Raw genomic sequence first — 57,671 nt, 5'->3', positions numbered from 1 at the left:
GCGGTGTATTTATTCTCGCTACACTTGGCGTAGGTGCATTTGAATATGCCCCTTATGCTATTTTGAATTTCATCGTACCTATTATCTCAATCATTTATGGTATAACAGGCTTCACAATTGTAAAACTATCAGACATTGAAAAAGCAGAACTACTAAAGAAACAAAAAGCTCAACTAGAAGCTTAAAAATAGCGGTAAATTCAGTTCATATAGTGCGCGAGGTCGCCCTTGTTGATAGGGCATTTCCTCGCCGCAAATATGAGCATACCCGTAATCAACTAATTTCTTTAACAACCTTTCTGTCGATCTTCGAGTCACTTGTAAGTACTCAGAAAGATCAGCTGCTGTAAACTTCAATGACGGGTGCGATTGACTAAATTGAATGATTTTTGACAAGTTGGCCGGACTAAGCTTTGTTTCCTTCGCTATTTTCATTAGTTCCGGATTATCATTTTTCAAACTTTGTACTCTCTGTTCTTTCGGGAACGGACCAAACAAATCTTTATCACTTGTTAGTATATAAAAACAACGATCTATTGGATTGTTCTTTGCAAAACTTTGAGCAATTTTTGCATTTTGCTCCGCTTCTTTCACGGTTTTCCCATAACCAAATCCAATAGCTATCGTTCCTTCTACGCTCGCAAACAAGTTATCTATCGCATTTGTTTTAATAATTGATTCGATATCACCACGAGTTGTATACAAAATGCATGTCATTTCATCCACTTGTTTAAATGAACCACGTAGTTCTTTTGAAATGACATCTAGTTTTTCAAGCAAACTCGTTCGTAATTCTAAGGAAGAAATAATACAAGCACCAACAGTAGCTGAATAGCTTTTTGCTAACTCAGCTTTTATTTTTGCATCTTTTAGCCCATGTATAATGGATTGTGTTGGATCAATCATACGCTCTGAAGGAACACCTATTTTTTGAAGCTCGTCGTAAACAGCGTGAATACTAGTTAAAGCTAAATGAGCCTCTCCAGATTGATATTTAGCTACATGAAAATCGATAACTCTATTTATCTCATCTTTACTCCACAGCATATTTTCATAATCCAACACTTGCGGGCTTTCTTTTATACCGATATCATGGAACACATTTGTAATAAAAGAGCGGTCTACTAAATCGATGGAAATGTTATGTGGTTGAATACTTTGATGATACATGATAGAAAGAATTGAAGATGCGACAGTTGTCTCGTCTTGCTGTAAGTATATACTTGGAATTCGTAATTGTTCTCTTATTTCTTTTGCCATATAATAAGGTAAAGCACCTGAGAAAAAGATGACATCACAAGGCTTTAAACACTTTAATAGTTCAGAAGATTCCGCCGGATGAAGGTAAATATATGGATCAATTTCTATTCCTTCTAATTTTTGAGCAATGGGAAAAAGGTTGTCCATAAATTCCTTTGAACCGACAACTGCAATTTTTATCATCATTTTCTCTAACTCCTTATCATTAATTAACGACTATTTAACGTCAACTATATCAAATGTATAAAACTATTGTAAACAGGAAGGGGTTTCTATTCAATGAAAATTACAGCTATTCATCTTTACTCAATTCGTTTACCGCTTCGCAATCCGTTTGTTATTAGTTATGGCTCTTATTCTGATATGCCCTCTATTATCGTCAAAATGGAAACGGATGAAGGTATTATCGGTTACGGTGAAGGCGTTGCTGATGATCACGTCACAGGTGAATCATGGGAAAGTACTTTCCATACTTTAAAACATACGCTAACCCCTGCTCTAATCGGGCAAAATCCAATGAATATCGAAAAAATACACGACATGATGGACAATACAATTTACGGTGTTCCAACAGCGAAAGCCGCAATTGATATTGCTTGTTTTGATATAATGGGCAAAAAACTAAATCAACCTGTATATCAATTAATTGGCGGGCGCTACCATGAAGAATTCCCTGTCACTCACGTTTTAAGTATTGCCGATCCAGAAAACATGGCTGAAGAAGCTGCTTCTATGATTCAAAAAGGTTACCAATCTTTCAAAATGAAAGTTGGTACAAATGTAAAAGAAGATGTAAAACGTATTGAAGCTGTACGAGAACGTGTAGGAAATGACATCGCTATTCGCGTTGATGTAAACCAAGGCTGGAAAAATAGCGCAAACACATTAACAGCACTACGTTCATTAGGACATTTAAACATTGACTGGATTGAACAACCTGTTATCGCGGACGATATTGATGCCATGGCTCATATTCGTTCTAAAACAGACCTCCCGCTTATGATTGATGAAGGATTAAAAAGTTCTCGTGAAATGCGCCAAATTATTAAATTAGAAGCTGCTGATAAAGTAAATATAAAACTAATGAAATGCGGCGGCATATATCCAGCTGTAAAGCTCGCTCATCAAGCAGAAATGGCAGGCATTGAATGCCAAGTGGGATCAATGGTCGAATCATCTGTTGCCTCTTCCGCAGGATTCCATGTCGCTTTCTCAAAGAAAATCATTACGAGCGTAGAGCTAACAGGGCCATTAAAATTCACAAAAGACATCGGAAACTTACATTACGACGTACCATTCATTCGCTTAAACGAAAAGCCTGGACTCGGCATTGAAATAAACGAAGATACATTACAAGAACTCACCGTCTTTCAAGACGTTGTAAGCTAAAGGAGGACTATCATATGGCGGTTCTATACGAAGGAACATTAAAACAAAATAACAATCCATTTCACGTTACATTACTATCACTAGAGCACATCGAACAAATTTTATCACTACAAAACATTGTAGTTGAAGCACTAGAAGATAAAAGTCGTTTACAACCACTATCGTTAGAAGAATTTCAATACATTCTAGAAGGAAACGGCATGATGATCGGTGCTTTTATCGAAAACGAACTCATCGCATTTCGCGCTCTACTCGTCCCTCCTATCGATGATGAACATTTAGGGCTCGATATTGGTTTGCCAGAAAGTGAACTACACCGCGTTATCTATCAAGAAATCTCAAACGTTCATCCGAACTGCCGAGGAAATGGGATGCAAAAAATATTAGCAAACGTCATCATGGACGAATTACAAAAAGAAGATAGCAAATATGATTATGTATGCTGCACCGTTGCTCCTTTTAACATCCCGAGTTTGAAGGATAAGTTTGCGCAAGGGATGGCGATTGCTGCACTAAAGGAGAAGTATGGTGGTAGTCTGCGGTATGTTTTTGTGAAGAAATTGCGCGGAGATAAAGAAAGCGATTGGACGGATATTCAAAGTATTCTAATGAGTGATGCTAGTGGACAGCAGGCTTTGCTTTCGGAGGGGTATCTCGGGTATGAGATGGAGAAAACAGCAGATACTTTCATTGTGAAGTTTGGGCGATAATCTATATACTCGAAAAGAGGAGATGTCTGCTGTGACCTCTTCTCTTTTCGATTTGTTGAACAATCCTGTAGTAAATGAAATTATATCAACGATTTTTCGAATATATCTATCATAACTTACAATATATCAACGATTTTTAAAATATATCTATCAAAACTCACAATATATCAACGATTCGACAAGAAATATCGATTTACAGACAAAAATCGATATCCCTTCCTAAACCGTCATCTTCCAACTAGATAACGCTAACCAATTCTCCATTTCTTTATAATCAGGCATTATCTTCCCGACAAGACGCCAAAAAGATCGATCATGATTTAAATGAACCATATGACACATTTCATGAACAACTACATAGTCAATTACTCGCTGTGGTGCCATTGCTAGCTTCCAATTGAATGTTAGTTGTAAATTCGAATCGCAAGTACCCCAAGTACGACTACTATCTGTAATACGAATAGAACGTGGTTTTGTTTTAAAGTTACTTTGATGCGCTTTAATACTCTTCTCTACTAATGACTTACACTGCTTATAGTAAAATCGTTTTAAAGCTTGCTGTATTTTCTCATCCTTTAGCTCTTTTACATAAATATGTAACTTATCCCCTTCAAAAATCGCATTGTCTTGCTCAATGCTTGCATCTTGGGAAATCTGTATCGGATACGTATTCCCTAAATACAAAAAGCCCTCTCCTTGATCATAATCCTTTTCCTGTGGTCCATGCGCTCGCTCCGCCATTTCCTTACGTGTTGTCTGAATCCAATCCCACTTCTCCTCTAGCAACTGGACTAAGTATTCAACAGGTGTTCCTTTCGGAGCCTGCACTTCCACATTTCCATACGAATCCACAAAAAGACGCACGGACTTTTTCTTCTTATAAGTTATATGAAAATTAATTGTCTCACCTAAATATGTATGTACCATTTCATCACCTAGCATAGTATTTTTACAAATAAAAAAGAGTAGGATACGAACGTCCTACTCTACCTATTATATCATTTACTGCTTTAGCAAGCTTATCACCCTCTATACTTTACACCTAATCCCTTAATGAAATTCCTTGCGTATCTATCGCCGCACTCTTTGTAATTTTTATGACCTTTTTTTCTTAATAGAGCGCCTAACTCTCCTTTTGTTACCGTAACGCCTACGCTATCTAATATATCAAGTACATCCTCACTCGTTAAAGATAGTGCGATTTTCATTTTCTTTAGAAGAAGGTTATTGGCACTCTCCTTGCTCTGTACAGGTGCAGGCTGCCCTGGTTTCGGATCTTGCTTTCCTCTTTTTAAAGTAATAAATCCATTTAAAAATGCCTCTAACATCATCATATCGCATGTTAATACGTACTCATCTTCAGCTACCTCATCATTTTCAGCTTCATGCTGAGGAGCCCTCTTTATTTTTGTAAGCATATCAACTACGTCTTCTTTCGTTACTTCCATCCCGCCAAGTTTAAAGATTTCTACCATATCTATATCTCTTATGTCTAAAGCGTATCGTACTCTTTTTAATATATCGTTGTTGCTCATTGCCATTGGGTTTCCTCCTGAAATGTTGATTATTTATTCAGCAGTTAAAGTTTATCCTATAACGTGCTTTAAATTATCATGTTTAATCTAACCTTTTAGTTATTATCCGCTAAATTAATACTTTAACATTTTAAAGATATGTTTTATAGTCTTACCCGAACTTTTCTCTATCATTGTATCTACACAGCTCTTACGTGTTTTTTATATGCCTATAAAAAGATTTCTCTCTTAACATTAACTAAAAGAAAAAAACAGTGCTTTGATTTCTCAAATACACTGTTCTTTTCCAGCTCTACGCTTATTTTCAACTCACTCATGTCATACATGAAATGATTTAACTGCTTAAAAGTTAAACCGTCTCACTATCCTGAGCCACACCAACACTATCCTCAAACTTATCCAACAAAGCACGCACCTCATCAGTCGATTTCGTACTCATCAATTGATTTCTCAATTCAGCAGCTCCAGGGAAGCCTTTTACATAAATTTTGAAGAAGCGGTGAAGCCCTGTGATTGAGCGTGGCAGTACTTCTGCATATTGATCTTGAAGATCAAGTTGTAGTCTTAAAAGATCTAGATGTTCTTTACTGCTATGCTCTCTTGGCTCTGTTTCAAACGCAAATGGATTTTTGAAGATGCCTCTTCCGATCATTACGCCATCAATGCCGTATTTTTCAGCAAGTTCCAGCCCCATTTTACGATCAAGGATGTCTCCATTGATTGTTATTAACGTATTTGGCGCAATACGGTCACGTAATTTTTTTATTTCCGGAATTAGTTCCCAGTGCGCATCTACTTGGCTCATTTCTTCTCTTGTGCGTAAATGAATAGAAAGGTTCGCAATATCTTGTTTGAAGATGTGCGTTAACCAATCTTCCCACTCGCTTAACTCTTTAAAGCCAAGTCTTGTTTTTACGCTGACAGGTAGTCCGCCCGCTTTTGCTGCTTGAATAAGTTCTGCTGCAACGTCTGGACGTAGAATAAGGCCACTACCTTTCCCTCTTGATGCTACATTCGGTACTGGGCAACCCATATTAATATCGATGCCTTTAAATCCTAGTTCTGCCATACCGATACTCATTTGACGGAAGTATTCGGGATTGTCTCCCCAAATATGTGCTACCATCGGTTGTTCATCTTCTGTAAAAATTAAACGGCCACGTACACTTTTCATACCTTCTGGATGGCAATAGCTATCCGAGTTTGTAAACTCTGTGAAGAATACGTCCGGACGACCAGCTTCACTTACTACGTGACGGAAAACAACGTCTGTCACATCTTCCATTGGTGCAAGTACGAAAAATGGTCGTGGTAATTCACGCCAAAAATTATCTATCATTTCAAATTCAAATCCTCTCACTATGAATACAATTTCAAAATCTAAATTTATAATTTGTGAAAATCAGCAATATTTATTTTAACTAAAATCGCTTATGAATGGTATTTTTGTAAACCAAAAAGCAGGTGGTATAGATTTTTTCTATATCAACTGCTTTCCTATTATACTAACTTAAGCCAAGCCACACACTCCACATGCGTCGTATGCGGGAACATATCAACAGGTTGTACTTCCTGTGTTTTATATCCGCCTTCTTCTAGTACTTTTAAATCACGTGCTAATGTTGCTGGGTTACACGATACGTATACGACGCGGTTTGGCTTCATGTCGATGATTGTGTTTAGTAATGCTTCATCACAGCCTTTACGCGGTGGGTCTACGACCATTGTGTCGGCGATTACGCCTTCTTTGTACCATTTTGGAATGACTACTTCTGCTTCTCCTACGCCAAATTCAGCGTTTGTCATGTTGTTTAGTGCTGCGTTTCGGTTTGCGTCTTCAATTGCTTCTGGGACGATTTCAACGCCGTACACTTTTTTCGCTTTTTGCGCTAGGAATAACGAGATTGATCCGATTCCGCAATAGGCATCGATTACTGTTTCGTTACCATTTAATTTTGCGTATTCTAACGTTTTATCGTATAGCACTTTCGTTTGTTCTGGGTTTACTTGATAGAATGAACGTGCTGAAATCGCAAATTTAATGTCACCGATAAAGTCATAAATATATTCTGATCCGTATAGTACTGTCGTTTTGTCTCCGAAAATTACGTTTGTACGCTTCGTATTTACGTTTTGAACAATTGATTTTACTTCTGGGAATTTCGCTGCAATTTCTTCAATGATTGCGTTTTTGTTCGGCAATTCTGCTGTACGCGTAATGAAGACAAGCATAATTTCCCCTGTTACTTGTCCGTAACGAGCCATTACGTGACGAAGTGTTCCTTTGTTACGCTCTTCGTTGTACGCAGTGATACCGTGCTTTTCACAAATACGTTTTACTTCTTGGATTAATGTATCGTTTTCTTCTGCCTGAATTAAGCATGATTCCATATTAATGATGTCATGCGTTCCTTGGCGATAAAAACCAGCTACAAGTCCGCCTTCACGTTCTCCGATTGGTACTTGTGCTTTATTACGGTATACCCACGGATTCTTCATGCCAAGTACAGGATGAACAGGAACATCAGCTAGTCCTCCGATACGCTGCATAACGTCACGTACTTGTTTTTCTTTCGCTTGTAATTGTCCTTCATAAGTTAAGTGCTGAAGCTGACAACCGCCGCACTGATTATATACTGGGCATTCAGCATCTTTACGATATGGACTTTCTGTATGAAGCTTCATTAAACGACCAAATGCGAAGTTTTTCTTCACTTTAATAATTTTAATTTGTGCTTCTTCACCTGGTAATCCGTTTTTAACGAAAATAGGATAGCCCTTTACTTTCGCAACACCGGCACCATCATGTGTTAAATCTTCAAATACTACATCTATAAACTCGTTTTTCTCAACTGGTGGCGTCATTTTAGTACTCATTTTCCGACCTCTCTTTTTCATAACACTGCGTTACATTTTATCATACTTATATGGTCTTTTTCTATTGGAAGAAAAAAAGCTATTGACGATACTTCTCTGTTAATGTTACGCTACTACTAATTTAATACGGACGATGTTACCTCATATATACTTGATAATATGGATCGAGAGTTTCTACCCGGCAACCTTAAATTGCTGGACTATGGGGAAAACTAATGAATATTAGCCTATGCGCAAAAAAGGACTCATATTGATTAGCTTTCTCTCATAGATGAAAGTGAATCCATATGGGTCTTTTTTTATTTTTATTTTTCTAAAAGGTCAGACATCTTACGTATGACATAAAACCTCGTTCTTTTATTTTTAGTAATATAACGAGCGTTTTATGTACAAACTTTATACGAACTTCTGAAAGGGGCAACTACATGCAATATGTAATGAGCATTATCGGTATTCTTGCCGTGTTAGGTTTATGTTTTGCTTTGTCAAACAACAAAAGTAAAATCAACTTCCGTGCAATTGCAATTATGATTGGTTTCCAAATTTTAATCGGTTGGTTTATGTTTGCTACAAAGATTGGTCAACAAATCATTATTTTCATTAGTAAAGTTTTCAACAAACTAATTAAACTTGGTACGACAGGTGTCGATTTTCTCTTTAATGGAATTCACAGAGATTTTGTCTTTTTCTTAAACGTATTATTAATTATCGTATTTTTCTCAGCACTACTTTCAATCTTTAGTTATTTAGGTGTTTTACCATTCATCGTTCGCGTTGTCGGCGGTGCTATTTCAAAAATTACTGGTTTACCACGCGTTGAGTCATTCCACGCAGTAAACTCTGTATTCTTCGGTTCAAGTGAAGCGTTAATCGTTATTAAAAACGATTTACAGCATTTCAATAAAAACCGTATGTTTATCATTTGTTGTTCTGCGATGAGCTCCGTTTCTGCTTCTGTTACAGCATCATACGTAATGATGTTAGATGCAAAATACGTGCTAGCAGCTCTTCCGCTAAATTTGTTCTCAAGCTTAATCGTTTGTTCGTTATTAACACCAGTTGATACGAAAAAAGAAGATGAAGTGATTCAGAAATTTGATAGAACTCTATTCGGAGACAGCTTTATCGGCGCAATGATTAACGGTGCGCTTGATGGTTTAAAAGTCGCTGGTATCGTTGCCGCATTAATGATCGCCTTTATCGGTGTGATGGAAGTTGTAAACTACGTAATTAGTGCAGCTTCAGGCGCAATGGGACATGCTGTTACTTTACAACAAATCTTCGGTTACGTACTTTCTCCATTCGCATTCTTAATGGGTATTCCAACTCAAGATATTATCCCAGCTGGTGGTATTATGGGTACGAAGATTGTTTTAAATGAGTTTGTAGCAATCCTTGATTTAAAAGACACAGCTACAACATTAGCTCCACGTACAGTTGGAATCGTTACAGTATTCTTAATTAGCTTCGCAAGTATTAGCCAAATTGGTGCAATCGTTGGTACAATCCGTGCCCTTTCTGAAAAACAAGGAAGCGTTGTTTCTAAATTTGGTTGGAAAATGCTATTTGCATCAACACTTGCTTCTATTTTATCTGCGACAATCGCTGGATTGTTTATTTAATAAAAAATCACCTTACTTTAACGAGTAAGGTGATTTTTTTGATTCTTTATGAAATCGAACGGAATTCGACTACTTCCTCGTTACTAATAAGTTTTCCTTCGTGTATGCCTTTTACTGAAATAACCATAACAGATTTATCTTCTCCTTCAAGCTTTCCTAAAGAGAATAAATAGATTAAATTTTCTTTTTGTAACATCCATTGTTTTCCATTTACTCGACCTAATATTCTTTTTTCTGAAGATGGCTTTATTTCTCCAACATACTGACATTCTCCAAAAGAAGTTTTTATTATATTCTTCTCTGTATCAATTACTAGATGCTGGAATAGTTCTAGGTTTCTACTTGAAACAATTTCAATTTCATGGTTACTTTTTTGCTTAAATTGAAGTTTTCCATCACTTGTATTAGATAAACTACTATTCTCAACGGCGTTTCTAAAAAAGTTATATTCTTCTTCTGTAATACCAAAGTTAGGATGATACGGCTTCACCTGTTTATCTATATGCCCTGATATGTAGTTTACGTACCACTCTTTATCATTCTTCACATGATCACTCATCTTTTTAGTAATAACCTCTACTTTTTTACGTGTATCACGATCCATCTCTAGTGTCATGATATCCGCCGTCACTTCCGCATTCATAAGATGCGATGGAATATACTCTTCCACACTATTCGCTTTACTCACTTCACTTTGGCAACCAACTATAAATAGTGAAATGAAAAAGATATATATTATTTTTTTATATTTCATTTCTATTCTCCACTCCATACATTATTCTTACTTAGTTTTATAGCGGTTTTTATTATAGTATAAAATCTTTATATTTTAATAAAATCCATATCTGTATGCGAAATTGCATATTAATAAGTCTTCTTCTTACTTTAAAATTAGCTTAAATCACTTTCCAAATTATACAAATAACAAGTTTAAAATGTTATAATTTTCAAAAAACCATTGGAGGATATTATGAAAGCCCACGCAATTTTCGATTTCTTACATTTACTAGTCTTAACGCTGAAAAGCTATTATGTATGGGGAATGCCTATCTATGTCTTCGTTATTCCTCTTATCTTTGTAGTCGGTTATATTATTATTAATTCTAATAAGAAACAAAAAAATACATCTATTCAAAGTCACTAATCTATTACCTTAATAGCCTCCTAAAAATCATATTCCCCTCATTTTCTTCAAATGATATGATGAACAAGGGTATATCCCCACCACTCTTATAGCGGTGGGGATTTTAATGTCAATATGCAACATACTACACAATAGAAGGTGATTTTCATGAGAAAATACGCAGCAATTGCTTTATGTACGTCTGCCATTCTAGCAGGCTGTAATACTAACAATGTAAGTCCAGAACCTAAAAAAGAGAAAACGGCTCAAGGGATTAAGAAACAAGAAGAGACTGTGCAAGAACAAGGTAAAATCTCATATAATGCAGTTACACACGAATCTACAAACACAAGTATTCATATTACAGACATAAAAGATTCTTTAAATGAAGTACAATATAAAATTTGGCGCACAGCTGATGGCAAGGAAAGTGCTAAATTTTTTTCTTCTAAAGAAAAAGAGAAACAATTCACACTTCCTTTTGATATAAAGGAATTTGGAGGAAAACGCGGTGAGTTCCAAATTGAAGCAATAGGAATGAAAGAAGATGGGAAAACAATCCCGCTTACGAAATCTACTATTACTTTCGAACAAAAGGTTCCTGTTCTTATGTATCACGCAATTGATGATTATCATGGTCAAGGTATTAAAGACTTATTCGTATCACCAGCTAACTTTGAAGCACAAATGAAACATTTAAAGGACAATGGTTATACGCTGTTAACGTTTGAACGCTGGGGCGATATAAATAAAGTAAATAAGCCGATTTTCGTTACATTTGATGACGGTATGAAAAATAATATGAATGCATTTCTCGTTTTACAAAAGCTAAAAGATGATACTTTTAAACCGGCAGCAACAGAATATATGATTGTTGATAACGTTGATGTAGAAGGAGCATTGTCTACTTCTGAAATAAAAGAAATGGTTGATTCCGGCATTTTCTCGGTGCAATCTCATACTGCAACACATGCAGACTTGCCGAAAATTACAAACTATGAGGAAGAGTTAAAAGGTTCAAAAGAAAAGCTAGAAAAAATAACAGGTAAGCCTGTTATCGCGATTGCTTATCCATTCGGTCATGTAGATGATAAGGTTGTTGCAGAAACGAAGAAGTATTATCAATTTGCGACGACGACAAAGCCTGGGCAATTCATTACGAAGGGTGAACCTGATGAATTGTTAAAGATGAAGCGCGTTCGTATACACCATACAACGACTGTAGAGCAGTTTGCTTCTTCAATTAAGTAAATGTAAGAGCTCAATACATTTTGAGCTCTCTTTTTACTTTATATTTATATATATTTTTAGAATTTTCTTGTATTATATATAGTAAGAAATCTTTCAAATTAAAGGAGATTATACATATGTCATTTGAACAAACGTTAGAGAAATATGCTGCTCTTGCAGTTAATGTTGGTGTTAATATTCAACCTGGACAAACTTTATCAATTAGTGCACCTCTTGAAGCTGTACAATTTGTACGCCTCGTTACAGAGAAAGCATATAAATCTGGTGCAAAACACGTATATGTGGATTGGAATGATGAGACGTTAACACGCTTAAAGTTCGATCTAGCTCCTGAAGAAGCTTTCTCTGAATTCCCTTCTTGGAAAGCACATGCTCGTGAAGAATTAGCAAAAGAAGGCGCTGCATTTATGTCTATCTATGCAGAAAACCCTGATTTATTAAAAGGTGTAGAAGCAACACGTATCGCAACAGCTCATAAAGTAGCTGGAGAAGCGATGAAAGTATACCGTGATTACGTACAAGCCGATAAAGTAAGCTGGTGTGTAATTTCTGTTCCTACGAAAGAATGGGCTGCGAAAGTATTCCCTGACGTAGCGCCAGAAGAACAAGAAGCAAAGTTATGGGATGCTATTTTCAAAGCTACTCGTGCTGATTTAGAAAATCCTGTAGAAGCATGGAAAGAACATGATGAAACATTACATACAAAAGTGGATTACTTAAACGAAAAGCATTATAAAGCTCTTCACTATACAGGTCCTGGAACAGATTTAACAATCGAACTTCCAGAAAAACATGTATGGGCTGGTGCTGGTAGCTTAAATGAAAAGAACGTACCATTTATGGCTAATATTCCAACTGAAGAAGTATTTACAATGCCACTTAAAACAGGTGTAAACGGCCAAGTTTCTAGTACAAAACCGTTAGTATTTGCAGGTAATATTATCGATAATTTCACGTTAACATTTGAAAACGGACGTATCGTAGACTATAAAGCTGAAGCTGGTGAAGAAGCTTTAAAACATTTAGTAGAAACAGATGAAGGTTCTCACTTCTTAGGAGAAGTAGCTTTAGTACCTCATGACTCACCAATTTCAAACACAAATGTTTTATTCTACAATACACTATTTGACGAAAATGCATCTTGCCACCTTGCAATCGGAAATGCTTATGCATTTAACTTAGTTGGCGGAAAAACAATGTCTAAAGAAGAACTTGCTGAAAACGGCGCAAACGCTAGTATTACACACAACGACTTCATGATTGGATCCGCTGAGCTTGATATCGATGGTATTACAGCTGATGGCAGACATGAGCCTATCTTCCGTAAAGGTAACTGGGCGTTTTAATAAAGTGAAACTTTAATCAGCCCTCACCAATTGGGCTTTTCCGGGCAGCCCGATCCCCCACCTAACTTCTTTGCTTTCGCTGAATTTTGAGGTAGAGGTCTTACTGCCCGGAAAATAGCGGGATAAAAGTAAAGGCTATCTTCCACACAGGAAGATAGCCTTTTATGATGCCGATGAAACCTTAAGACCAATGACACCCAAAACAATAAAGAGAATACAAAATGCTTGGAATAAGCTAATATGCTCTTTAAAAAAGTACACACTAATGATTGTAATAAGTAACGTTCCAACGCCAGACCAAATGGCATAAGCAATACTTAAATGAATCTTTTTAACGACGATAGCAAATACGCTGAAACAAATTCCATAAAATACGAAAATAAGTACACTTGGAACGAGCTTTGTTAAACCATTTGATAGTTTCATTGCGATTGTTCCAGCTACTTCAAAAATAATTGTAACAAGTAATAATAGCCAATATACCATACTAGAATCTCCTTCTCTGTTACCTTATAGAGATTCTAGTATACTACTTATAGTCCTAATGAAATATATTTAATTTCTAAATATTCCTCGATGCCGAAATGGCCTCCTTCACGGCCGATACCACTTTCTTTAAATCCACCGAATGGTGCTTGTGCAACTGATGGAAGACCATCGTTTAGACCGATAATACCGTACTCTAACGCTTCACTAATTTGGAATGCTTGGCTAATGTCTTTCGTGAAAATATACGCAGCTAAACCGTATGGTGTATTATTTGCACGTTCGATTACTTCATCAACTGTTTTAAATTTCGCAACTGGTGCCACTGGCCCAAATGTTTCTTCATTCATACAAAGCATCGTATCATTTGCCAACCCAATTACAGTCGGTTGAATGAAATGTCCCTCTAACTCTGCGACCTTTTGACCACCATATAAAACTGTTCCACCTTTTTGAATAGCATCTTCAATATGTTCTTGTACTTTTGAAACTGCATTCTCATCAATAAGTGGCCCGACAGTCGTTCCGTCACCGAAACCGTCTCCTACTTTCAAGTGCCCTACTGCCTTTTGGAACTTCTCTACAAATACTTCGTATACTTCTTCTTGAACGAATACTCGGTTTGTACATATACACGTTTGTCCTGCATTACGGAATTTCGAACCAATCACCGCTTCTACTGCTTTATCTAAATCTGCATCATTCATTACGATAAACGGAGCGTGTCCCCCTAACTCAAGCGAAACTTTTTTCATCGTTTGCGCCGCACTAGCCATTAACTCTTTCCCGATTTCCGTTGACCCTGTAAAGGACACTTTTCGAACGCGACCATCTTCCATCCATGTATCAGCAATTGCTTTTGCACTACCTGTTACGATATTGATTACGCCCTTTGGAATATCTGCTTCATGGGCTAATTCAGCTAATTTCAATGCAGTTAATGGCGTTTGACTTGCCGGTTTCACAACGGCTGTACAGCCTGCTGCAAGCGCTGGGGCTACCTTTCTCGTAATCATAGCAGCTGGGAAGTTCCAAGGTGTAATAGCTGCCATAACGCCAACTGGTTGCTTCATAACTAAAATGCGCTTATTCGGATGAGAAGCAGGAATCATTTCACCGTATACGCGTTTCCCCTCTTCTGCATACCATTCAACAAAACTGTTTGCATAATTTACTTCACCAAGCGCTTCTGCAAACGGCTTTCCTTGTTCCTTCGTCATAATCGCTGCGATCTCTTCTTTATTTTCATCAATAAGCGTAAACCACTTTTTTAACTTCGTGGCACGATCTGCTGCCGTTAACTTAGACCACGTTTTAAAAGCTTCATGCGCAGCATCAACAGCTTGCTTTGCCTCTGTTACTCCGCCTTTTGGTACAGTTGCAAATATTTCCTTCGTCGCAGGATTATTTACTTCAATTTGTTCTTGTAGTGTAATCCACTCACCATTTATATACATCGCCTTTTTATCTATACTCACGAAAGTCGCCTTTTTATCCAATGTTTTCTTCCTCCTCTATGAACTTCTTAATTTTCCTAGTAGCAGCAGATTGACTAATTTGCAAAAACTCAGCCACTTTATAACTTGATCCATACGTTTTATACGCTTTAAGAATAATATTTCTCTCTACCTCTTCCAGCATTTTATAAAGACTTTGCCCTGATTGTTCAACTGCAGCCTCTTGCATAGAGAGTGGCAAATCCTCTACCGTTACAACATCATCGACAGTAATAACAATTCTCTCAATTACATTCTCTATTTCTCTATTGTTTCCTTCCCACGGATATCCGACAAACATTTGTAACGTACTCGGCGCTAGTTTCACATCACGTCCGTACTTTTTATTAAAGTGCTGCAAGTAATGATAAATAAGCGGCAAAATATCTTCTGTTCTCTCCCTAAGCGGGGGAATTGCAATTGGAATAACATTCAAACGATAGTATAAATCTTTCCGAAATGTTCCTTGTTTCACCATCTCGCTTAAATCTCTATTTGTTGCCGCCACAATTCGAACATCTACTTTTTTTAATTCTCTTCCGCCTATAGGACGAAATGTTTTTTCTTGCAATACTTGCAAAAGCTTCGCTTGAATTTCAATCGGCATTTCACCGATTTCATCTAAAAAAAGAGTTCCTTTATGCACGGATTCTAATAGTCCCTTTTTCCCTTCACGATTCGCACCTGTAAAAGATCCACCTGAATATCCAAAGAGCTCCGATTCAATTAAATTAGTTGGCAATGCCGCACAATTAATTTCATAGAAACTTTCATTCTTACGGTGACTCACTTCATGTAAATGGCGTACTAATCGGCTTTTTCCTACTCCAGTCTCGCCTAAAACGAGAACAGTACTATCCACTACAGATACTTTTTTGATTGTATCGACTATTTTTTGCATAGCTAGACTTTTAAAAATAAGTCCTTCATGCTCATATGTTTCTCTTAATTCTTTTTTATATGTTTTTAGCTGATTATCCATTTCCTCTACCTTTTGACGTAATTGATAGAGTTCAGTAAGGTCGCGAGAATAACTAATCACTCTTCTTAAATTTCCCTCATCATCAAAAACAGGCCTTGTACGAACGTGTAAATACTCTCCTGATTTTGTAGTTTGAACGAGTTCAATTGGCCTCTTTTTTTCAATCACTTCTAATGTCGCTGATGGATAAAAGATTCCATCCTTTTGTAGTTCTTTTACATGCTTACCAACTAACTCTTCTGCAGCTAGTTGGTAGTGCCTTTCACATGTACTATTTACACGCACAACGATCCCTTGCTCATCTGTAACAAAAATTTCGTCAAACGCATATTCAAATACATCTTTTAAATCCATTAACACTCGTTCCTTTTCTGCAACCATCCTAGCCACCCCTAACTTCAAATACATCGATCCACTTCACTACCTTTATTATAAAGTGAATTTTCTGCATTTAATATAGAGTCAGCTAGAATGTTTGCTATTTATACTTCCGTTTTTAAACGCGAGCGATGTTCGTTTGCTCATAACAAGCTTGCAATGATTCTTCAATTATTGTTAAACCTTCTTCAAGTTGATCATCTGTAATAACTAAAGGCATTAACACACGGATAACATTTCCATATGTTCCTGCTGATAATAACAGTAACCCGCGCTTATTTGCTTCTGCACATAGATTAGCCGTTAACGTTTTGTCAGGTGCTTTCGTCTTACGATCTTGAACGACCTCAAATGCACACATTGCTCCTAACCCACGCACATCACCAATGCAATGATATTTATTTTTCATCTCTTCGAATCGGTTCATTACGACTTTTCCTAATTCTATCGCTCTATCATTTAATTTCTCATTTTCTATTACATCGAGAACAGCTAAGGCAGCCGCACATCCTAATGGACTTCCTGCATACGTTCCACCGAGTTCACCTGGTGCAGATTCATTCATAATTTCTTTACGTCCAATGACACCACTTATCGGTACACCAGCCCCTAATGATTTAGACACTGTAATTAAATCTGGAACGACATCATAATGATCAATTGCAAAATATTTTCCTGTACGACTAAAGCCTGTTTGTATTTCATCCGCTACAAATAAGATGCCGTTCTCTGAACAAATGCGACGTACTTCTTGAACAAATTTCTTACTTGGGACGATAAATCCACCTTCCCCTTGAACAGGTTCCATTACAACAGCTGCAATTGTTTCTGGTGCTACTTCCGATATGAAGAAGTTCTTAAACTCTTCAATAATAAAATCATCATACTGCTCTTCCGTTAATCCCTCTGGGCGACGGTATTCGTATGGAAATGGCGCTTTATATACTTCTGGAGCAAAGGGACCAAACCCAAATTTATATGGCTTCACTTTACTTGTCATCGTCATTGTCATTAATGTACGCCCGTGGAAACCTTTAGAAAATGCGATAATACCAGGTCTCTTCGTATATTTACGAGCGATTTTCACCGCGTTCTCAACTGCTTCTGCACCACTATTTAAAAATAGGACTTGCTTATCGAAACTTCCTGGTGCCAATGCCGCAAGCTTTTCCGCTAATTCAATATATGGCTCATACATCATGACATTAAATCCAGTATGAATGTATTGATCGACTTGTTTATGGAGCGCCTCTTTAACCGTTGGATGACAATGTCCTACGTTAATTGTCCCGATTGCTCCTGCAAAATCAATGTACTGATTGCCATCAACATCTGTTACAAGAGCACCATTTGCAGATTGTACAAACGTTGGGATGCCGTTACTTACTCCTTTTGGTACTATATTTTGACGGCGTTCCAATAAAGATGCCGCTTTCGGTCCTGGAATTTGTTCATTTACTTTAGCAAATTTTTTTGTATTCATTGCGTACCCCATCCTTTTCTTTACATTGTTTTCTCTTCTTATTGCAAAATATATGCCAACTTTCTTTTCTAGCATTTATCCTATATTCTTTGTATCCAGGCATAAAAAATAAGTCTATAAAGACTCATTAAGAGTCTTTATAGACTTATTTTCCTTACACATTAGACTTTTCTTTCTCCCAGAAAAACTCACCCGATTGAGAAATAAACTCCCCAACAGAATCTAACACTAAATCAGCAAGTGGTTCTAATGTTGGACGATCCCCCGTACCAGAAAGGACTCCAATTGCATAGCAATCACCGCCATTTTTAGCTAAATGTAAATCCGTTGGCGTATCTCCAACAACCGCAACCTCACATGATTCTAAATTAAATTTCTCACAAAACACTTCTATAATCTTTTTATCTGGTTTTTGCGCAGGGAATGTATCCGAGGCTATAATATAATCAAAAAAGTTCTCCAACTTATATTGTTTTAAAAATAATTCTGTTGGTGCAAAATCATCCGCCGTGACAACCCCTAATATAAATCCTTTATCTTTTAATGCCTGTAACACTTTCGGTAAATCCGCTGTCATTTTCATATGCGAACGATACTCATACATAAGGGAAAATAACTTCTCACTTACCCAATGATGCATCTCTTCTTCTCTAGCAGACTCAATATAATTACAAAGCCCCTTCGCTACATCAAGGCTTGTTCCAGCAGCTATTGCACTCCTCGGATTAACAAATGCTCCCTCTACACCAATCTCTTCTAATAAGGTCTGCCCTATTGTACTTGGTAAATGATATAAACTTATACATTCAGCTACAAGTTCTTCAGCTACTTTTATCCATATTGAATGAAAATCCATTAATGTCCCATCTTTATCAAATAGTATTGCTTTTACCTTCTCCATAGCATCCTACCTCTCGTTTCTTATCTCCTCCAGTGTATCAATAAAATATGGATGTAAAATAAAAGAATTGTAAAAATACCATAAAAATCAAACTAACTCCCAATTTACAATTCATTTTAACAAAGTAAAAAAGGATGCCTTTACAGGGCATCCTCTTGATGTTCAGGAACAAATAGTTCTAAACAATGATATATATTTTCGAATTCCATCGGTGCATCTCCACCATACTCACCATCTAAATTAATCATTAGTTTATCTGGTGAATGTACTTTAATTCGGTTCGCTTGTGTATATAACACTTTTGGATTGTTAATATGTTCACCACGTTGTGCTTGTGTTGCTGCTTTAATCAAATCAGCGATAGAACCTTTTTTCAGTACTAATAGATCAAATAACCCATCGTTAATAGATGCATACGGTGCTACCTTTTCAAATCCACCTACTGAACGAGTATTCGTAATTAAAAACATTGTAATTTCTTCTTGTAGTAATTTTCCATCATACTCAATTTCAACATATGTTGGATGTAATGATGGTAACATCTCGATACCTTTTAGGTAATAAGCAAGTTGTCCTAATACTGTCTTTAACTTACTCGGTACCTCGTATGTTAATTCTGTAATACGACCGCCACCAGCGATGTTAATAAAATATGTATCGTTCGCTCTACCAAGGTCTAATGGCACTGTTTTTCCTTCGCAAATAATATCTGCTGCCTCTTCAATAGAACGAGGTACACCAATCGCACGTGCAAAGTCATTTGTCGTTCCAACTGGAATAATTCCAAATTTCGGACGGAATTCATGCCCAACTAAACCGTTTACTACTTCATTTAACGTACCGTCGCCACCAGCCGCAATAACAACATCAAACTTACGATCCGCAGCTTGCCTCGCCGCCACAGTAGCGTCTCCAGGACCCGTTGTCGCATGACAAGATGTCTCATAGCCAGCTTGTTCTAATTTTTGTAATACTTCTGGTAAGCTCTTCTTAAATAGCTCACGCCCAGAAGTAGGATTATAAATAATTCTTGCTCGCTTCATCATTTATTAGCACAGGAAATTTCTTTATGTATCGAAAAAGAACATACTGAACTTCTATTCAGTATTCCCATGCCTACCTCCTCTCATCTTGCTATCCTTCTTTTATCCCGCTCAAACAGGCAGTAAGAACCCGATTCGTGTAGTCCATCAAAAGTAAATATTCATTTCAATGGTTTTTTTATTTGACCCAAAAATTTATCCCGCTATTTGCAGGCAGTAAATGCCCGATTGGTGAGGGCTAATAATCAGTGTTGGATGAACCTCCTACTGATTAAAGTTTCACTTTATTTCTATCCATTCTTCCATAAAAATTTACATATAACGAATAATAACTATCTATTATTTCATGAGATGAAAAAAACCTCTATGTTTAGATTTATCATTATTCCCACCTTTTTGCAACTATCATACCATAGTTGCTATACAAACATTTTTCCACTTTTGACAGTTAATCAAACGTTTGTTTAAACGATTTTGTCTCATTTAAACAAACGTTTGATTAACCTAGAAAAACACCCATGTACGGGTGTTTTTCTGCTTAATCTTTAAAAGTCACTACTATTATCGCTTATTAATCTCTTCAAGTAAGATTTTGTTAACAAGCGGTGGATTTGCTTGTCCTTTTGTAGCTTTCATAATTTGACCAACTAAGAAGCCAATTGCACGGTCTTTACCGTTTTTAAAGTCTTCGATAGATTGCTCATTATTATCAAGAATTTCTGTTACAACTTTACGAAGTGTACCCTCGTCAGAAATTTGAACAAGACCTTTCGCTTTTACGATTTCTTCTGGGTCTCCACCTTTTTCAATTAATTCATTAAATACTTTCTTCGCGATTTTAGAAGAAATTGTACCTTTTTCAATTAATTGAACCATTTTAGATAAACCAGCAGGCGTTAATGCAACGTCTTTTAATTCTTTTTGTTGTTTGTTTAAGTATGCAAGTACTTCACCCATTAACCAGTTCGATGTTAATTTCGCATCAGCACCGTCTGCAACAGTTGCTTCAAAGAAATCAGACATCTCTTTCGTTAATGTTAACACGTGTGCATCATAAGCTGGTAAGCCTAGTTCTGCAACGTAGCGAGCTTTACGTGCATCTGGAAGTTCTGGAATAGAAGCTCGAACTGCTTCTTTCCACTCATCATCGATGTAAAGTTCAACTAAGTCTGGCTCTGGGAAGTAACGGTAATCGTCAGATCCTTCTTTCACACGCATTAAGATTGTTTTCTTCGTTGCTTCATCATAACGACGTGTTTCTTGTTGGATGATGCCACCAGATAACAATTCTTTTTCTTGGCGCACTTGCTCATGCTCAAGACCTTTTTGTACGTAAGTGAATGAGTTTAAGTTTTTCAGTTCCGCTTTTGTACCGAACTTTTCTTGTCCAACTGGACGAAGAGAAATGTTCGCATCACAACGCAAGGAACCTTCTTCCATCTTACAATCAGATACACCAGTGTATTGAATAATTGATTTTAACTTCTCTAAGTATGCATATGCTTCTTCTGGCGTACGCATATCTGGCTCAGATACGATCTCGATTAAAGGCATACCTTGACGGTTGTAGTCTACTAATGAACCATCAGCTGTATGCGTTGATTTACCAGCATCTTCTTCTAAATGAAGACGTGTAATACCGATACGTTTCTTTTTACCGTCTACTTCGATTTCAATCCAACCATTTTCACCAATTGGCTTATCAAATTGAGAGATTTGGTAAGCTTTCGGGTTATCTGGATAGAAATAGTTTTTACGGTCAAACTTCGTTTCCGTTGCGATTTCACAGTTTAATGCCATTGCAGCTTTCATTGCAAAGTTAACTGCTTCTTTATTTAAAGTAGGAAGTACCCCTGGGTATCCTAAGTCAATTACACTTGTTTGTGTATTTGGCTCCGCTCCGAATTCTGTTGGACTCGCAGAGAAAATTTTCGAATTTGTTTTTAACTCAACGTGAACCTCTAAACCAATAATTGTTTCTAAATTCATCTATGCTCGCCTCCTTACAGACTTGCTTTTTTTGTATGATAGTCTGTTGCTTGCTCAAATGCATGTGCAACGCGGTAAATTGTCGCTTCATCGAAGTGTTTACCAATGATTTGTAGACCAAGTGGCATGTTGTTAGCACCGAATCCACATGGAACTGAAATCGCTGGAACACCCGCTAAGTTTACTGGGATTGTTAAAATGTCATTTGCATACATTGTCATTGGATCGTCAACTTTTTCTCCCACTTTAAATGCCGGAGTTGGTGTTGTTGGTCCAATAATAACATCATAGTTAGCAAATACATTTTCAAAGTCGTTCTTAATTAATGTACGTACTTGTTGTGCTTTTTTGTAATATGCATCATAGTAACCAGAGCTAAGAGCAAATGTACCAAGCATAATACGACGTTTAACTTCATCACCGAAACCTTCACTACGTGTGTTTTTGTAAAGGTCTAATAAGTTATTTACATTATCAGAACGAACACCGTAACGCACGCCATCAAAGCGTGAAAGGTTAGCAGATGCTTCAGAAGAAGATAGTAAGTAATACGTTGCTAGAGCGTATTTAGAGTGTGGAAGAGATACTTCCTCCCAAGTTGCGCCCATACCTTCTAATACTTTTAAAGCAGCTAGTACTGACTCACGAGCTTCTTCGCCAACACCTTCGCCTAAGTATTCTTTCGGTACAGCAATGCGTAAACCTTTAACATCGCCTGTTAAACCAGCTAAATAGTTTCCAACTTCAACGTTTGCAGAAGTTGCATCCATGCGGTCAATACCTGAAATAGCTTGTAATAAGTATGCATTGTCTTCTACTGTACGTGTAATCGGTCCGATTTGGTCTAGTGAAGATGCGAATGCTACTAATCCGTAACGAGATACGCGTCCGTAAGTTGGTTTTAAACCTACAACACCGCAATATGCAGCTGGCTGACGGATAGAACCACCCGTATCAGAACCTAGAGAGAATAGTACTTCTCCTGCTGCTACAGCTGCTGCAGAACCACCACTAGATCCGCCTGGAACGTAATCTAAGTTCCATGGGTTTTTCGTAGCGTAGAATCCTGAGTTTTCATTTGAAGAACCCATTGCGAACTCGTCCATGTTTAATTTACCGATTGTAATTGTGTCAGCAGCTTTTAGCTTTTGCACAACTGTCGCATCATAAATTGGATCGAAGTTTGCTAACATTTTGCTCGCACAAGTTGTACGAAGACCGTTAGTTACAATGTTATCTTTTACACCAATTGGCATACCGAATAATAAACCATTATCTTCAGCGCCGATTTTTGCATCTAATTCTTTCGCTTTTGCGCGTGCATTTTCTTCATCTAATGTAAGAAAAGCTTTTACGTTATCTTCAACATCCGCAATACGTTTGTAAGATTCTTCTACTAAATCCGTAACGGAAATTTCTTTGTTGTTTAACTTCTTATGTAACTCTGATACTGAATGATCAAATAATGACATCGAAATTCCCCTCCTCTATTCTAATACTGCTGGAACACGGATTTGATTATCTTTGTGATCCGGTGCATTTTTTAATACTTCTTCGACTGGTAAACCTTTTTCTGGTACATCTTCACGCATAACATTTTTCATAGTTAATACATGAGTTGTTGGTTTTACATCTGTTGTATCTAATTCATTTAACTGTTCTGCAAATGTAACAATTGCATCTAGTTGTTTTTGAAATTTTTCTGCTTCTTGATCAGTAATTGCAAGACGTGCTAAATGTGCTACGTGCTTTACATTCTCAACGGAAATTCTTGACACGGCTAGGCCACCTCCATAATATATCGTTCAATCTACAATACTATTGATGATACCAAATTTTCAGTACTTCAAGCAAGTCAACACAGAGTACTTACGCCATTTTTACATAAAAAAAGAAAGGCAAATGCCTTTCTTTACAATTTACTCTTTATCTAACGGTTTATTTTTCGGAAATCTCTCGTTATCTTCTTCATTATCACGAATTGTTTTTTGTAATACAAAACAAGACATCGTTAAAAATAATGTTCCAATTAAATAGTATCCTTTTACACTAAGCGTTTCATCTAACGTATAAATCCCAATTAGCATACCTGAAAGCGCACAAACAAATGAAGTCCATGCTAAAAACGTGAACGCTTGCGTATTACGTCTTCTCATCGTTCTCCCCCTCGTTAGCTGTATACCCATTATAGATAAGTATATTTACCATGATGGATTTTTATGTAAATTCTAGTTTTATATTTATAAATCTATCATAAAAGAATACTATTTTAAAGAAAGTTTTCTGCCTAATCTGAAAAAAACAATCAAAACGATTGACATTTATTTCTATTCTGCATAAAATAAAAATAAATATTACGAACCTCGAAATATACGGGAGTGGAATTAATTGTTGCAATATGAACATTTTTTAGACTTACTGCTAGATAACGCCAAGAAACTTTTCTATCCTGAAGAATGGGTAAGCCTTGATTTAACACTTTCCAAAACAGAAGTATTTTGTTTACTTTGGATGGAACGAAATACAGATATTACAATGACGAAAATTGCTGACCTTCTTGATATACCGATGAGTACAACGACGGGCGTTGTAAATCGCCTTGTAAAAAAGGGATATATTGAACGCTACCGTGATGAAAACGACCGACGTATTGTATTAATTCGGTTAACAGAAACCGGCGTAATGCTCGTTCAAGAAGTAAAACAAAATGCAGCCCATTACTTTAGCTTAGTGACAGAAGCATTGTCAGAAGAAGAAAAAGCATTCTTACTACAAATCTTCCAAAAGATTATGAATCACATTGCTACCTCACAGCAAAAAACAGAAGAAAAGGTTTCTACACCTAAAATGAAAAACATTCCGATTGAATAAAACCCTATCTGGGTTTTTATTCAATCATTTACTTCGACACTCGTAATATTCGACATTCGAAACAAAGGGGATATGAATGATGAGAATTATCTTGTATACAGGTAAAGGCGGCGTAGGAAAAACTAGCATTTCAGCAGCAACAGCAATTCAAAGCGCAAAACAAGGATTAAAAACTTTAGTCATGAGTACAGATCCTGCTCATAGTTTAGGAGATTCATTTGGTATAAAGCTATCTTCTGAGCCATTAGAAATTCGTGAAAATTTGTGGGCACAAGAAATTAATACGATTTATGAGATGGAAAAAGGATGGGGAAAATTACAGAAATATATTACACTACTCTTCACTTCCAAAGCAGCCGATGATATTACAACAGAAGAATTAACGATGTTTCCTGGTATGGAAGATTTAATTAGCTTACTTCGCGTACTCGATTATTATAAACAAAACACATATGATGTTATCATTATTGATTGTGCTCCAACAGGAGAAACATTAGCAATGCTAAGCTTTCCAGACATGCTCGGCTGGTGGATGGAAAAATTGTTTCCTATTAAAAGAAAAGTTTTAAAAGTCGTTCGTCCTGTAGCTCAACCACTCCTTGGTGTCCCTCTTCCAACCGACGATATTATGGACGAATTAACAAATACACTTGAACAGCTCGGAGAAATGAGAGATATTTTATCAAACCGAGAAGTAACAAGTATCCGCATCGTTGTAAATCCTGAAAAAATGGTCATTAAAGAAGCTCAGCGTAGCTTTACTTATTTAAATTTATACGATTATAACGTAGATGCCATTATGATTAATCGCGTCATCCCTAACACCGTCACCGATCCTTATTTTCAAGCATGGAAAGATACGCAAAAGAAATATAAAACATTAATTCAAAATAGTTTTGATCCACTTCCTATTTACGAAGCTCCAATGTTTGAACAAGAAGTTGTTGGTTTACCTATGTTAGAGCGTGTAGGAGATGCTTTATTTAAAACTGATCATTGTCCTACTGAAGTTAAATTTAACGGCCGCACACAATATGTAAGAAAAGATGGCGATGATTATATTTTCATTCTTTCTATTCCCTTCTCAAACAAAAGTGAACTTTCATTAAATCAAAAAGGTGATGAGCTAATTATTCGAGCTGGCTCTGTGAAACGAAATATTACATTGCCAAAAACGTTAACACACCTTTCTATTCAAGGAGCAAAATTTGAAGAAGATATACTAAACATTCGGTTTGGAGGTGTAGTGCATGCATGAGGAACTACTACGAAGGGTAATTCGTACAAAAGTAAAAGTCGGGATGCATATATTAGAAGAGCTACCTAATCCAATCCAGCAATCAGCTAAGCAAATATTAAATATTTTGCAAGAGGAGCTAGCTGCTTATCCGAAAGAACGAGAGCATCATGAAAATAATTTAAAAAATATCATAATTGAATAACTATCTGTATAGAGGGCTTTTTTAGGCTTTCTATACTTTATTGGAGTGATGTAAGTTGATGAAAAAGCATTCCACTACTATACTCTGGATCATTCCCTTATTATTTTTCATTCATAACCTTGAAGAAGCTTTCCAAATGCCACAATACCTTGCTAATCAATTTTCAATTCATCTTATAACTAGCCAACAATTTTTCATTGCCATTTCCGTATTAACAATCTTTGTCTTACTTATCATCTTTCTATATCAACTGAACTTCTTGTCTTCTATATACTGGATTATTTTTATACAAGGGGCTATCTTCTTCAACTCTGTTCAACATATTGTTTTGTTTTTCATTTATCGCTCCTATAACCCCGGCGTAATATCCGCAGTTTTCATTGTTATCTTTTCTATTTTCTTTTTTTCATCCCAAAAACACTTAATTCATAAAAAGCAATTCGTAATTATACTCATGTTCAGCTTATTTTCTTACCCCATTATAATTTGGATTACCTTACTATTTGCTAGTTGCTTTCATTCATAAAGTAAAACTTTAATCAGTAGGGGTTTTACGGGGTAAAAAAAGACCAGGAAAACTCCTGGTCCATTACTCTACTTAACAAACATGGGATTCTATGTTATACAAAATTGGAAGGTACAGAATTAGGGTTTGTTTGTTAAGTAGATTATATGTTGAACGAACTAACAGCGGAGGGGTTCCTTCTGTTAGTCCATTAAACCCAATGATTATTTCACGATTTTTTCAAGCTCCTCAAGTGAAAGATCTACTGAAATTGAACCATCATTTGTTTCTTTCTTAATTGCATCTGTTACTTCTTTTGAATGGTATAATTCAATTACTTTTTTCAGTGTTGGATCATCTTTATCTTTCGTACGAGCTGCGAAAATATTAATATAAGGCTTCGCATTTTCATTCTTTGGATCTTCTAAGAAAATAGGATCCTTCGCTGGATCTAATCCAGCTTGACCAGCAACACCGTTATTAATAACTGATGCCGCTACATCTTTTAACACACGAGGTGTTTGCTGTGCGATAACCGGCGTGATTTTTAACTTCTTCGGATTTTCAGCAATGCCGCTTGGATCTCCAAATAGACCAAAATCCTTTTTCAGCTTTAATAATCCAGCTGCATCAAGAAGTTTTAATGCACGTGCTTGGTTCGTTGGATCGTTTGGAATTGCAATTTCTGAACCATCTGGAATTTCATTTGCCTTCTTATATTTTTCAGAGTATAAACCCATTGGCGCAATTTGTGTTGTACCAACAGCTGTAATATCTAACTTATGCTCTTTTTTAAATTGCTCTAAGAAAGCAATATGCTGAAATGAGTTTAATTCAATATCTCCATCAGCTAAAGCTTTATTTGGAGTTGTATAATCAGAGAACTCCACCAGTTTAATCTTAATCCCTTCTTTTTCAGCTTTTTTCTTCAAAATTTCCCAAGCGTCTCCATCCGTTCCAGTTACACCGACGCGAACTACTTTTTCTTTCGCTCCTGCACCCGTGTCTCCACTTGAGCAGCCACTTAATGCTGAGACTCCTACAATCGCTGATAATGCAAATGCTAAAATTTTCTTCATTTTCTTTTCCTCTCTTCCTTTTTATGATCTACGTAACAAGACTTTCGCAAAGTAGTTTCCTAAATTTTGAGCTATCTGTACGAGAATAATAAGTAAAACAACCGTTACAAACATAACTGATGTATCAAAACGTTGATAACCATATGTCATTGCCAAGTCACCAAGACCGCCACCACCGACAAGCCCAGCAACTGCAGAAAATTCAATTAAACCAACTGTCATAAATGTGACACCTAAGATTAATGGTGCTAACGCTTCTGGTACAAGGATTTCAAAAACGATTCTAATTGGCGAGGCGCCCATTGCTTGTGCTGCCTCAATTACTCCTTTCGGAACGGAAACAAGATTTGTTTCAACCATTCTAGCAATACCAATTGATGCGACTAACGTCATCGGGAAAATTGCTGCTGCTGTTCCAATCGTCGTTCCAATAACGCTTCTCGTTAGTGGACTTAAAGCTACTAAAAAGATAATGAATGGTACCGGACGAATTGTATTAATTATGATGTTAAGAATAGAAAAGACCCATTTATTTTCTAAAAAGTTTCCTTTTCTCGTTACATATAAAAGTAAACCTAGAGGTATACCCAGAATTGTAGCGAATATAAGGGTTACAATTACCATTAAGAGGGTATCCCCCGTCGCATCTAGTATGCGCGGCCAAAATATACTCCAATCAACTCGCATGAGCTTCTACCTCCTTCAGCTGCACTTGCAGTCTTAGATGTTGTAATGCTTTTTGAATTTCCCTCTGCTCACCTTGCAATTCTACAAGCAGATTTCCAAATAGCACATTTTGAAGTTCAATAATATTTCCGTACAGTACATTTACATCGACGTTATAGTTTTTTGCGATATATGATAGTACCGGCTGTCCTGTCTCCTCACCAGTAAATGTTAGACGATAAATTTGACCACCATTTTGAATTTTCGCTAGAACACTTTCTGGTAAATGATCATTAATAACAGAACGTACAAAGTTTTGAGTCGTCTTTGTTTTGGGTTGCGTGAAAACATCGAACAGTTTTCCTTCTTCAATAACTTTTCCCTTCTCCATTACAGCTACACGGTGACAAATTTCTTTCACAACATGCATTTCATGTGTAATAAGAAGGATTGTTAAATTGTATTCTCGATTTACTTTCTTTAATAAGTTTAGAATTTCTGTCGTCGTTTCTGGATCTAAGGCTGATGTTGCCTCATCACATATAAGAATATCTGGCGATGTCGCAAGTGCTCTAGCAATACCAACACGTTGCTTTTGTCCCCCTGATAGCTGTTCTGGATAATAGTTTGCTTTATCTTCTAACCCTACAAACTTCAGCAGTTCATTCACTCGTTCCTTTATCTCGTTCTTTGGCAATTTCGCTAACTTTAATGGATAAGCAATATTCCCAAATACTGTTCTTGAATTAAATAAATTAAAGCTTTGAAAAATCATTCCGATTCTTTGTCTTAGTTTGCGTAATTCTTTCGTCGATAATGATGTAATATCTTTATCATCTATTGCAATCGTTCCTGACGTTGGTCTCTCTAACATATTTACTAAGCGTAATAATGTACTCTTTCCAGCGCCACTAAAACCGATAATGCCAAAAATTTCGCCTTTCTCAACTGATAATGTTACATCCTCCACCGCATGAACAGATTGCCCAGCTGATTCATACACTTTACTTACATTGTTAAAAGAAATCATTTTTTCCCCTCCTATATGCTGTAAAAACTTGAAGTAGAGCTTTCGAGGTAAAATAAAAAGTGCTCTCCTTCTTATCAACCATAAAGATAAGAAGGAGAGCACTTATATGTACTCGTTCACAACTTCTCATCTTCCAAGCCTTTATATGGCTTGCTGGAGTTAGCACGGTATTAAAAAACCCGTTGCTGAGGTATCGTAGGGCCAGTCCCTCCACCTCTCTGGATAAGAATGTATCGATTTAATTGTCATTTAATTAATTCTCATTATAGAACTCAGAATAATAAGAGTCAATACATTTTTTAGAAAAATATTAATTATTCCTTTATTAAAATTTTCAGATGAAAATTCATGAGAAAATAGTAACTTTCAAGGTTATTTAAAATTCTTCTTCCTCATATTTTTAAACAGGAGAATCCTCTCTACGAATTGAATAAATTTATTTGAATATGAAACTCGGAGGCAGATAAATATATGAAAACAGCTCTTTTACTCGTCGATATTCAAAACGATTATTTTCCAAATGGAAAGATGGAATTGCGTAATCCAGTAGAAGCAAGCGAATATGCTAATCAGTTATTACAACACTTTAGAACAAACAGCGAATCTATTTTTCATATCCAACACGTAGCTATAAAAGATAACGCTACTTTTTTCCTACCTAATACAGAAGGTGTACATATTCACGAAAGCGTACGTCCACTTAGAGAAGAAACAGTTATAGTCAAACATTATTCAAATAGCTTCCGAGAAACTAATCTTCTAGAGCAATTACAGCGTTTAGACATTGAACATGTCGTCGTATGCGGGATGATGACTCATATGTGTATTGATGCTACAGTAAGGGCTGCATTTGATTTTGGTTTTCAATGTACCGTTATACACGATGCTTGTGCTACAAAAGACCTTTCTTTTAAGAACGCTACTATACCAGCTGTTTATATTCACAATACAATTTTAGCTAGTTTAAATGGCGTATATGCAAATGTAATAAGCACGAAAGAATTTTTAGCTACATAAAAAAACACTCCTTTCAGTGAGCAAAACCGAAAGGAGTGTTCCTTGTCGAACCATAGATTTTCTTTCAAATTGTATTATACAGGAAATTCTCAAAATGAATACTAAAAAATATGACTAATACGTCAACTTTTCTCATTATTTTATTTCTGTTTACATGTTTATCCCGCTATTAATAGGTTTTAGCTCATTCTCTTCGAACGACGGTAATATATGGGGTTTCAATTTTAAAAGGAGCTCTTCACATTTTGTGAAGAGCTCCTCTACTATTTCTTATAAAGTTTCAGAAGTAGTTTTTGCTTGCATGTGAAGTGCTAAGTAATCAGGTCCACCAGCTTTAGAGTCTGTACCAGACATGTTAAAGCCACCGAATGGTTGGTAACCTACGATTGCACCAGTACATCCACGGTTGAAGTATAAGTTACCAACGTGGAAGTCTTCACGTGCTTTTTCAATATGGTCACGGTTGTTAGTAATAACAGCACCTGTTAAACCGTATTCCGTATTGTTTGCAATTGCAAGTGCATGATCGAAGTCTTTTGCTTTACAGAATGCTACTACTGGTCCGAAGATTTCTTCTTTCATTAAGCGAGCATCTTCTGCAACATCAGCAACGATTGTTGGTTGGATGAACCAGCCTTTAGAATCGTCTCCTTCGCCACCTGCTAAGATTCTACCTTCTTCTTTACCAATTGCAACATAGCTCATTACTTTATCGAATGCAGCTTGGTCATTAACAGGACCCATGTTTGTACCTAATACTGCTGGGTTAGCAACTGTTAATTCTTTTGTTAATTCAACAGCACGATTTAATACGTGATCGTATACATCTTCGTGGATTACTGCACGAGAACATGCAGAACATTTTTGTCCTGAGAATCCGAATGCTGATGCAACGATAGACTTAGCTGCTAATTCAAGATCTGCTTCTTTATCAACAACGATTGTATCTTTACCGCCCATTTCAGCGATAACGCGTTTTAACCAAATTTGGCCTGGGTTTACTTTCGCTGCACGCTCATAGATACGGATACCTACATCACGAGATCCCGTGAAGCTTACGAAACGTGTACGAGGATGATCTACTAAGTAGTCACCAACTTCAGAACCATTACCTGGAACGAAGTTTACTACGCCAGCTGGTAAGCCAGCTTCTTCTAATACTTCCATAAATTTCGCTGCTACTACAGGAGTTGTACTAGCTGGTTTTAGTAATACTGTGTTACCAGAAACTAAAGCAGCTGTTGTCATACCTGCCATAATTGCGAATGGGAAGTTCCAAGGAGAAATGATAACACCTACTCCTAATGGAATGTAAGAGAAACGATTATATTCAATTGGACGGCTTTCTACTGGAATACCGTCTTTTAATTTTAACATTTGACGACCATAATATTCCATAAAGTCGATTGCTTCTGCTGTATCAGCATCTGCCTCATTCCATGGCTTACCTGCTTCTTTTACAAGAATAGCAGAGAATTCATGTTTTCTGCGACGAACGATTGCTGCAGCACGGAATAAAATGTCTGCACGCATTTCTGGCTTTGATTTTCTCCAAGTTTGGAATGTTTCATCCGCTACTTGCATTGCTTTTTCAGCTAACTCACGGCTTGCTTTTGAAACACGACCAACAAGTTCCTCTTTATTTGCAGGGTTTACAGAAACAATTTTGTCTTCTGTAGTGATTTTTTCTCCCCCAATAATTAATGGATAGTCTTGTCCAAGATAAGATTCTACTTTCTTTAAACCTTCTTCAAACGCTAATTTGTTAGCCTCCACTGAAAAATCTGTAAATGGCTCATGTTTGTATGCTACTACCATTTTTTTAGCCTCCCCTTAGAAAAACGTTTACATTTTACAACATTATTCTACACGATAATTTAGATTTATTCAAATATTCCTAGACTTATATTTTAAAAATTAATAAATTTTTAAAATATAATAAAAAAAAGAGATTCATACATGCGTATGAATCTACAAAATATGAGTATATTCCAAAACATTTTTCCCGATCAATAATATAGTAACCAATAAAAATAAAGTCCTTACATATCCAACGCCTTTTTGAACCGCAAACTTCGATCCCAAATAAGCACCTAAGATCATTGATAATCCCATGATAATACCGTATTCAAAATGAATTATGTCTAAAAATAAAAAAGTAATTAAAGATACAATATTACTAACAAAGTTCAAAAGTTTTCCAGATGCTGCCGCTTGAATAAAATCCAAACCAATTAATAAAAATGCAAAAATTAAAAATGACCCTGTCCCTGGTCCAAAAAATCCATCATAAAATCCTATCATTAAAATAACAAAGAAAAATATTAATGTTTTTCTTTGCGTCATCTTCTTATAGGTAGACACACTTCCCCAATTCTTTTTTGCAATAATATAAATAGCAATAAATACCAACATTACAAGTACTAATGGGCGTAAAATATCCGATGGAATAAATTTTACTACTAAAGCACCTGCAACAGCTCCAACAATAGTTAACGGGATTAACTTTCCTACAATTTTAAAATCAACTTTTCCTGATCGAATGAAATACATCGCACTCGTAAACGTCCCCATTGTTGCCGCTAATTTATTCGTTGCAATTGCTGAAGCCGGCGATAAGCCAACAAACATAAGCGCAGGAAGCGAAATTAACCCTCCTCCTCCAACAACGGAATCAATGAAAGCTGCTAAAAAACCGAATGCAATTAATAAAATAATGACTTGAAAACTTAATTCTTCCATGAACTTTACCCCTTACCCCTATTATTTACAACATTTTAAATTATAACAAAATTACATAAGAAAAAAAGCTGTTCCATAGAGGAACAGCCTTCATATTTAATCTAAAATTTTCACAAGTGGTTCATCTTGTTTTGCTTCACGTATAATAATAGCTTCTGGGCGTTCTACAGATTTAATCGTTACTTGTACTTTCATATAATTCGGGAAGTATTCCATAACAAGCCCTGCCACATATTGTGTAAAACCAATTATTTCAGCTTTTCCATTAAACTGGACAGGAATATCAAGCTTCATTTCTCTTAATTCATCATCTCTATACATACCAGTACCAATAACAGCTGTATAGTCGCCTTGGAAATAATCGCTTAGTTTTGCCTTAAAGTTGGATACTCTTGCAAGATCTTCACGTTTATTATCTGTTTTCGCTTGCTCTGATGGGAACAAATAGTATTTCTCATTAATTTGTTTCCAATCTTCAACCGTTTCACTACCTTTTTCTACATTTGCATAAGAAACAAAGTTACCTGGTACGAGCGAAGACTTTGGAGCTTGGCGATAAATCGCAAATGTTATCGGAATATTTTTTGTATCAGGTTGTTTTTGATGTATGACTTTCAAAATTTCTTGCGCCATTTTTTTCCCTTCAGCTAACATCTTTTCATCCGGGATGGCAGCTTCACGTGGATAACCATGCTCTTCGTTAAAATATTGAACAGAATTCATTGCTAATCCAACTACCATACCAACACGTTCCTCGCTGTTATCGCCTTTTTTCACATAATAATCATGCTCTAAAATATTTGAAATATATATTGGATTTTTTTTATTTTTCACTTCTAGTGATTCGGATCCCGTTCCTAATGCAGGGTTTAATCCTATATTAGGAAATTTAACTGCATCTTTTTTTAATTTGTCCTCTAGTTCCTTTTGTTCAGCATCTGTACGTTTTCTTTTAACAAGCATCTGTATCACTTGAGTATCTAGAGCACTTCCGCCTTTTAAAAAATTATCTTTCGTATTAAATGATTCTTTTGCAATTCGCATTAATCCTGTTTCAAATTCATCTATATCAAGACGACTATTTAGCCCTTGCACCACTAAACCACGTGCATTTCCACCATCAAATGGAATAGTCGTCTTATAATATTCATCCGAAATAGCGTATTTTGGAACAACTGATTGTTCTTTTGCTTTCCCCGATTTCTCAGCCACTTTTTCATCTTTGTCGGCACCTGCACTACACCCACTTACAAGTAGGCCCAGGCTTAATATCGCTAATGCTATTTTTTTCATGGTAAGTTTGCACCTCTTACTTATTTAGCTCTTGTAAGAACCTCTCTTCATTCCAAACCTCAACATTATGTTTCTCCGCTTGTGCTAATTTCGAACCAGCTGCTTCACCTGCAACAACCAAATCCGTACTCTTACTAACACTTCCTGTTACTTTTCCACCTAATGCCTCAATCTTCTTCTTCGCTTCACTTCGTCCCATAACTTCTAGCTTACCTGTTAAAACAACCGTTTTTCCTGCGAAGTAAGATTCAACATTTTGTAAATCTGCAATTTTTATACCTTTGTATGTCATATTCACGCCATACTCTTTAAACTGCTGTAATAATTCTAATACATCTTCATTATCAAAATATGTCACAACAGATTGAGCCATTTTTTCGCCAATTTCATTAATTGCTTTTAGTTCTTCTTCTGTTGCTTTTACAAGCTCATCCATCGTTTCAAAGTGCTCTGCAAATGTACGTGCTGCTTTCGCTCCAACGTGGCGAATTCCAAGACCAAATAATAATCGCTCTAACGAGTTTTCTTTAGAATTTTCAATTGCTTGTATTAAGTTTGTTGCTGATTTTTCACCAAAACGTTCTAACTGTAATAATTGCTCTTTCGTCAATGCATATAAATCAGCAAATGTACGAATATAATCTGCATCAAAGAGTTGTGTAATGACACGTTCTCCAAGTCCATCAATATTCATCGCATTTCTTGAAACGAAATGGATTAATCCCTCTCGAATTTGAGCCGGACAAGTCGGATTTATACATCGAAGTGCTACTTCTTCTTCTAAACGAACAAGTTCACTCTCACATGCTGGACAATGCGTTGGCATACGGTATTCTTCTTCTTCACCAGTACGCTTATCAAAAATAACGTTCACAACTTCAGGAATAATATCTCCAGCCTTCTTCACAACAACGTAGTCACCAATTCGAATGTCTTTTTCACGAATCAAATCTTCGTTATGTAAAGAAGCACGGCGAACAATCGTACCAGCAACTCTCACTGGCTCTAGCTCTGCAGTCGGCGTTACAACCCCTGTTCGGCCAACACTTAATTCAATGCCTGTTAGTCTCGTTACAACTTCTTCAGCTGGGAATTTATAAGCAATCGCCCATCGTGGACTCTTCGCTGTAGTTCCTAGACTTTCTTGAAGAGCAACATCATCTACTTTTATAACGATTCCATCAATCTCATAATCAAGATGCGGACGTTTTTCTTGCCATTCTTCTACATAAGCTATAACCTCTTCGATTGTTTCACATGTACGGCGATTTGGATTTGTCTTAAATCCGAGTTCACCTAAGAAATCAAGCGATTCACTGTGCGATGGAATTGTTTTTTCTTCTACATTCGCAAGACCGTACACAAACATAGATAAGTTACGCTTCGCTGCAATTTTCGGATCAAGTTGACGTATTGAACCTGCTGCTGCATTACGCGGATTCGCAAATACATCTTCTCCATTTTGCTCTTTTTCTTCATTTAGTTTAACGAATGAACGCTTCGGCATATAAGCTTCGCCTCGTGCTTCTAACGTTACTTCTTCATTTAAACGAAGTGGGATAGCTTTAATCGTTTTTAAATTTTGAGTAATATCTTCACCCGTTACACCATCACCACGTGTCGCCCCTTGAATGAAGCGTCCTTTTTCATAATGAAGCGAAACGGCAAGCCCGTCAATTTTTAATTCACATATATATCTTACATTCGCACCATCAATTCCTTGACATACTCTTCTGTCGAAATCACGCAAATCCCCTTCGTTAAATGCATTCCCTAAACTTAACATTGGTGACTTATGTGTTACTTTTTCAAATATATCAAGAATAGTTCCCCCAACGCGAACGGAGGGAGAATCTTCACTCATAAACTCTGGGTTCTCTGCTTCTAATTTTATAAGCTCCTGCATATCACGGTCATATTCCGCATCAGAAACAGAAGGATTGTCTAATACGTGATATTGATAATTAAATGTATTTAACAAATCACGCAGTTCTTCTATACGTTTTTTTGCTATCTCTTTTGACATATCCTCATTCCTTTCTATTGTTTCGTCACAGGTGCAAATTTTGCTAACAAACGTTTAACACCAATCGGGCTTGGGAACGCAATATCTAATTCTTTTGCATCACCTTCACCTTTTACACTTACAACTGTACCGATTCCCCATTTTTGGTGAGAAGCTTTATCGCCTACTGCCCAGCCAATTTGCTCACCGCCTGTCGTCTTAGCTGCTGGACGCGCGAAAGCTGAACGAGAGCGTGTTGTGGTTGTCGTTGTCATTTTACTGCTACTTGCTGTTCTGCCTTTTGCACCAAACGAATTTTCACGCTTCGGCGCTGTTTCATTTAATGATTCCACTAGTTCTGCCGGGATTTCTGTAATGAAGCGAGACGCAGCATTCATACTTGTTCTACCAAATAAAGTACGCATTTGCGCATTAGATAAATATAACTCTTCTTCTGCACGAGTAATACCTACATAAGCAAGACGACGTTCTTCTTGCATTTCATCCTCTTCCATAAGAGAACGAGTATGAGGGAATATCCCTTCCTCTAAACCAACAATAAAGACAACCGGGAACTCTAATCCTTTTGCTGAGTGCATCGTCATTAAAATAACTTCTTCACCAGCAGTTGGGTCTTCATCTACACGATCAATATCAGCAACAAGTGCTAAATCTGTTAAGAATGCAACAAGGCTCTTATCTTCACTTTGAGATTCAAATGTTTGCGTAACAGATAAGAATTCGTCTAAGTTTTCTAAACGACCTTCCGCTTCTAAAGAACGCTCATTTTTCAACATATCGCGATAGCCTGTTTTTTCAATAACTTCTTCTACTAATTCTGTAACAGATAAATACTCTTGCATATTTACCCAGTTGTGTAATAAACTTGCGAATTCTTTTACTGCCTTTGTAATTTTTGCACTTACTCCAACATGCTCAATCTCATCAAATACAGCAGTTAATGAAATTCCGTTTTGCACACCATAATTAATAATTTTATCGATAGAAGTCGCACCAATACCACGCTTTGGCATGTTAATAATACGTGCAAAACTAATTTCATCATCTGGATTACCGATTAAACGTAAGTACGCCAAAATATCTTTAATCTCTTTACGGTCGTAGAACTTAGTTCCCCCGACAATTTTGTAAGGAATGTTAGATTTAAGGAAAATCTCCTCGACCATACGAGACTGAGCATTCGTACGATATAGCACTGCAAAATCAGTGTATTTTCGTTTCCCCATTTGAAGATCGTCACGAATTTTTTTCGCAACAAAATATGCTTCGTCCTTTTCAGTTGCGGCACGATAATACGAGATTTTACTTCCAACTTGATTGTCTGTCCATAATTTCTTCGGTTTACGATTCGTATTTTTTTCAATAACAGCATTCGCTGCATTTAAAATATTTTGTGACGAACGATAGTTTTGTTCTAACAAAATTACCTGTGCATTCTCATAGTCTTTTTCAAATGACAAAATGTTAGAAATATCTGCACCACGCCAGCGATAAATAGACTGGTCAGAGTCACCTACAACGCAAAGATTTTTAAAACGTGCTGCCAAATGTTTAACAAGAAGATATTGCGCTTTGTTCGTATCTTGATACTCATCAACATGAATATATTGGAACTTACGCTGATAAAACTCTAATACTTCTGGAACACGTTCAAATAGCTGAATCGTCGTCATAATTAAATCATCAAAGTCTAATGAATTATTTTTCAAAAGACGTTTTTGATACTCTGTGTATACATCGCTCGTTAATTTTTCATATGGATCAGCCATTGTAATTTTTTTTGCATATTTATCCGCAGATAACAATTCATTTTTTGCATTACTAATACCCGCTAAAATAGAGCGCGGCTCAAATTTCTTCGGATCAATATTGCGCTCTTTCATAATTTTTTTGACTACAGTTAGCTGATCACCTGAATCTAAGATTGTAAAGTTACGATTAATACCAATACGATCGATATCGCGTCGTAAAATACGTACACACATAGAGTGGAACGTCGAAATCCAAATATCTTCTGCTTCTGGTCCCACAAGTTTATCAATACGCTCGCGCATTTCACGAGCTGCTTTATTTGTGAAGGTAATAGCTAGTACATTCCATGGTGCTACACCTTTTTCACCAAGCAAATACGCAATACGGTGTGTTAACACGCGTGTCTTACCACTACCTGCACCTGCCATTAGTAGCAGTGGTCCATTCGTTGTTTGTACTGCTTTTTGTTGCTGTGGATTTAAACCGTTTAATAACTTATCTGTCATACTCATATACGCCTGCACCTACTCTCCTTTTACTGCTTTAACTGTTTTTAACGCCGATTTTATATCATCATAAATAATATTTCCAACAACTACTGTATCAGCATATTGCGCCATTTCTTTCGCCTGTTCTGCATTAGAAATACCACCGCCATAATATAACTTGGCTTGTTTCAATTCTGCTTTTACATTTTTAACAAGTTCAACATCTCCATACGTACCGCTATATTCTAAATAAAATATCGGTAAATGTAATAACTTGTCTGCTAAACGCGCATATGCAATAACGTCATCTTCTGTTAAATCACATTTCGCATCTGTAAGCTGGGCTACTTTCGCTTCGGGATTTAAAACACAATACCCTTCCATAAAAATTTCGTCCCAGTCCATAATATCCCCAAATTCTTTCAATGCCTCATGATGAACACCTGTTACCCATTCTACTTTTCGGCTATTTAAAACACTTGGGATGTAATAAAAATCAAATCCTGGTGTAATTGCTTCTACATCAGAAACCTCTAATACACAAGGAACTGCATATCTACGAATGCTAACTAGCATGTGTAATACGTTATCAATTGTAACTCCATCACTTCCGCCTACAATAACAGCATCCGTTCCAGACTCACAAATCATTTCTAAATATTCATCGCTTAACTCCTTATTTGGATCAAGCTTAAATACATGTTTCCATCCGGAAATATCGTACATGAAAACACCCTTCCTTTTCTCTAGTTATATCTATAGTTCTGTTTAAAATAACAGTTAGTTTTTATCTTGATTTTTTAAAATAGCTATTAAATATTTTTCAAAAAAAAGGATTTAATTTCACCTTCTTTTTATGCATTCTTTCATTATAACAAAAAAAGCTACTGACACACACGCCGATTCCAACATCTTTTTCAACGTCAAATGTTGGATTACATATCCCAAAAATCACACGGGATACTAATAAGAGAAGTAGTATTTACTATTTCAATTTTCATAAAAAGGAGTGTTTTTCTAATGAAGCAAAACATCGGGACAATAAACGCTCTAATTCGAATTACACTTGGGCTTGTCCTCTTCGGATGTAGTGCAACTAAACTTGTACGCAAGCCGTGGTGCACTTGGTCTAACATTTTTCTATGGATTGGTGCAATGAAAGTTGCAGAGGGAATTGTTCGCTTCTGCCCTATTGTTGAAGCGTGGAAATTTGGAAAATACATGAATATGGGCGCATTTAAAATGCCTGGCATGAATTTTGCTGAAAAAGGACATGCTAAAGAAGAAGTGAATCAAACTTCCGCTCATGACAAGCCAAAGTCAAAGGGAAGTTATGACGCTTCTGACAAAGAGATTGAGTCAGCGATTGAAGAAATAATCCTGGCAAAACCGCTTTGAATCATTTGTCACGATGCAAGATGCTCTCAAAGGGACTTAGCTGCTGCAGTGGGCGGTTAAGTCTTCTTTATTTTACCATAAAACAGAACGTATATTCTTATTTCTAACTTTAAAATGTACATAAAAGATATCAATCAATAAATTTCAGAAAATTAGGTGCATACCCCTTGCTTAAAATGATATAAAAGTGATATCATTTTTATATCAGGAGGCGATCATATGAAAGAAAAACAAGTATTTTATGTAAATGGTTTTCTCGGTATTATTGGAATTTTGATTTTAGCTGCTATCGGTGTATTTTTCCTTGCACAAGAAATTTTCGTAGGAGCAGCACTAACTATTATATTAGCGGCAATTCTCGCTACAGGTATCGGTATTGTTCAACCGAATCAAGCGAAAGTTATTACGTTCTTTGGTAATTATTTAGGAACAATTCGTCAAAATGGTTTATTTTTAACAATTCCATTCGCATTCCGTCAAACTGTCTCGTTACGTGTTGAAAACTTTAATAGTAAGAAATTAAAAGTAAACGATGTTGAGGGAAATCCGATTGAAATTGCAGCTGTTATTGTATATAAAGTAGTTGATTCTGCAAAAGCAATGTTCGGTGTTGAACATTACGATCGATTTGTAGAAATTCAAAGTGAAACAGCAATCCGCCACGTCGCAACAAAATATCCTTATGACAATTTCCAAGATGAAACTTGCATTACGTTACGCGGGAATACTGAAGAAATCTCTGAAGAATTAAAGCGTGAGTTAGAAGCGCGCCTTGAAATCGCAGGCGTAGAAGTATTAGAAACTCGTTTAACACATTTAGCTTATGCAACAGAAATTGCCCATGCGATGCTACAACGTCAACAAGCAAAAGCGGTATTAGCTGCTAGAAAAGAGATTGTTGAAGGTGCTGTGAAGATGGCGAAGGATTCAATCCATATGTTAGATGAGGAAGGCGTACTTGAATTAGATGACGAGCGTAAAGCGAATATGGTAAACAACCTATTAGTTGCCATCGTTTCAGATAAAGGTGCGCAACCAGTTATTAATACAGGAAGCCTATACTAAGGGCTATAAGTAATTATGGCTAAAAAGAAAAGCTTTCCATTACGTATTGATCCTGAATTACACGCAGTCATCGAAAAATGGGCAAATGATGAGTTTCGTAGCGTCAATGCACACATCGAGTATTTACTTCGAGAAATGGCAAAGCAAAAAGGAAAATGGAAGAAAGATAAAGATGCATGAACAAACAGCCCACTGAATTTTCAGCGGGCTGTTTTTATACAAAGCAAGTTATCAATAAACTTGCTTAACGCTGCTGTTCTCACACTATCTTTCCGATAAATAAAATAAGTCGGAATAAACCTGTTTTCATGTACTAACGGTGTATGAATAAGTTCTTTATGGCTATCAAATTGCTCTGCTACTTCACGTGGTAACATAGACACCCCAAGTCCAGCTTTTACGCATCCAATAATACCGTCTAAAGAATTTAATTCCATTATTTTTTTTGGAACAATCCCTTCAGATAGTAACCATTCTTCTAAAACTTTTCTATAAAAACAACCTGATTGAAAAACGATAAAAGACTGCGATTCCGAATATCCGTTATCCCACAAAACATTCCGCTTTGAAAGTAACATCATTTCCTCTTGGAATACTTCTATCTTTTCTAAAGCTGGATCAGCTATACAATCAGCTACAAATGCCCCCTCTATTTCATATAAGAGTACCTTCTTCGTTAATTCTTCCGTATTGTGCGTTTGCAACATAATTTCCACTTCTGGATAGCGCATATGATAATTAGCTAAAATCGTGGGCAATCTAACAGCTGCTGCTGTTTCCATCGCTCCAATTTTCAATACTCCTCCAGGCTCCGCTGTATGTTTCACTTGCCTTTTTGATTCATTTAATAATTGAATCATTTTTTCAGCGTATGTTAACAACTTTTCTCCGGCTGGTGTTAATGTAACTCCATCTCGATGCCTATAAAATAATTGTGTTTCATATTCAGCTTCTAGCCGTTTTATTTTTGCTGTTATGTTTGATTGAACAAAATTCAACCGAATAGCTGCTCTTGAAATACTTTTCTCCTGCGCGACCATATAAAAAGCTACAAAATCTTGTAAGTTCATTCGTTCATATCATTAATTTTGATATTACATATAAAAAATCAGTATTTTACGCCCCATATATATTCCTCTATCATATATATTAGAAGATATTTCAAGAAGGGAGATTATATGAAAGAAACAAAAACATGGAAAATGATTATAGCTGGGATATGTTCTTTAATAGCTGTCATGGGTATTAGTCGGTTCGCCTACACACCGATTATTTCTTTTATGGAAAAGCAAGCCCATATAGAAGATGACCTCGCTGGATATTTAGCGTCCAGTAATTATCTTGGTTATTTACTTGGGGCATTCTTTATTGGATTCATTACGATAAAAAATCGTGAAAAAATATTACACCACTGTTTATTCTTCAATGTTCTTTCAACTCTTTGTATGGGCTTAACCTCTTATATCTTTTTATGGTTTCCCCTTCGCTTTATCGGTGGTTTCACAAGTGCAATTGTATTTGTTCTTGCCTCTAGTATTGTTTTAGATTATTTATTTCAAAGTAATAAAGTCATGCTAGGTGGCATGATTTATAGCGGTGTTGGAATTGGCATTATTTTCTCTGGAAGTTTCGCACCTTTATTCAACTCAATTTGGAATTGGCAAGGTGCATGGATTGGGTTAGGAATTATTAGTTTTAGTTTAGCTATCCTTGTATGGAAATGGTTAAGAGAGGACAGTAGACATACTATACAGCAACCCAAAAGTACTATACAAGCTACATCTCATAGAAAAAACTATTTATTTTGGCTTATTTTAGCTTACGGATTCGAAGGATTTGGCTATATCATTACAGGGACCTTCCTTGTCACCATTGTAGAAAGAATTACACTATCACCCTTCTATGCATCTTGTAGCTGGATTATTGTCGGTATTGCTGTCATCCCATCTAGTTACCTTTGGTCCACTGTTGCTCGGAAGTACGGACCAACACGAGCTCTTACATCCGCCTATATGTTACAAATTATAAGTGTACTTTCTCCACTCCTTATTCCAAACCTTTTTGGGGCATTTCTAAGTGCATTCCTTCTAGGTGCTACATTCGTCGGAATTACAATTTTAACAACTACAGAAGCAAAACGAATAAGACCGAATGAAAGTAATAAAATCATTGGTTATACGACAGGTGTTTATGGGATTGGCCAAATTATCGGTCCAATCTTTACAGGTATTATTGCGGAGCAAATGCAAAGTTTTTCCCTCCCACTCCTTGTCGCTGCTCTTACGTTAATCATCTCAATACTACTATTATTAATTGGAGAAATAAGATGTAAGCAGGTAGAGAAAAAGTGTATATAGATACAAATAGTTTATAATCTCTTGAAAAGATTCAACGTACTATACTCTATTTCCTATAAAAAAAGAAGCTAACATATGTTAGCTTCGCGTAATCTCATACCCAATCGCACGATATCCTATATCACTACGATAAAATAAGCCATCGCTCTCAATCTTTGCGATTTCTTTATACACTCTATCTTTCGCTTCTTGTAAGTCTTTCGCTTTATAAGCAATAAATAGTACACGGCCACCATTCGTTACAAAATCCCCATGCTTCATCGCTGTACCTGAATGAAAGACAATAGCATCTTCTAAACGATCTAATCCTGTAATAATTTCACCTTTTTTATACGCTTCTGGATATCCTTTTGAAGCAAGTACAACACCAATTACTGCTTCCTCTGACCACTCTAACACTAACTCACTTTCATCTAATACAGCGTTACATACATCAACTAAATCATTTTCTAAGCGAGGTAATACAACTTCTGTTTCAGGATCACCAAAGCGTGCATTAAATTCAATTACCTTTGGACCATCATTTGTTAAAATAAGCCCTGCATATAAAATCCCTGTAAACGATCGATTTTCTTGGATCATTGCTTGAGCAGTTGGATGTAATACGGTTTGAATCGCTTCTTGGACTGCTGATTCTGGAATTTGTGGTACTGGAGAATATGCACCCATTCCGCCTGTATTTGGGCCTTTATCAGCATCAAAAGCTCTTTTATGGTCCTGAGCGATTACCATCGGATGTACAGTTGTTCCATTTACAAATGCCATTAATGAAAATTCTTGTCCATCTAAAAACTCTTCAATAACAACCTTCTTACTTGCCGCGCCGAACTTCACATCTTGTAGCATTTCTTTCACAGCCTGTAATGCCTCTTCAAGCGTCATTGCTACCGTTACCCCTTTACCAGCAGCTAATCCGTCAGCTTTAATAACGATTGGTGCACCAACTTTTTGAATATACTGTACTGCTTCTTCATAATCGGTAAAAGTTTCGTACGCCGCAGTTGGAATATCATACTTTTTCATAAGCTCTTTTGTAAAAGCTTTACTACCTTCAATAACAGCAGCCGCTTTATTCGGACCAAATACGCGAAGTCCCTCTTCTTTAAAACGATCAACAATTCCATTCATAAGTGGAATTTCTGGTCCAACGAAAGTTAACTCAATATTATTCTCTTTGGCAAATAAAACTAATGCATCAAAATCATTTTCATCAATATCAACTGGTATTGCAACATCTCGCATACCTTCATTACCTGGTGCTACATATACCTTTTTCACTTTTGCAGATTGTGCAAACTTCCAAGCTAAAGCATGCTCACGCCCACCGCGGCCAATTACTAAAACATTCATATTTCATCCCCCAATAATTAAATAAGTACAAACTAGAAGCTATGCTCCTAGTTTGCTTTTTCATATCAATAAAAGGTTATCTTGACCGGACTTTTTAAACATCCATCTCAATAAAGGTTTAAAAAGGAGGATCAAGAGCACCGAGCAGGTCTAGGCGCATTTGCCAGGAGGACACGGAGTGTAGCTTTCCTACATGAGTACCGCACTGGCGATGCAACGACGACATGCGAAGGTTATCTTGACCGGACTTTTTAAACATCCTCTATTAGTGTTTGAAATGACGTACGCCAGTGAACACCATAGCAATCCCATACGTATCTGCCACTTTAATAGAATCTTCATCACGGATCGATCCGCCTGGTTGAATGATTGCTGTAATTCCCGCTTTTGCTGCTTCTTCTAATGTATCTGGCATTGGGAAGAAAGCATCAGATGCAAGTGCGCTACCTTGTGCTTTTTCACCAGCTTGTGTAATCGCGATTTTTGCAGAGCCTACACGGTTCATCTGTCCCGCACCGACACCAATTGTCATGTCATCTTTCGCTAAAACAATTGCATTTGATTTCACATGTTTTACAACTTTCCAAGCTAGTTTTAAATCTTTCCATTCTTGCTCTGAAGGTTCACGTTTCGTTGGAATTGAAATTGTACTTTCATCTAATGATAACGTATCTTCCTCTTGAACGAGAAGTCCGCCTTGTACAGAAGTTAGTTTTTTGCTTGCACTTGTCGCTTTTTCAATATTTATAGTTAATAAACGTAAGTTCTTCTTACTTTGCAACACTTCTAAAGCTTCTTGCGAGAACGAAGGTGCGATAACAATTTCTAAGAAAATTTCATGTAACTTTTCTGCTGTAGCTTTATCAATTTCACGATTTGCTGCAATAATACCGCCGAAGATTGATACTGGATCTGCTTCATAAGCACGAGTATATGCTTCGTGAATATTAGTTCCTACTCCAACACCACATGGATTCATATGTTTTACTGCTACTACTGCTGGTTCTGTAAATTCTTTTACGATGCTAAGCGCTGCGTCTGCATCATTAATATTGTTATACGATAATTCTTTACCGTGTAATTGTTCTGCGTATGCAACAGAAGAAGTTGCTGCGAATGGCGCTTTATAGAAAGTTGCTTTTTGATGTGGGTTCTCGCCATAACGTAAGTCTTGCTTTTTCTCAAATGTCACAGTTAATGTTTCTGGACTTTCTTCACCCATTTGCTCTGTTAAGTAGTTAGAAATTAACGCATCATACGCTGCTGTATGACGGAATACTTTCGCTGCTAGTTTACGTTTCGTTTCCTCTGCTACTTCACCGTTCTCTTTCAGTTCTGCTAACACAATATCATAATCTACTGGATCTACAATTACAGATACGAATTTATGATTTTTCGCAGCAGAGCGAATCATTGTCGGGCCACCGATATCAATATTTTCAATTGCATCAGCAAATGTTACATCAGGCTTAGCGATTGTTTCTTTAAATGGGTATAAGTTAACAACAACAAAATCAATTGCTTGAATACCTAATTCATTCATTTGCGCTACATGTGTTTCATTATCACGAACTGCTAATAGACCACCATGAATATTTGGATGTAAAGTTTTCACACGACCATCCATAATTTCAGGGAAACCAGTTACTTCAGAAATACCAATTACTTGTAAGCCGTTTTCTTCTAGTAACTTTTTCGTACCACCTGTTGAAATAACTTCAATCCCTTGCTCTAGTAACCCTTTAACAAATTCTACTACTCCTGTTTTATCTGAAACACTTACTAATGCACGCTTTTTCATTTATCCTTCACCCCTGGTTGTATGTTAGTTAACAGTTGTTTCTTTCACAGACTGAACAATTTGATTCACTGTATTTACGTATAATTTATGTTCAACTTGCTGAATTTTCTTTTGTAAGCTTTCTCTCGTATCCCCTTCAGAAACAACCACTGCTTCTTGCGCAATAATTGGTCCTGTATCCATACCTGCATCTACATAATGAATTGTTACTCCAGTTACTTTCACACCTGCTTCTAACGCTTGACCGACAGCATCTTTACCCGGAAAGCTCGGTAGTAATGATGGATGAATATTAATAATCTTTCCGCCGTATGCTTCTAGTAACGTCGGCCCGATTAAACGCATATATCCAGCTAAAATAATATAATCAACTTCATATTCTTCTAGCTTCTTTAATATCTCTTTTTCAAACGCTTCTTTGGACTCATATGCTTTCGCTGAAAAAGCGAAACACGGAATATGATGATAATTTGCCCGTCCAACAGCGCGTGCTTCTGGTTTATCACATACTAATAAACTAATTTCTGCATCCAATCTTTTTTCTTCTACCGCATTAACGAGAGATTGAAAGTTAGATCCGCTTCCAGAAGCAAAAACTGCTAATCTACTCATAGTGCTGTGCCCCCATTAAAAGTAACGCCAGCTCCTTGTATAGTACGTCCAATAATACGAGCCGTTTCTCCTTGCTCTTCAAGAAGACGAACAACATCTTTTGCATCTTCTTCCTTCACTGCTACTACCATACCAATACCCATGTTAAAAATATTGAACATTTCTTTCTCTTCCAGTTTCCCAACTTCTTGAAGCAAATGGAAGATCGGCTGAATTTTCCAAGATCCTAGTTCAATCTCAGCACCAATTCCTTCTGGCAACATACGTGGGATATTTTCAATAAATCCGCCCCCTGTAATATGCGCCATACCGTATACTTCATGCTTCTTCAATAGTTCTAAAATAGGTTTGACATAAATTTTCGTTGGTTTTAATAATTCTTCACCAAGAGGTAGTTCTAAGCGTCCATAAATACGCTCTAAAGATAGTTCTCCATCTTCTAGTAACACTTTTCGTACTAAAGAGTAACCATTGCTATGAATACCGCTAGATGCTAAGCCAATTAGCACGTGACCAGCTTCAATCTTTTCACCTGTTACAATTTTCTTTTTATCAACAATCCCAACTGTAAAACCAGCTAAATCATATTCTTCCGTAGAATACATTCCTGGCATTTCAGCTGTTTCTCCACCGATTAATGCACAACCAGCTTGGCGACAGCCCTCTGATATACCTTTGACGATGTTTTCAATTTTACTAGGTTCAGCTTTACCACAAGCAATATAATCAAGGAAGAAAAGCGGCTCTGCTCCTTGGACAACAATATCATTTACACACATTGCTACTGCATCAATACCAATTGTGTCATGTTTATCTGCCATAAAAGCGAGCATCAATTTTGTTCCCACGCCATCTGTTCCAGATACTAATACAGGTTCTTCTAATGCAAATTTTGATAGATCAAACATACCTCCAAAACCGCCTAAACCGCCTAGTACTTCTTTTCTCATAGTTGTTTGTACGTGTTTTTTCATGCGAGATACCGCTTCATATCCAGCTTCAATATCTACTCCTGCTTGCTTATATGCATTCGCCATCGTTATTTACACCTCGTCTTTTAATTTCTCCCCATCCAGGGCGGGCCGTTTTAAGAAAAAAGCTAGCTTCTACAGCAAAAGAAGTAGAAGCTTTTTTCACTTTTCTTATTTCATACTTTCTAAAAGCTCTTGCTCATAATCATAAAGAGCTGTTGGATAGTCCCCATTAAAGTAAGCCATGCATAGGCCGCCATATTTCCCTTCATATGGACGTCCAATTGCATCTACTAATCCATCTTCGCTTAAAAATGTTAAAGAATCTGCTCCGATCATTTCGCGGATTTCTTCTACTGTATTATTTGCTGCAATTAATTCTTTTCTCGTTTGAATATCAATACCATAGAAACATGGATATTTCAGAGGTGGTGAAGCAATTCTTACATGAACTTCTGTCGCTCCAGCCTCACGAAGCATACGAACAATTCGTTTACTTGTCGTTCCTCTTACGATAGAATCATCAATCATAACAACTCGTTTCCCCTCAACCACACCTCTTACTGCGGAAAGCTTCATCTTAACCCCTTGCTCACGCAGTTCTTGAGAAGGCTGGATAAAAGTACGTCCAACGTAACGATTTTTAATTAATCCTAATTCATACGGAATGCCTGTTGCCTCCGCATAGCCAATCGCAGCTGAAATACTAGAGTCTGGTACACCAGTAACAACATCCGCTTCAATAGGAGCTTCCGCTGCTAAACGTTTTCCCATATTTTTACGCGCTGCATGAACGTTAACACCAGCAATATTAGAATCTGGTCGTGCAAAGTAAATATATTCCATACTACAAATCGCATGTTCTACATCGTTTGTGAAACGATCTACGTGAATTCCTTCATCATTAATGATAAGTAATTCACCAGGTTCTACATCGCGAATGTATGTTGCACCTACTACATCAAAAGCACATGTTTCAGATGCTACAACGTAAGCATCCCCCATCTTTCCAATTGAAAGCGGACGGAATCCATTTGGATCTAACGCAACGATCATTTCATTTCCAGTTAGTAAAAGATACGCAAACGCACCTTTCACTTTATTCAGAGCCTCTTTTACACTTTCAATTAAAGAGTCTTTCGTACTACGTTTAATAAGATGTAAAAGTACTTCTGTATCTGAACTAGTTTGAAAAATACTTCCCTCTGCTTCTAATTCACGACGAAGCATTTTTGCGTTAATTAAATTTCCGTTATGAGCTAACGCCATACTATGATCGGAAAAACGGAACAACAATGGTTGAACGTTAGCAACTTCACTTCCACCAGCTGTTGCATATCGTACATGTCCGATTGCTGATTTTCCATTTAATCCTTCTAACTCACCTCTTGAAAACACTTCTGATATTAAACCTAACCCCTTGTGACCGACGATTTTTTCCCCATTATTTACGACAATACCTGCGCCTTCTTGCCCACGGTGCTGTAAACTGTGCAATCCGTAGTATGAAACTTGTGCTGCATTTTCATGCCCCCAAATTCCGAAAACGCCACATTCTTCGTTTAACCCCTTTATTTCAGCAAGCATGGGATTGCCCCTTTCCAAGCCTTTCTCATTTCATCTACATTTGCTGTAAGTAATACTTCATTTTCTTCATTATGAATTGTTACTTCATTTGTACTTGTTACTTCTCCAACTTGGATTGCTTCTACTGCTTTCTCAAACGCCTCTTTATTTTCACGTTTTACAGTTATCACGAAGCGAGACTGTGATTCAGCGAATAATGCTGCTGTTGCTTCTCCATCTAATTTCACAGTAGCACCTAAGCCGTTAGCACCAATTGCACTTTCTGAAATTGCAACTGCTAAACCACCCTCAGCAACATCATGTGCAGATTGAACAAGACCAGCTTGAATTGCTTCTAATACTTGTTTTTGGCGTTTTAATTCTACATCTAGATCGATACTTGGTGATTGACCGAAAATTTTTCCGTGAATCATTTTCTGTAATTCACTTCCGCCAAACTCAGCTTTCGTCTCACCGATTATATAAACTAAATCACCAGCTTGCTTAAACTCTTGTGTTGTTACATGTTTTAAGTCATGTACAAGTCCGACCATCCCAACAGTTGGTGTTGGATATACAGCTTCGCCACTACGTTCGTTATACATCGATACATTTCCGCCGATAACTGGTGTTTGTAATGTGCGACAAGCTTCACTCATACCGTCTACTGATTTCTCAATTTGCCAGAAGATTTCTGGTTTTTCTGGGTTACCGAAGTTTAAGCAATCTGTAATTGCAAGTGGCTCACCGCCAGAGCATACGATATTACGCGCTGCCTCTGCTACTGCAATTTTACCGCCCATTTCTGGATCTAGATAAATGTAGCGAGAATTACAATCTGTCGTCATTGCTAATCCTTTTTCTGTACCGCGTACACGTACAACTGCTGCATCTGAACCTGGTGTAACAACTGTGCTTGTACGAACTTGGTAATCGTATTGATCGTATACCCACTCTTTACTTGCAATTGTTGGTTGCTGTAATAGAGCGAATAAAGCTTCTTTATAATTTTCTACTTTTGGCGTTTCCATTTTCATTGCTTGGAATTCAGCAAAGTATGCTGCTTCTTTTGATGGTTTATGATAAATTGGTGCTTCTTCTGCTAAAGCATCTGCTGGAACTTCAGCTACCTTTTCACCTTTATGGAATAAACGAAGCATTTTATCTTCCGTTACTTTCCCCATCGTAACCGCTGCAAGACCATACTTCTCAAATAAATCTACTATTTCTTGTTCTCTACCTTTTTTCACAACAATTAACATACGCTCTTGTGATTCAGATAGCATCATTTCATATGGTGTCATTCCTGTTTCACGCTGTGGTACATCATCTAAGTACATTTCAATACCCATTCCTGCTTTACTTGCCATTTCTGCAGATGATGATGTTAAACCAGCCGCACCCATATCTTGAATTCCAACAAGTGCATCAGATTGAATTAATTCTAAACACGCTTCAATAAGAAGTTTTTCCATAAATGGATCCCCTACTTGAACCGCTGGACGTTTCGCTTCTGAGCTTTCAGATAGTTCTTCCGACGCGAATGTTGCACCGTGAATACCGTCACGACCAGTTGATGCTCCTACGTACATTACTGTGTTACCAGCACCGTGCGCTTGCCCTTTTTTAATGTCTTCGTGGTTAATCAAACCTACGCACATTGCATTTACAAGTGGATTTCCTTCATAACATGGATCAAATTGTACTTCGCCGCCAACAGTCGGAATACCGATGCAGTTACCGTATCCTGCAATTCCTGCTACTACTTCTTCGAATAAATATTTCACACGTGGTGACTGTAATTCACCGAAACGAAGTGAGTTTAATAGAGCTACCGGACGTGCTCCCATAGAGAATACATCACGAATAATACCACCAACACCTGTTGCTGCTCCTTGATATGGTTCAATAGCTGAAGGATGGTTATGACTTTCCATTTTAAATACAACTGCTTGATTATCACCGATATCTACAATTCCAGCGCCTTCTCCAGGTCCTTGCAGAACGCGCTCACCTGTCGTTGGAAACTTACGAAGAACTGGTTTTGAATTTTTATAACTACAATGTTCAGACCACATTACAGAGAACAATCCTGTTTCTGTATAATTTGGCAGACGACCTAAAATCTTTTCAACCATGGCAAACTCTTCGTCTGTTAGCCCCATTTCCGCATATATACGCTCTTCTTTAATTTGTGTTGGATTTGGTTCAAGCATTAACGACATATGTTTCCCTCCACTGTTTTAAGATAGATTGAAAGACTTTTAACCCTTCAGCACCGCCAAGTAATTCATCTACAGCACGCTCTGGATGTGGCATCATACCAAGTACATTTCCTTTTTCATTTACAATACCAGCAATATCTGAAACGCTACCGTTAGGATTTTCTACGTAACGGAATGCGATTTGATTATTCTCTTCTAATCTTTTAAGAGTCTCTTCGTCACAATAGTAATTCCCCTCACCATGAGCGATTGGAATATTGATTACTTCATTTTTTTCATATTGTGATGTAAACATCGTTTCATTATTTTCAACACGCAACTGAACAGTACGACACATAAATTTTAAGTTTTCGTTTCTCATTAATGCTCCTGGTAGTAATCCTGATTCAACAAGAATCTGGAATCCATTACATACACCTAAAATCGGCTTTCCTTGCTCAGCAGCTTTTTGTACTGCTTTCATTGCATTAGCAAAGCGAGAAATAGCACCGCAGCGTAAGTAGTCACCGTAAGAGAATCCACCTGGTAGTAAAATTGCATCATATTCATCTAAATTCTCTGTATCGTGCCAAACGTAATCTACTTCTTCGCCAAGCTCATCTTTAATTGCATGGAACATATCGACATCACAGTTCGAACCTGGAAATACTATTACGGCAAATTTCACTGTGCGACAACCTCCTCAACTTCATAACGGAAGTCTTCCATTACAACGTTCGCTAATAGTTTTTCACACATTTCTTTTACCTTGCTATCTAAGTCAGATACAGATTTATCAATTGTTAGTTCCATGTACTTTCCGATTCGAACGTCTTGTACTTCTGTGAATGAAAGACTATGAAGTGCTCCTTTTACCGCTGTTCCTTGTGGATCTAATACGCTTTCTCTTAATGTTACATATACCTTAACTTTATACATGTGAAATTCCCCCTAAACGTTTTAAAATCTCTTCATAAGCATCTGTTAAATTTCCAAGATCGCGACGGAATACGTCTTTATCAAACTTCTCATTGCTCGTTTCATCCCATAAACGGCAAGTATCTGGTGAAATTTCATCCGCTAATATGATTTCTCCCTCTTCCGTTACACCAAACTCTAATTTGAAATCTACTAATCTTACACGACAGCTTGCGAAATGATCAATCAACACTTGATTGATTTGTAGAGCCATATCTCGTAATACGCTTACTTGCTCTGGCGATGCAACGTTTAATACACGAATATGATCTTCCGTTACAAGCGGATCTCCTAAATTATCATCTTTGAAGTAAAATTCTACGATTGGTTCTGCAAGTACAGTTCCCTCTTCCATTCCTAATCGTTTTGAAAGACTTCCTGCAATTACATTTCTTGTGACAACTTCTAAAGGAATAATACTCACTTTTTTAACAAGTTGTTCTGTTTCAGATAACTTCTCAACAAAATGTGTTTTAATTCCTACTTCTTGTAACTTTCTGAACAATAAAGTTGTAATCTCATTGTTCAAACGACCTTTTCCTGTAATCGTCTCTTTTTTCTCCCCATTGAAAGCAGTCGCACTATCTTTGTACTCTACCCAAACCATATCTGCTGATTCTGTACGATAAATTCTTTTTGCCTTACCTTCATACAGCAATTCTAGCTTTTGCATTTCGCAAGCCCCCTGTAGTTTGAAAAATGTGAATAATGTTTTTATAAAGAATGGCACAGAATGACTCTATTCTGTGCCATATGAAATTTTACGCTTCGTTTAATCCAAGGCGTTCAAAGATTGTATCAACGTGTTGCATATGATGCTCATAGTTGAAGCATTCATTAATTTCTTCTTGTGTTAACTTGCTTGTAATGCGCTCATCAGCTTCTACAAGCTCTTTAAATTGTACTTGTGTTTCCCAAGCTTCCATCGCTTTAGGCTGTACGATATCATAAGCTTCTTCACGTACCATACCTTTGTCGATTAGTGTAAGCATTACGCGCTGAGAATAAATTAAGCCGTATGTTCTTGTCATATTGCGTTTCATATTCTCTGGGTATACAGTTAAGTTTTTAACGATATTACCAAAGCGATTTAACATGTAATTTAATGCGATTGTAGCATCTGGTAAAATTACGCGTTCTGCTGAAGAGTGAGAAATGTCACGCTCATGCCACAATGGAACATTCTCATAAGCTGTCATCATATAACCGCGGATAACACGAGCTAAACCAGTCATATTTTCAGATCCAATTGGATTACGCTTATGTGGCATTGCAGAAGAACCTTTTTGGCCTTTTGCGAAAGCTTCTTCAACTTCACGTGTTTCACTCTTTTGTAAGCCACGAATCTCAACTGCCATCTTTTCGATAGATGTTGCGATTAATGCAAGTGTTGACATGTAGTGTGCGTGACGATCACGTTGCAATGTTTGTGTTGAAATTGGTGCTGCTTCTAATCCTAGATTTTCACAAACATATTTTTCTACGAATGGATCGATATTTGCATATGTACCAACCGCACCAGATAGTTTACCAACACGAACTGTATCAGCAGCTTGTTTGAAACGTTCTACGTTACGTTTCATCTCTTCATACCAAAGACCAAGTTTTAAACCGAATGTTGTTGGTTCTGCATGAACACCGTGTGTTCTTCCCATCATGATTGTGTATTTATGCTCTTTCGCTTTGTTAGCTAAAATGCTTACAAAGTTCTCTAAGTCTTTTAATATAATTTCATTCGCTTGTTTTAAGATGTAAGATAATGCTGTATCTACTACATCTGTAGATGTTAAACCGTAATGAACCCATTTACGTTCTTCGCCTAGTGCTGGCGTTTCTGATACAGCACGAGTGAATGCAACTACGTCATGACGTGTTTCTTTTTCAATTTCATAAATACGATCAATATCAAATGATGCATGTTCACGAATTTTTTTAACATCTTCTTTTGGAATATCGCCAAGCTCAGCCCATGCTTCACAAGCTAAAATCTCAACTTCTAACCACGCTTTAAATTTGTTCTCTTCCGTCCAAATCGCACCCATTTCAGGGCGTGTATAACGACTAATCATCTTTTTCCCTCCAACAGTTGTTCTTGATGGTCCCAAATATGCAAACTCTTCGCTTTTTCTAGAGCGACTTCAATATTATCATTTAAAATATTAACATGCCCCATTTTTCGCTGTGCTTTTGCTTCTTCTTTTCCATACAAGTGTAAATAGCACCCGGTTAATCTATTCACTTGTCTTAGGACCCCTTCTATATGTTCGCCTAAAATGTTTACCATGACAACTGGTTTTAACAAATTTGTTTCTCCTAGAGGTAAATTACAGATTGCTCGAATATGTTGACCAAATTGGCTCGTTTCACATGCATCCTGTGTATAGTGTCCTGAATTGTGAGGTCTTGGTGCTAATTCATTAATGTAAATCTCACCATTAGCTGTAGCAAACATCTCTACAGCTAGTGTTCCCACAAGTTTTAATTCATCCGCAAGTACCTTTGCATAAGCAATTGCTTTTTGAGAAAGCTCTTCTGTAATACGAGCTGGAACGATAGATTCATGCAAAATGTTATTTACATGAATATTTTCCGCTACCGGAAATACTTTCGTTTCACCACTTACACTACGAATCACAATAACGGATACTTCTTTTTCAAAAGGCACCCATTTCTCTAAAATACACTCTGCTTTATCCACAAGATCTCTTGCTGCCTCAACATCAGCCTCACTTCTTAAAACAACTTGCCCTTTCCCATCATATCCACCTGTCGTCGTTTTTAAGACGGAAGGGAATGATAACTCAGCAATTGCTTCTGTAAGCTGATCTTGATTTTGAACTAATCTATACGTTGCTACTGGTAACCCAGCCTTCTCAATTGCATTCTTTTCTGTAAAACGATTTTGCGTTTTATTTAACAACTGACTACCTTGTGGCAAGTAAGCATGTTTTTCAAGCCATTGTAAACATCTATAATCAATATTCTCAAATTCATATGTGACAACATCACTTATCTCTGCTAAATGCTGAATTGCCTTTAAATCGTCATACGGTGCAACAATTTCAATATCAGCAACTTGTGCACATGGTGAATGCTTTGTAGGATCTAAAACAGCAATTTTATATCCCATCTCCTTGGCTGCCAATGCCATCATTCTTCCTAGCTGGCCGCCTCCAATAATGCCGATTGTTTTTCCAGGTAAAATGATTCTCGTCATACTAGCTCACTACCTTCACGCACATCTTTTTCAATCGCTTCTCGTCTCAATTCTAATGCATCATGTATATCATCATGGAATGATCCAAGTATTTGTGCAGCAAGTAATCCAGCATTCGTTGAACCGGCTTTACCAATTGCAACAGTTGCAACTGGAACACCTCCTGGCATTTGGACGATGGATAATAATGAATCTAAGCCGTTTAATGCTTTTGATTGAACTGGAACTCCAATTACAGGAAGATTTGTCTTCGCTGCAACCATTCCTGGTAAATGTGCTGCTCCACCAGCTCCAGCAATAATAACTTTCAATCCACGTTCACGAGCCGTCTCTGCATATTCAAACATATAATCCGGAGTCCGATGAGCGGATACAACTTTTTTCTCATACGGTATATTTAATTCATCTAAAATGTCACAAGCATATTTCATTGTTTCCCAGTCTGACGTACTTCCCATTATGACTCCAACTAGTGATTTCATATTAGAATCCCCCCGATTCAAATAAAAAAAGCCTGAAATAGAACAGTTTCTCTTTTACTATGAGAGAAAGCGCTCTACTCAGGCATACGTATCCCTTGTGAATAGAAAAATACCGAGTGACTTTCCCTCATAGTCTAACGAATAACGGTCGTTAGGTAGAGACTTGCAGGCCATATCCCCGCGATTATATGAGGTCTTATATTATTGTTTCTATGGCTATATTAACAATATTTCATAAACGATGTCAATAAATAATCGAATGTTTTTTTATTAGTAGTCAATAACGTTCGTGTTTTAGTTATATTCAAAAGAAGAATTGCAACTATATGCAAGAAGAAAAAGGAATTAGAATATATATTTCTAGAGATCTATTTACTTATAATCGTTTATATAGTACTTCAGTATGTTTTAAATCAAAATATATACACTCTTGTATTCTACACATCAATAGAACTTTTATTATAACGATTTAATTTCTAAGGAGGATAAACGTGAAAGAAAGAACTATGCTATTATCCTATTTATTTTTTTCTATCGCAGTAATTGTTGTAATTATTGAATACTTATTTATAGCATCTCATTATTTAAAATATATACTTATGATAGAAATAATGTGTCCTATTTTAAGTATTTCAGGAACACAAAAAATCATTGCTATTATTTTAAACAGTCTCTATTTCATTCTTTTTTCGTCTTTAGCGTTATTAAATTTATGGATTATAACATTCGGTAAATAAAAATAAACACAAAAAAACCTAAGTCGAAACGACTTAGGTTTTTGCTTGGCGACGTCCTACTCTCACAGGGACAAGGTCCCAACTACCATCGGCGCTAGAGAGCTTAACTTCCGTGTTCGGTATGGGAACGGGTGTGACCTCTCTGCCATCAT

General features: G+C 36.8%; 55 protein-coding genes, 1 rRNA gene and 3 riboswitches (1 of these 59 running past the window's edge). Of the genes, 17 read left to right on the top strand and 39 right to left on the bottom strand.

What is annotated here, in order from left to right:
- Window positions 1-185 carry the final stretch of a Na+/H+ antiporter NhaC gene (gene nhaC, locus ACS2FK_RS24665; RefSeq protein WP_063546295.1) on the top strand. Its footprint begins 1,237 nt before the window's first position, so only the last 185 of its 1,422 coding nucleotides appear in the window; its start codon lies off the left edge, out of view; it ends in the stop codon at window positions 183-185.
- Here the strand turns inward: nhaC and ACS2FK_RS24660 are convergent.
- Entirely contained in the window at window positions 174-1,445 is a 1,272-nt protein-coding gene (locus ACS2FK_RS24660) for a hypothetical protein (protein WP_000972797.1), read from the bottom strand. The two genes, nhaC and ACS2FK_RS24660, sit on opposite strands and share 12 nt — an antisense overlap.
- Window positions 1,446-1,538: 93 nt before the next feature.
- Here ACS2FK_RS24660 and ACS2FK_RS24655 point away from each other — a divergent pair, with 93 nt between their 5' ends.
- Window positions 1,539-2,648: a mandelate racemase/muconate lactonizing enzyme family protein gene (locus ACS2FK_RS24655; protein WP_063546293.1), complete on the top strand. Its 1,110-nt coding sequence runs from the start codon at window positions 1,539-1,541 to the stop codon at window positions 2,646-2,648.
- Between the two features lie 14 nt (window positions 2,649-2,662).
- Window positions 2,663-3,358 (top strand): hypothetical protein, encoded by a 696-nt coding sequence (locus ACS2FK_RS24650; RefSeq protein ID WP_000279914.1) that lies wholly within the window; start codon window positions 2,663-2,665, stop codon window positions 3,356-3,358.
- A gap of 219 nt (window positions 3,359-3,577) precedes the next feature.
- Here ACS2FK_RS24650 and ACS2FK_RS24645 read toward each other — a convergent pair whose 3' ends face one another.
- The 4 genes from ACS2FK_RS24645 to rlmD all read right to left on the bottom strand — a co-directional run bounded on the left by ACS2FK_RS24645 (window position 3,578) and on the right by rlmD (window position 7,770).
- Complete coding sequence (locus tag ACS2FK_RS24645; RefSeq protein ID WP_000233754.1) at window positions 3,578-4,285, bottom strand: M48 family metallopeptidase; 708 nt, start codon at window positions 4,283-4,285, stop codon at window positions 3,578-3,580.
- A gap of 95 nt (window positions 4,286-4,380) precedes the next feature.
- Window positions 4,381-4,899 carry a DUF1456 family protein gene (locus ACS2FK_RS24640; protein ID WP_001251731.1) on the bottom strand — a complete coding sequence of 173 codons (519 nt, stop codon included), beginning with the start codon at window positions 4,897-4,899 and terminating at the stop codon, window positions 4,381-4,383.
- Window positions 4,900-5,242: 343 nt separating this feature from the next.
- Complete coding sequence (locus tag ACS2FK_RS24635; RefSeq protein ID WP_063546291.1) at window positions 5,243-6,232, bottom strand: tRNA dihydrouridine synthase; 990 nt, start codon at window positions 6,230-6,232, stop codon at window positions 5,243-5,245.
- A 161-nt stretch (window positions 6,233-6,393) separates the two neighbouring features.
- Window positions 6,394-7,770: a 23S rRNA (uracil(1939)-C(5))-methyltransferase RlmD gene (rlmD, locus tag ACS2FK_RS24630; RefSeq protein WP_063546289.1), complete on the bottom strand. Its 1,377-nt coding sequence runs from the start codon at window positions 7,768-7,770 to the stop codon at window positions 6,394-6,396.
- A 121-nt stretch (window positions 7,771-7,891) separates the two neighbouring features.
- Window positions 7,892-7,993, top strand: a riboswitch (purine riboswitch).
- A gap of 202 nt (window positions 7,994-8,195) precedes the next feature.
- Here rlmD and ACS2FK_RS24625 point away from each other — a divergent pair.
- Entirely contained in the window at window positions 8,196-9,392 is a 1,197-nt protein-coding gene (locus tag ACS2FK_RS24625; protein ID WP_001200491.1) for a NupC/NupG family nucleoside CNT transporter, read from the top strand.
- A gap of 46 nt (window positions 9,393-9,438) precedes the next feature.
- Here ACS2FK_RS24625 and ACS2FK_RS24620 read toward each other — a convergent pair whose 3' ends face one another.
- Window positions 9,439-10,146 (bottom strand): hypothetical protein, encoded by a 708-nt coding sequence (locus ACS2FK_RS24620; RefSeq protein ID WP_000875605.1) that lies wholly within the window; start codon window positions 10,144-10,146, stop codon window positions 9,439-9,441.
- A gap of 216 nt (window positions 10,147-10,362) precedes the next feature.
- On the opposite strand from ACS2FK_RS24620, the gene ACS2FK_RS24615 reads away from it, so the two are divergent.
- The 3 genes from ACS2FK_RS24615 (at window position 10,363) to ACS2FK_RS24605 (ending at window position 13,112) form a co-directional block, all read left to right on the top strand.
- Window positions 10,363-10,536, top strand: coding sequence for a hypothetical protein (locus tag ACS2FK_RS24615; protein ID WP_000643594.1), 174 nt, complete (start codon window positions 10,363-10,365; stop codon window positions 10,534-10,536).
- A gap of 147 nt (window positions 10,537-10,683) precedes the next feature.
- A complete protein-coding gene (locus ACS2FK_RS24610; RefSeq protein WP_063546287.1) occupies window positions 10,684-11,766 on the top strand; it encodes a polysaccharide deacetylase family protein in 1,083 nt (360 codons plus the stop codon).
- A gap of 116 nt (window positions 11,767-11,882) precedes the next feature.
- Window positions 11,883-13,112: an aminopeptidase gene (locus tag ACS2FK_RS24605; protein WP_000007372.1), complete on the top strand. Its 1,230-nt coding sequence runs from the start codon at window positions 11,883-11,885 to the stop codon at window positions 13,110-13,112.
- Window positions 13,113-13,274: 162 nt separating this feature from the next.
- On the opposite strand, the gene ACS2FK_RS24600 is transcribed toward ACS2FK_RS24605, so the two are convergent.
- From ACS2FK_RS24600 to ACS2FK_RS24555, 10 genes are all read right to left on the bottom strand, one after another.
- Entirely contained in the window at window positions 13,275-13,598 is a 324-nt protein-coding gene (locus tag ACS2FK_RS24600; RefSeq protein ID WP_000263262.1) for a DMT family transporter, read from the bottom strand.
- A 47-nt stretch (window positions 13,599-13,645) separates the two neighbouring features.
- Window positions 13,646-15,097: an NADP-dependent succinate-semialdehyde dehydrogenase gene (gabD, locus tag ACS2FK_RS24595; RefSeq protein ID WP_063546285.1), complete on the bottom strand. Its 1,452-nt coding sequence runs from the start codon at window positions 15,095-15,097 to the stop codon at window positions 13,646-13,648.
- Entirely contained in the window at window positions 15,090-16,457 is a 1,368-nt protein-coding gene (locus ACS2FK_RS24590) for a sigma-54 interaction domain-containing protein (RefSeq protein ID WP_063546283.1), read from the bottom strand. The genes gabD and ACS2FK_RS24590 overlap by 8 nt, the downstream gene beginning before the upstream one ends.
- Before the next feature lie 115 nt (window positions 16,458-16,572).
- Complete coding sequence (gene gabT, locus ACS2FK_RS24585) at window positions 16,573-17,937, bottom strand: 4-aminobutyrate--2-oxoglutarate transaminase (protein ID WP_063546281.1); 1,365 nt, start codon at window positions 17,935-17,937, stop codon at window positions 16,573-16,575.
- 154 nt (window positions 17,938-18,091) lie between these two features.
- Window positions 18,092-18,838, bottom strand: a complete 747-nt coding sequence (locus ACS2FK_RS24580; RefSeq protein ID WP_000416662.1) for an HAD family hydrolase — start codon at window positions 18,836-18,838, stop codon at window positions 18,092-18,094.
- A 140-nt stretch (window positions 18,839-18,978) separates the two neighbouring features.
- A complete protein-coding gene (locus ACS2FK_RS24575) occupies window positions 18,979-19,884 on the bottom strand; it encodes a diacylglycerol kinase (RefSeq protein WP_000977679.1) in 906 nt (301 codons plus the stop codon).
- Between the two features lie 558 nt (window positions 19,885-20,442).
- Entirely contained in the window at window positions 20,443-21,870 is a 1,428-nt protein-coding gene (gatB, locus tag ACS2FK_RS24570; protein WP_001047685.1) for an Asp-tRNA(Asn)/Glu-tRNA(Gln) amidotransferase subunit GatB, read from the bottom strand.
- A gap of 14 nt (window positions 21,871-21,884) precedes the next feature.
- The gene (gatA, locus tag ACS2FK_RS24565; protein WP_000051441.1) at window positions 21,885-23,342 is read right to left on the bottom strand and encodes an Asp-tRNA(Asn)/Glu-tRNA(Gln) amidotransferase subunit GatA; all 1,458 of its coding nucleotides are present in this window, start codon (window positions 23,340-23,342) and stop codon (window positions 21,885-21,887) included.
- Window positions 23,343-23,357: 15 nt separating this feature from the next.
- Window positions 23,358-23,648, bottom strand: coding sequence for an Asp-tRNA(Asn)/Glu-tRNA(Gln) amidotransferase subunit GatC (gene gatC / locus ACS2FK_RS24560; protein WP_000086999.1), 291 nt, complete (start codon window positions 23,646-23,648; stop codon window positions 23,358-23,360).
- Between the two features lie 141 nt (window positions 23,649-23,789).
- On the bottom strand, window positions 23,790-24,026 hold the full coding sequence (locus ACS2FK_RS24555) for a YiaA/YiaB family inner membrane protein (RefSeq protein ID WP_001254393.1): 237 nt from the start codon (window positions 24,024-24,026) through the stop codon (window positions 23,790-23,792).
- A gap of 232 nt (window positions 24,027-24,258) precedes the next feature.
- Here ACS2FK_RS24555 and ACS2FK_RS24550 point away from each other — a divergent pair, with 232 nt between their 5' ends.
- The 4 genes from ACS2FK_RS24550 (at window position 24,259) to ACS2FK_RS24535 (ending at window position 26,709) form a co-directional block, all read left to right on the top strand.
- Window positions 24,259-24,741: a MarR family winged helix-turn-helix transcriptional regulator gene (locus tag ACS2FK_RS24550; RefSeq protein WP_000942489.1), complete on the top strand. Its 483-nt coding sequence runs from the start codon at window positions 24,259-24,261 to the stop codon at window positions 24,739-24,741.
- Window positions 24,742-24,817: 76 nt separating this feature from the next.
- Entirely contained in the window at window positions 24,818-25,999 is a 1,182-nt protein-coding gene (locus ACS2FK_RS24545; protein ID WP_002182396.1) for an ArsA family ATPase, read from the top strand.
- The gene (locus ACS2FK_RS24540; protein WP_000544108.1) at window positions 25,992-26,183 is read left to right on the top strand and encodes a DUF3926 domain-containing protein; all 192 of its coding nucleotides are present in this window, start codon (window positions 25,992-25,994) and stop codon (window positions 26,181-26,183) included. The genes ACS2FK_RS24545 and ACS2FK_RS24540 overlap by 8 nt, the downstream gene beginning before the upstream one ends.
- A gap of 58 nt (window positions 26,184-26,241) precedes the next feature.
- Window positions 26,242-26,709 (top strand): HXXEE domain-containing protein, encoded by a 468-nt coding sequence (locus tag ACS2FK_RS24535; RefSeq protein ID WP_120460225.1) that lies wholly within the window; start codon window positions 26,242-26,244, stop codon window positions 26,707-26,709.
- Window positions 26,710-26,912: 203 nt separating this feature from the next.
- On the opposite strand, the gene ACS2FK_RS24530 is transcribed toward ACS2FK_RS24535, so the two are convergent.
- Genes ACS2FK_RS24530 through ACS2FK_RS24520 form a run of 3 tightly spaced genes read right to left on the bottom strand, consistent with a single transcriptional unit; the run spans window position 26,913 to window position 29,463 of the window.
- Window positions 26,913-27,767, bottom strand: a complete 855-nt coding sequence (locus ACS2FK_RS24530; RefSeq protein ID WP_000721596.1) for a MetQ/NlpA family ABC transporter substrate-binding protein — start codon at window positions 27,765-27,767, stop codon at window positions 26,913-26,915.
- Window positions 27,768-27,788: 21 nt separating this feature from the next.
- On the bottom strand, window positions 27,789-28,454 hold the full coding sequence (locus ACS2FK_RS24525; RefSeq protein ID WP_001261865.1) for a methionine ABC transporter permease: 666 nt from the start codon (window positions 28,452-28,454) through the stop codon (window positions 27,789-27,791).
- Window positions 28,444-29,463: a methionine ABC transporter ATP-binding protein gene (locus ACS2FK_RS24520; RefSeq protein WP_000622973.1), complete on the bottom strand. Its 1,020-nt coding sequence runs from the start codon at window positions 29,461-29,463 to the stop codon at window positions 28,444-28,446. The genes ACS2FK_RS24525 and ACS2FK_RS24520 overlap by 11 nt, the downstream gene beginning before the upstream one ends.
- 123 nt (window positions 29,464-29,586) lie before the next feature.
- A riboswitch (SAM riboswitch) is annotated at window positions 29,587-29,692 on the bottom strand.
- Between the two features lie 242 nt (window positions 29,693-29,934).
- On the opposite strand from ACS2FK_RS24520, the gene ACS2FK_RS24515 reads away from it, so the two are divergent.
- Window positions 29,935-30,480, top strand: coding sequence for a cysteine hydrolase family protein (locus tag ACS2FK_RS24515; RefSeq protein ID WP_063546279.1), 546 nt, complete (start codon window positions 29,935-29,937; stop codon window positions 30,478-30,480).
- A gap of 270 nt (window positions 30,481-30,750) precedes the next feature.
- Here the strand turns inward: ACS2FK_RS24515 and pruA are convergent, their stop codons facing one another.
- The 6 genes from pruA to ACS2FK_RS24485 form a co-directional block, all read right to left on the bottom strand.
- The gene (gene pruA, locus ACS2FK_RS24510; protein ID WP_000259555.1) at window positions 30,751-32,298 is read right to left on the bottom strand and encodes an L-glutamate gamma-semialdehyde dehydrogenase; all 1,548 of its coding nucleotides are present in this window, start codon (window positions 32,296-32,298) and stop codon (window positions 30,751-30,753) included.
- A gap of 153 nt (window positions 32,299-32,451) precedes the next feature.
- Entirely contained in the window at window positions 32,452-33,222 is a 771-nt protein-coding gene (locus ACS2FK_RS24505; protein WP_000391979.1) for a TSUP family transporter, read from the bottom strand.
- Between the two features lie 96 nt (window positions 33,223-33,318).
- Complete coding sequence (locus ACS2FK_RS24500; protein WP_000717010.1) at window positions 33,319-34,515, bottom strand: CamS family sex pheromone protein; 1,197 nt, start codon at window positions 34,513-34,515, stop codon at window positions 33,319-33,321.
- A 16-nt stretch (window positions 34,516-34,531) separates the two neighbouring features.
- Window positions 34,532-36,541, bottom strand: a complete 2,010-nt coding sequence (ligA, locus tag ACS2FK_RS24495; protein ID WP_023520911.1) for an NAD-dependent DNA ligase LigA — start codon at window positions 36,539-36,541, stop codon at window positions 34,532-34,534.
- Window positions 36,542-36,555: 14 nt separating this feature from the next.
- Entirely contained in the window at window positions 36,556-38,805 is a 2,250-nt protein-coding gene (pcrA, locus tag ACS2FK_RS24490) for a DNA helicase PcrA (protein ID WP_002094226.1), read from the bottom strand.
- A gap of 12 nt (window positions 38,806-38,817) precedes the next feature.
- Window positions 38,818-39,507, bottom strand: coding sequence for a heptaprenylglyceryl phosphate synthase (locus ACS2FK_RS24485; RefSeq protein WP_000272109.1), 690 nt, complete (start codon window positions 39,505-39,507; stop codon window positions 38,818-38,820).
- Between the two features lie 294 nt (window positions 39,508-39,801).
- On the opposite strand from ACS2FK_RS24485, the gene ACS2FK_RS24480 reads away from it, so the two are divergent.
- From ACS2FK_RS24480 to ACS2FK_RS24470, 3 genes are all read left to right on the top strand, one after another.
- On the top strand, window positions 39,802-40,179 hold the full coding sequence (locus ACS2FK_RS24480; protein WP_000812340.1) for a YgaP family membrane protein: 378 nt from the start codon (window positions 39,802-39,804) through the stop codon (window positions 40,177-40,179).
- A 219-nt stretch (window positions 40,180-40,398) separates the two neighbouring features.
- Window positions 40,399-41,244, top strand: a complete 846-nt coding sequence (locus ACS2FK_RS24475; RefSeq protein ID WP_000660675.1) for an SPFH domain-containing protein — start codon at window positions 40,399-40,401, stop codon at window positions 41,242-41,244.
- Window positions 41,245-41,259: 15 nt separating this feature from the next.
- A complete protein-coding gene (locus tag ACS2FK_RS24470) occupies window positions 41,260-41,424 on the top strand; it encodes a toxin-antitoxin system HicB family antitoxin (protein ID WP_063546277.1) in 165 nt (54 codons plus the stop codon).
- 20 nt (window positions 41,425-41,444) lie between these two features.
- Here ACS2FK_RS24470 and ACS2FK_RS24465 read toward each other — a convergent pair whose 3' ends face one another.
- On the bottom strand, window positions 41,445-42,314 hold the full coding sequence (locus ACS2FK_RS24465; RefSeq protein WP_001053119.1) for a LysR family transcriptional regulator: 870 nt from the start codon (window positions 42,312-42,314) through the stop codon (window positions 41,445-41,447).
- Between the two features lie 108 nt (window positions 42,315-42,422).
- Between ACS2FK_RS24465 and ACS2FK_RS24460 the strand changes: the two genes are divergently transcribed.
- A complete protein-coding gene (locus tag ACS2FK_RS24460; RefSeq protein ID WP_063546275.1) occupies window positions 42,423-43,601 on the top strand; it encodes a YbfB/YjiJ family MFS transporter in 1,179 nt (392 codons plus the stop codon).
- 78 nt (window positions 43,602-43,679) lie between these two features.
- On the opposite strand, the gene purD is transcribed toward ACS2FK_RS24460, so the two are convergent.
- The 12 genes from purD to purE form a co-directional block, all read right to left on the bottom strand.
- Window positions 43,680-44,951, bottom strand: a complete 1,272-nt coding sequence (purD, locus tag ACS2FK_RS24455) for a phosphoribosylamine--glycine ligase (protein ID WP_063546273.1) — start codon at window positions 44,949-44,951, stop codon at window positions 43,680-43,682.
- A gap of 265 nt (window positions 44,952-45,216) precedes the next feature.
- On the bottom strand, window positions 45,217-46,752 hold the full coding sequence (gene purH / locus ACS2FK_RS24450) for a bifunctional phosphoribosylaminoimidazolecarboxamide formyltransferase/IMP cyclohydrolase (RefSeq protein WP_000745406.1): 1,536 nt from the start codon (window positions 46,750-46,752) through the stop codon (window positions 45,217-45,219).
- Between the two features lie 24 nt (window positions 46,753-46,776).
- Window positions 46,777-47,364, bottom strand: a complete 588-nt coding sequence (purN, locus tag ACS2FK_RS24445) for a phosphoribosylglycinamide formyltransferase (protein ID WP_000088590.1) — start codon at window positions 47,362-47,364, stop codon at window positions 46,777-46,779.
- Window positions 47,361-48,401 (bottom strand): phosphoribosylformylglycinamidine cyclo-ligase, encoded by a 1,041-nt coding sequence (gene purM, locus ACS2FK_RS24440; RefSeq protein ID WP_001262441.1) that lies wholly within the window; start codon window positions 48,399-48,401, stop codon window positions 47,361-47,363. The genes purN and purM overlap by 4 nt, the downstream gene beginning before the upstream one ends.
- Window positions 48,402-48,506: 105 nt before the next feature.
- Window positions 48,507-49,922 carry an amidophosphoribosyltransferase gene (gene purF / locus ACS2FK_RS24435; protein ID WP_000879026.1) on the bottom strand — a complete coding sequence of 472 codons (1,416 nt, stop codon included), beginning with the start codon at window positions 49,920-49,922 and terminating at the stop codon, window positions 48,507-48,509.
- Window positions 49,907-52,126 (bottom strand): phosphoribosylformylglycinamidine synthase II, encoded by a 2,220-nt coding sequence (gene purL, locus ACS2FK_RS24430; RefSeq protein WP_000055560.1) that lies wholly within the window; start codon window positions 52,124-52,126, stop codon window positions 49,907-49,909. The genes purF and purL overlap by 16 nt, the downstream gene beginning before the upstream one ends.
- Window positions 52,110-52,793 (bottom strand): phosphoribosylformylglycinamidine synthase subunit PurQ, encoded by a 684-nt coding sequence (gene purQ / locus ACS2FK_RS24425; RefSeq protein WP_000666785.1) that lies wholly within the window; start codon window positions 52,791-52,793, stop codon window positions 52,110-52,112. Before purQ ends, purL begins: the two co-directional genes overlap by 17 nt.
- Window positions 52,790-53,044 (bottom strand): phosphoribosylformylglycinamidine synthase subunit PurS, encoded by a 255-nt coding sequence (purS, locus tag ACS2FK_RS24420; RefSeq protein ID WP_000278823.1) that lies wholly within the window; start codon window positions 53,042-53,044, stop codon window positions 52,790-52,792. The genes purQ and purS overlap by 4 nt, the downstream gene beginning before the upstream one ends.
- On the bottom strand, window positions 53,037-53,756 hold the full coding sequence (gene purC, locus ACS2FK_RS24415) for a phosphoribosylaminoimidazolesuccinocarboxamide synthase (protein ID WP_001170549.1): 720 nt from the start codon (window positions 53,754-53,756) through the stop codon (window positions 53,037-53,039). Before purC ends, purS begins: the two co-directional genes overlap by 8 nt.
- 88 nt (window positions 53,757-53,844) lie before the next feature.
- On the bottom strand, window positions 53,845-55,152 hold the full coding sequence (purB, locus tag ACS2FK_RS24410; protein ID WP_000625682.1) for an adenylosuccinate lyase: 1,308 nt from the start codon (window positions 55,150-55,152) through the stop codon (window positions 53,845-53,847).
- Complete coding sequence (gene purK, locus ACS2FK_RS24405; protein WP_063546271.1) at window positions 55,149-56,300, bottom strand: 5-(carboxyamino)imidazole ribonucleotide synthase; 1,152 nt, start codon at window positions 56,298-56,300, stop codon at window positions 55,149-55,151. The genes purB and purK overlap by 4 nt, the downstream gene beginning before the upstream one ends.
- Window positions 56,297-56,782 carry a 5-(carboxyamino)imidazole ribonucleotide mutase gene (gene purE, locus ACS2FK_RS24400; RefSeq protein WP_000839367.1) on the bottom strand — a complete coding sequence of 162 codons (486 nt, stop codon included), beginning with the start codon at window positions 56,780-56,782 and terminating at the stop codon, window positions 56,297-56,299. The genes purK and purE overlap by 4 nt, the downstream gene beginning before the upstream one ends.
- Before the next feature lie 110 nt (window positions 56,783-56,892).
- A riboswitch (purine riboswitch) is annotated at window positions 56,893-56,994 on the bottom strand.
- 279 nt (window positions 56,995-57,273) lie between these two features.
- Between purE and ACS2FK_RS24395 the strand changes: the two genes are divergently transcribed.
- Window positions 57,274-57,519: a hypothetical protein gene (locus tag ACS2FK_RS24395; RefSeq protein WP_063546269.1), complete on the top strand. Its 246-nt coding sequence runs from the start codon at window positions 57,274-57,276 to the stop codon at window positions 57,517-57,519.
- A gap of 43 nt (window positions 57,520-57,562) precedes the next feature.
- Here ACS2FK_RS24395 and rrf read toward each other — a convergent pair.
- Window positions 57,563-57,671, bottom strand: a 5S ribosomal RNA gene (rrf, locus tag ACS2FK_RS24390); the annotation flags it as partial.

Origin of the sequence: Bacillus cereus group sp. BceL220, assembly GCF_051776965.1 — a bacterium.
GTDB classification, from domain to species: Bacteria; Bacillota; Bacilli; order Bacillales; family Bacillaceae_G; genus Bacillus_A; species Bacillus_A cereus.
The sequence above is the reverse complement of the archived record's forward strand: the minus strand, read 5'-3'. Positions and strand labels throughout refer to the sequence as shown.

Coding starts and splice junctions, on each gene's coding strand:
- ACS2FK_RS24660 (WP_000972797.1), bottom strand. CDS start 1,445: ATGATGATAAAAATTGCAGTTGTCGGTTCAAAGGAATTTATGGACAAC.
- ACS2FK_RS24655 (WP_063546293.1), top strand. CDS start 1,539: ATGAAAATTACAGCTATTCATCTTTACTCAATTCGTTTACCGCTTCGC.
- ACS2FK_RS24650 (WP_000279914.1), top strand. CDS start 2,663: ATGGCGGTTCTATACGAAGGAACATTAAAACAAAATAACAATCCATTT.
- ACS2FK_RS24645 (WP_000233754.1), bottom strand. CDS start 4,285: ATGGTACATACATATTTAGGTGAGACAATTAATTTTCATATAACTTAT.
- ACS2FK_RS24640 (WP_001251731.1), bottom strand. CDS start 4,899: ATGGCAATGAGCAACAACGATATATTAAAAAGAGTACGATACGCTTTA.
- ACS2FK_RS24635 (WP_063546291.1), bottom strand. CDS start 6,232: ATGATAGATAATTTTTGGCGTGAATTACCACGACCATTTTTCGTACTT.
- rlmD (WP_063546289.1), bottom strand. CDS start 7,770: ATGAGTACTAAAATGACGCCACCAGTTGAGAAAAACGAGTTTATAGAT.
- ACS2FK_RS24625 (WP_001200491.1), top strand. CDS start 8,196: ATGCAATATGTAATGAGCATTATCGGTATTCTTGCCGTGTTAGGTTTA.
- ACS2FK_RS24620 (WP_000875605.1), bottom strand. CDS start 10,146: ATGAAATATAAAAAAATAATATATATCTTTTTCATTTCACTATTTATA.
- ACS2FK_RS24615 (WP_000643594.1), top strand. CDS start 10,363: ATGAAAGCCCACGCAATTTTCGATTTCTTACATTTACTAGTCTTAACG.
- ACS2FK_RS24610 (WP_063546287.1), top strand. CDS start 10,684: ATGAGAAAATACGCAGCAATTGCTTTATGTACGTCTGCCATTCTAGCA.
- ACS2FK_RS24605 (WP_000007372.1), top strand. CDS start 11,883: ATGTCATTTGAACAAACGTTAGAGAAATATGCTGCTCTTGCAGTTAAT.
- ACS2FK_RS24600 (WP_000263262.1), bottom strand. CDS start 13,598: ATGGTATATTGGCTATTATTACTTGTTACAATTATTTTTGAAGTAGCT.
- ACS2FK_RS24590 (WP_063546283.1), bottom strand. CDS start 16,457: ATGGTTGCAGAAAAGGAACGAGTGTTAATGGATTTAAAAGATGTATTT.
- gabT (WP_063546281.1), bottom strand. CDS start 17,937: ATGAATACAAAAAAATTTGCTAAAGTAAATGAACAAATTCCAGGACCG.
- ACS2FK_RS24580 (WP_000416662.1), bottom strand. CDS start 18,838: ATGGAGAAGGTAAAAGCAATACTATTTGATAAAGATGGGACATTAATG.
- ACS2FK_RS24575 (WP_000977679.1), bottom strand. CDS start 19,884: ATGATGAAGCGAGCAAGAATTATTTATAATCCTACTTCTGGGCGTGAG.
- gatB (WP_001047685.1), bottom strand. CDS start 21,870: ATGAATTTAGAAACAATTATTGGTTTAGAGGTTCACGTTGAGTTAAAA.
- gatA (WP_000051441.1), bottom strand. CDS start 23,342: ATGTCATTATTTGATCATTCAGTATCAGAGTTACATAAGAAGTTAAAC.
- ACS2FK_RS24555 (WP_001254393.1), bottom strand. CDS start 24,026: ATGAGAAGACGTAATACGCAAGCGTTCACGTTTTTAGCATGGACTTCA.
- ACS2FK_RS24545 (WP_002182396.1), top strand. CDS start 24,818: ATGATGAGAATTATCTTGTATACAGGTAAAGGCGGCGTAGGAAAAACT.
- ACS2FK_RS24540 (WP_000544108.1), top strand. CDS start 25,992: ATGCATGAGGAACTACTACGAAGGGTAATTCGTACAAAAGTAAAAGTC.
- ACS2FK_RS24535 (WP_120460225.1), top strand. CDS start 26,242: ATGAAAAAGCATTCCACTACTATACTCTGGATCATTCCCTTATTATTT.
- ACS2FK_RS24530 (WP_000721596.1), bottom strand. CDS start 27,767: ATGAAGAAAATTTTAGCATTTGCATTATCAGCGATTGTAGGAGTCTCA.
- ACS2FK_RS24525 (WP_001261865.1), bottom strand. CDS start 28,454: ATGCGAGTTGATTGGAGTATATTTTGGCCGCGCATACTAGATGCGACG.
- ACS2FK_RS24520 (WP_000622973.1), bottom strand. CDS start 29,463: ATGATTTCTTTTAACAATGTAAGTAAAGTGTATGAATCAGCTGGGCAA.
- ACS2FK_RS24515 (WP_063546279.1), top strand. CDS start 29,935: ATGAAAACAGCTCTTTTACTCGTCGATATTCAAAACGATTATTTTCCA.
- pruA (WP_000259555.1), bottom strand. CDS start 32,298: ATGGTAGTAGCATACAAACATGAGCCATTTACAGATTTTTCAGTGGAG.
- ACS2FK_RS24505 (WP_000391979.1), bottom strand. CDS start 33,222: ATGGAAGAATTAAGTTTTCAAGTCATTATTTTATTAATTGCATTCGGT.
- ACS2FK_RS24500 (WP_000717010.1), bottom strand. CDS start 34,515: ATGAAAAAAATAGCATTAGCGATATTAAGCCTGGGCCTACTTGTAAGT.
- ligA (WP_023520911.1), bottom strand. CDS start 36,541: ATGTCAAAAGAGATAGCAAAAAAACGTATAGAAGAACTGCGTGATTTG.
- pcrA (WP_002094226.1), bottom strand. CDS start 38,805: ATGAGTATGACAGATAAGTTATTAAACGGTTTAAATCCACAGCAACAA.
- ACS2FK_RS24485 (WP_000272109.1), bottom strand. CDS start 39,507: ATGTACGATATTTCCGGATGGAAACATGTATTTAAGCTTGATCCAAAT.
- ACS2FK_RS24480 (WP_000812340.1), top strand. CDS start 39,802: ATGAAGCAAAACATCGGGACAATAAACGCTCTAATTCGAATTACACTT.
- ACS2FK_RS24475 (WP_000660675.1), top strand. CDS start 40,399: ATGAAAGAAAAACAAGTATTTTATGTAAATGGTTTTCTCGGTATTATT.
- ACS2FK_RS24470 (WP_063546277.1), top strand. CDS start 41,260: ATGGCTAAAAAGAAAAGCTTTCCATTACGTATTGATCCTGAATTACAC.
- ACS2FK_RS24465 (WP_001053119.1), bottom strand. CDS start 42,314: ATGAACTTACAAGATTTTGTAGCTTTTTATATGGTCGCGCAGGAGAAA.
- ACS2FK_RS24460 (WP_063546275.1), top strand. CDS start 42,423: ATGAAAGAAACAAAAACATGGAAAATGATTATAGCTGGGATATGTTCT.
- purD (WP_063546273.1), bottom strand. CDS start 44,951: ATGAATGTTTTAGTAATTGGCCGCGGTGGGCGTGAGCATGCTTTAGCT.
- purH (WP_000745406.1), bottom strand. CDS start 46,752: ATGAAAAAGCGTGCATTAGTAAGTGTTTCAGATAAAACAGGAGTAGTA.
- purN (WP_000088590.1), bottom strand. CDS start 47,364: ATGAGTAGATTAGCAGTTTTTGCTTCTGGAAGCGGATCTAACTTTCAA.
- purM (WP_001262441.1), bottom strand. CDS start 48,401: ATGGCGAATGCATATAAGCAAGCAGGAGTAGATATTGAAGCTGGATAT.
- purF (WP_000879026.1), bottom strand. CDS start 49,922: ATGCTTGCTGAAATAAAGGGGTTAAACGAAGAATGTGGCGTTTTCGGA.
- purL (WP_000055560.1), bottom strand. CDS start 52,126: ATGTCGTTAATGCTTGAACCAAATCCAACACAAATTAAAGAAGAGCGT.
- purS (WP_000278823.1), bottom strand. CDS start 53,044: ATGTATAAAGTTAAGGTATATGTAACATTAAGAGAAAGCGTATTAGAT.
- purC (WP_001170549.1), bottom strand. CDS start 53,756: ATGCAAAAGCTAGAATTGCTGTATGAAGGTAAGGCAAAAAGAATTTAT.
- purB (WP_000625682.1), bottom strand. CDS start 55,152: ATGATTAGTCGTTATACACGCCCTGAAATGGGTGCGATTTGGACGGAA.
- purK (WP_063546271.1), bottom strand. CDS start 56,300: ATGACGAGAATCATTTTACCTGGAAAAACAATCGGCATTATTGGAGGC.
- purE (WP_000839367.1), bottom strand. CDS start 56,782: ATGAAATCACTAGTTGGAGTCATAATGGGAAGTACGTCAGACTGGGAA.